Origin of the sequence: Allobosea sp., from assembly GCF_030695125.1 — a bacterium.
GTDB lineage: Bacteria > Pseudomonadota > Alphaproteobacteria > Rhizobiales > Beijerinckiaceae > Allobosea.
Genome location: NZ_JAUYTP010000076.1, coordinates 53,995 through 107,345 on the forward strand (window position 1 = coordinate 53,995; position 53,351 = coordinate 107,345).

The window sequence follows — 53,351 nt, forward strand, 5'->3', positions numbered from 1 at the left end:
ATGGGACAAGCTGGGGCGTGCGGCCCGCGACGTCGAGACCTACAATCTCGACCGCCGCCCGCTGGTGATGACCCTGTTTCATGATCTGTCGGATGCGGTTGCCCGCTCGCGCGCAGCGTGAAGCGAACCTCCGGATCGACGATGGCGACCGCCCCGAAATTCTATCTGACGACCGCGATCCACTACACCAACGGGCCGCCGCATATCGGCCACGCCTATGAGATGGTGGCGTCCGACGCGATCGCGCGCTTCAAGCGGCTCGATGGCTACGACGTCTTCGCCATGACCGGCACGGACGAGCACGGCCAGAAGGTCCAGCGCACCGCTGAGCAGAACGGCCAGTCGCCGAAGGATTTCGTCGACGGCATCGCCGGCCGCTTCCAGGAAATGGAAGAGCGTCTCGGCTGTTCCTTCGATCGCTTCATCCGCACCACCGACGCCGACCATCTGCCCTCGACGCAGGAGCTGTGGCGGCGGATGGAGGCCAATGGCGACATCTACCTGTCGAAATATGCCGGCTGGTATTCGATCCGCGACGAGGCCTTCTATGCCGAGGAGGAGACCACGGTCCTGGCCGACGGCACGCGGCTGGGCGGGCAGGGGACGCCGGTCGAATGGGTCGAGGAGGAGAGCTACTTCTTCCGCTTGAAGGCCTATCAGGAGCGGCTGCTGCAGCTCTACGAGGACGTGCCGGACTTCGTCTCGCCGCCGACGCGCCGCAACGAGATCGTTTCCTTCGTGAAAAGCGGGCTCGAGGACCTCTCGATCAGCCGCACAACCTTCGACTGGGGGCTGCCGGTCCCGGGCGACCCCAAGCATGTGATGTATGTCTGGGTCGACGCGCTCAACAACTACGTCACCGGCACGGGCTTCCCCGATCCGCAGAACCCGCGCGCGCATTACTGGCCGGCCGATGTCCACATCATCGGCAAGGACATCGTGCGCTTCCACACCGTCTACTGGCCGGCCTTCCTGATGTCGGCCGGGCTGCCCTTGCCCAGGCGCGTCTTCGGCCATGGCTTCCTGCTCTCCAAGGGCGAGAAGATGTCGAAGTCGCTCGGCAATGTCGTCGACCCCTTCGGGCTGGCGGATGCCTATGGCGTCGATCAGCTGCGCTATTTCTTCCTGCGCGAGGTCTCCTTCGGCCAGGACGGCAATTACAGCCATGACGCCATCGTCGGCCGCATCAATGCCGACCTCGCCAATGATCTCGGCAATCTCGCCCAGCGATCGCTGTCGATGATCGCCAAGAACTGCGAGGGCAGGGTGCCGCCCTGCGGCGCGCTGAACGAGGGCGACCAGGCCATGCTGGCGCTCGCCGACGCCGCGCTGGGCAAGGCGCGCGAGGCGATGACGGACTTCGCGCTCCATGTCGTGCTGTCCGAGATCTGGGCCGTGGTGGCGGAGGCCAACCGCTATTTCGCCGCCAACGAGCCCTGGCGCCTGTCCAAGACCGATCCGGCGCGGCGTGACACGGTGCTCTATGTCACCGCCGAGGTGATCCGCCAGGTCGCGATCCTGGTCCAGCCGGTGATGCCGTCCTCCATGGCCAAGCTGCTCGACCTGTTGGGCGTCCCGGCCGAAAAGCGCGACTTCGCCGCGCTGGGCGAGGGCGGTCGGCTAGAATCGGGCACAGCCCTGCCGGCGCCGAGCGGCATCTTCCCGCGCTATGTCGAGCCCGAAGGCGGCGAGGCCGCCTGATGCTGATCGACACCCATTGCCATCTCGACTTCCCGGATTTCGCCGAGGAGCTCGAGGCCTACGTCGCCCGCGCCGAAGCGGCCGGCATCGGTCGCATGGTGACGATCTCGACGCGGGTTGCGCGCTTTCCCGCTTATGCAGCCATCGCCGAACGCTTCCCATCCGTCTGGTGCAGCGTCGGCACGCATCCCCATGGCGCGCATGAGGAATTGGACGTCACCGCCGAGCAGCTCGTGGCGCTCTCGGCCCATCCGCGCTGCGTCGCCATCGGCGAGGCCGGGCTCGATTATCACTACGACAAGAGCCCGCGCGAGGCGCAGGCTCAAGGGTTGCGCGTCCACATCGCCGCGGCTCGGATCACCCAGCTGCCGCTCGTCATCCATGCCCGCCAGGCCGATGACGACATGATCGCGATCCTGCGCGAGGAGATGGGGAAGGGCGCCTTCCCCGCCATCCTGCATTGCTTCACCGCCGGCGAGGCACTGGCGATGACGGGCGTCGAACTCGGCCTCTACGTCTCCTTCTCGGGCATCCTGACCTTCAAGACCTCCGAAGAGCTGCGCCGCATCGCCCGGATGGTCCCGCGCGAGCGCCTGCTGGTTGAGACCGACGCGCCCTATCTCGCCCCCGTCCCGTTCAGAGGCAAGCGCAACGAGCCGGCCTATGTCGTTGAGACGGCTAAGGTTCTCGGCGAGACGATCGGCTTGACCTTCGACGAGGTCGCAGCCCTGACCACGGCGAATGCAAAGCGCTGCTACTGGAAGATGGACCACGCCGCGCCGCTGGCGCGGGTGGCGTAAAAGGCGCGCGGGCATGACCCTGACGGTGACGATCCTCGGCTGCGGTTCGTCCGGCGGCGTGCCGCGACCCGGTTCAGGATGGGGCGCCTGCGACCCGACCGAGCCGAAGAACCGGCGGCGCCGCTGCTCGATCCTGGTCGAGCGGACCGGGACGGGAGGTACGACGCGGCTGCTCGTCGACACCTCGCCGGATCTGCGCGAGCAGCTCTTGGACGCCGGCATCTCTCATCTCGACGCGGTGCTGTTCAGCCATGACCATGCCGACCACACCCACGGCATCGACGATCTCCGCGCGCTGGTCCTGCACAACAGGAAGCGCGTGACCGTTCATGCCGATGCCACGACGCGGTCTTCGCTGACGCAACGCTTCGGCTATATGTTCGAAACGCCGCCGGGCAGTGCCTATCCCGCGGTCCTCGATATGCGGCCCCTGGTGGCCGGCCAGCCCCTGAGCATCGACGGCGCCGGCGGCGCCATCGATGCCCTGCCGCTCGCCGTCGAGCATGGCCCGGGCTATCAGGCGCTGGGGTTCCGGTTCGGCGGGCTCGGCTATGTTCCCGATGTGAGCCTGATGCCGCAGGCGGCGAAGGCTGGGCTTCACGATCTCGACCTGCTCATCCTCGATTGCCTGCGGGAAACGCCGCATCCGAGCCATTTCAACCTGCGCGACGCGCTGGCCACGATTGCAGAGGTAAAACCCCGCCGCGCCGTGCTGACCAATCTCCATGCCGATCTCGACTACAATCGTCTTCGCAACATGGTGGAGCCGGGCATTGAGGTGGCGTTCGACGGCCTGCGGATCCCGATCGCGCCCCTCTGAGGGACCTGGAGCCGGCGACAAAGCGCGCTCCATCGCATCATGGCGACAGCCGTCGTCGCCTGTCCGGCACGATCCGCGAAACCGCCTATTCGTTGACCCTGTCGAGACCGATCGTCAGCGAAATCGCCAGCAGGGCCAGCACCGCGAGCATGATCTGCACGCTGGAAACGGCGGCCACCAGCGGCGAATTGCTGTTCTGGACGATGGCGAGCAGCTCGATCGGCAGCGGCCGGTCGCGGTAGCCATGGGTGAAGATCGTCACCGAGAGATTGTCGACCCCCTCGATGAAGGTGAAGACCGCACCGGCCAGGATCGCAGGCAGCAGCAGCGGCAGCGTGATGATGCGGAAGGTCTGCCAGCGGCTCGCACCGAGATTGGCGGAAGCCTGTTCCAGCAGCGGGTCAAGCCGCTGGAGCCGCGCCATCACGGTGCGCACCATCACCGCCATGACATAGACCGAGAGCGAGACCGACTGCAGCCAGATCGAGGGGCCGATGCCGAGCAGCGCGCCCGAGAACAGCACGGCCACGCCGAGCACGATGCCCGGCACCATATGCGGCACCAGCACGAAGACGGAGAGCGCGGTGGCGCCGCGGAAATCGCCGCGCGCACAGGCCAGCGCGGTCGGCACGCCGAGCGCGATGCAGAGCGCGGTGACGTAGAGCCCGACCTTGATGCTCGTCCACATCGCATCCACCAGCACGGGCTGGTTGAAGACCTTCACGTACCAGTCGAGCGTGAAGCCCACGGGCGGGAAGCTGATATAGCCGCGCGTGTCGAACGACATCACGACGACGATGACCGCCGGCAGCAAGAGCAGCGCGAGCGCCAGCACCGCGAGCGCGATGATGAAGCCGATGCCCAGCCGGTCGATGAGGTCGGCGCCGTCGATCCGCTTCATCGCTGCGCCACCCGTGTCCAGCGCGTCCCGATATGCGTCAGCCAGGCGAAGACCAGCAGGACGGCGAGGCAGGTCGCCATCAGGATCATCGCCGTCACCGCGCCCTTGCTCCATTCGAGCGAGTAGACGACCTGTTCGTAGACCATCGTCGCGGCGTTGAGGTAGTTGCCGCCGCCCAGGAGCTGCGGCACCACGAAGGTGGTGTAGCTGAGGGTAAACACCAGCGCGGCGCCGGTGCCGAGGCCTGGCACGCTCAGCGGCAGGATGATCGTCCGCAGCGTCGCCAGCCGGCTCGCGCCGAGATTGGCGGAGGCCTCCTCGAGCCTGGAATCATGCCGGCTCATCACCGCGATCAGCGGCAGGATCATGATCGGCAGATGAATCTGGACCATGCCGATCAGCACCGCCCAATGCGTGTTGATGATGCGCAGGGGCTGCGAAATCAGCCCGAACTCCATCAGCGTCGCATTGACCACGCCGCGCCCCCCGAGGATGACGATCCAGGCATAGGTCCGGACGATGCCGCTGGTCAGGATCGGCGCGATCGTCAGCACGAGGATGATGCGCCGGACCCAGGGGCCGCCGATCAGGAAGAGATAGGCGACGGGGAAGCCAAGCAGGCTGCAAAAGAAGGTCGTGGTCAGCGCCAGCGTCAGCGAGCGCCGGAAGGTGGTGTGGTAGAGCGGATCGGCGAGCGCCGTGGTGAGATGGCGCAGCGACAATTCCTGCGAGACGATGACGCCGCGCGACACCACGATGTCCGAAAAGCCGAGCGAGAGCAGGACGCCGAACGGAATGACGGCGACCACGACGAGGACGACGATGGCCGGCACCGCCGGCCAGATCCCGCGCCCCGAAAGGAGCTCATCGACCAGCCGCAGCAGGAGGGGCCGGCGGGTCATGCGCGCGGGAAGGCGATGCAGGCGGCGGGATCGCGCAGGCCCAGGGCCACGCGGTCGCCGACGTCGATGCGGGCCAGGGTCTCGTCGCGCAGCGCCACGACCCGGAGCGAAGCCCCGTCTGAGAGCTCGACCTCGTACTCCATCAGCGCGCCAACATGGCGGCGGAAGCGGACGTTGCCGCGCCAGCCCGCCTGGTCCGCGCCGGCCGGCTCGATCAGGACGTTGTGGGGGCGCAGCATGACGCGAACCTCGCCGTCGAGCGCGGTCGGAACGCCCTGTCCGTCCGGCAGCACGACCCGGCCCTGGCTTGCCAGGCCGTTCCAGAAATTCGAGGCGCCGACGAAATCGGCGACATAGGCGCTGGCGGGGCGGTCGAACACCGCCTCGGGTGTGTCCAGCTGCTCGATCCGGCCGGCGCGCATCACGGCGATGCGGTCCGACATGGTCAGCGCCTCTTCCTGGTCGTGCGTGACGAAGATCGCGGTGATGCCGAGGCGCTTGATCAGCTGGCGCATCTCCATCTGCATGGTGCCGCGCAGCTTGGCGTCGAGCGCATTGAAGGGCTCGTCGAGCAGGAGCACGCGCGGCTCCAGCACCAGCACGCGGGCGATTGCGACGCGCTGCTGCTGCCCGCCGGAGAGCTGGGCCGGGTAGCGCTCCTCGAAGCCGGTCAGCGACACCGTCTGCAGCGCTTGGGCGACGCGACGGCCGATCTCGGTGGCCGGAACGCCCCGCATGCGCAGGCCATAGCCGACATTCGTCGCCACGGTGAGATGGGGAAAGAGCGCATAGCTCTGGAAGACGACGCCGACGGACCGGCGGTTGACCGGGACGGGGATCGTATCCTTCCCGTCGATCAGGATCTCGCCCCCGTCCGGTGTCAGGAAGCCGGCGATGCAGCGCAGCAGCGTGGTCTTCCCGCAGCCCGACGAGCCCAGCAGCGTCAGGATCTCGCCTTCCTGCGCGACGAGCGAGCAGCGGTCGAGCACGGTGAGGCCCGCGAAGCGCTTGACCGCATCGCGGATCGCCACGACCGGGGCGGCTTCCGCCGTCCCGGCCGCCGGGAAGGGCGCGGCCGCGGTGATCACCCTGCAAACATCCGGTCGAAGGCCTCGACGATCTTGCCGCGGTTGGGCGCCACCTTCGGCCAATCGACCGAGACCATCGACGCGATCTCCTCCGGCGTGGAGGGCAGGAAGGCGGCCGCGCCGGCCGGCGCGACGATGCCCTTCACCGTGGTGCCGAAGTAATAGGGCGGCTGGGCGGCGAAGGTCTGGCTCTCGTTGGTGAGCAGGATGTCGGCGAATTCGTGGATCAGGTCGTTATGGGCGGTGCGGGCGAACTTGACGATCATCGTCGGCAGGATCAGCGGGCCCGGGCCGGTGACCTTGGCGTAGCCGAGTGGCAGGCCGCTGGCGATGGCGATGCCGGTGTTGTCGTGCCAGAGCGGGCAGAGCCCGATCTCGCCGCGCTCCAGCATCTGCTGCAGCAGATTGGGATTGCGCCCGACCAGCGGCTTCAGTTCCTTCCACTTGGCGAGACCGAAATCGGTGTCGGAATCCGGCCGGCCGAAGGCGGCGGCCGCGATGGCGACGCAGGCGAGGCCGAGATTGGACTGCGGCCGCGAGAGCCCGATCTTGCCGGCATATTCCGGCTTCCAGAGATCGGCCCAGGTCTTGGGCGGGTTCGGCACCATCTGCTTGTTGTAGGCGATGCCGATGCCGGCATAGCTGATCGGAACGCCCATGCCATAGGCGTAGGGCGGGAAGCGCGGGTCGATGTTCTTGGCGTTGGGCACCTTGGCGAGATCGAGCGGCTCGAGCACGCCCTCGTCGACGGCGTTGATGATCGCGGGCGAGCCCATCACGGCGAAGTCATAGGGCGAGGCGCCGCGCGAGGCCTTGATCTGCGCGATCGCCTCGGCCGAGAGGCCACCGATGATGCGCAGCGAAACGCCGGGATACTTCTTCGCCAGAATGTCGCCGGCGCGCTTCAGCGGATCGTCCTGCGCGCTGCCATAGCCGATCATCACGAGTTCGCGCGCCTGCGCACGCAGCACGGTCGGCGCGGAGAGCGCCACGCTGCCGGCGGCAGCGCCAAGGAAGTGGCGTCGAGACAATGTCGTCATGGAGAATCTCCTCAGCCTCGCCTGCATGGGATCGGACAGCCCGCCGCTAGGGCGGGCCACGAAAAGCCGCGCTTTCAATTTGCGAACAAACGAAACCAATCGCAAGCATAAAACTTAGCCAGGACCCGCCGATTTTGAAGGCGGTCACGCGATGGTGACCTGAACCCCCGCAGCCTCCAGCGCCTGGATGTCGGCGGCGGCGGCGCCCTGGTCGGTGATCAGCAGATCGGCCTGCTCCAACGGGGCGATGCGCGCGCTGCCGACATGGCCGATCTTGCCGTGATCGGCGACGAAGACGACGCGCCGGGCCGAGGCCATCATCGCCTTCTTGACCTCCGCTTCCTCCCAGTTGCCATTGGTGAAGCCCCGCACCGCGTCGACCCCGGCGCAGCACAGGAAGGCGACGTCGGCGTTGATTTCCTGAAGCAGCGTCGCGCCAAAGGGCGAGATCAGGCTGTTGGAATGGGCGTTGCGCCCGCCGCGCTTGAGGCGCCCGCCGGTGACGATCACCGTCACGCCGGCATGGCCCTGCAGCGCGATGGCAATGTCGAGCCCATTGGTGACGACGACGACGTCGGTCAGCGTTCGCGGGAGGGCCTGGGCGATGGCGAGCGTCGTCGTGCCGGCGTCGAGGATGACGGTTTCGCCATCGCGCACCTGGCTCGCCGCGAGGTCGGCAATCCGCTCCTTCTCGGCTGAAAAGGACTGGCTCGGGAGATCGGCGGGTCGCTCGAAGCGGGCCGGACGCAGCGCCATCGCGCCACCGCGGATCCGCCGGATCAGCCGCCTTTTTTCCAGCGCGTCGAGATCGGCACGGATCGTCACGGTCGAGACGCCGAGCTCTTCGGCCAGCGCCGCGACCTCGACCACGCCCTTGCCGGCGAGCATCTCGACGATGCGCTCATGGCGGGGCAGGGAGCGCCCCCGCGCGAGATCGGGCAAGGCTTGCGTCTGGGTCATGGGCGGCTTCGATGTCACTTGCGTTACCGTATAAAATGAAGGATATCGAAAGTCGAGAAGGCGCCTCCCGTGAGCGGAGCCGCCCCGCGATGATCGACAGGACGGGACCAGCATGGCCGACCACATGCAGCAGTTCAAAGCCCTCAAGCGCGAATCCTCCTCGGATGCGCCCGGAGATCCGGAGCGCTTCCGGCGCGTGGAGCTGACGCATACCGAGATGATGGCCCAGGGCGAGGCGATGAGCCGCACGCTCGCGACCACCGCGGAGGCCGTCCAGCGCATTGCCGGCGAGATCGCGGCGCGGCCGCTGCGGCGCATCGTGATCACCGGTTGCGGCGATTCCTGGATCGCCGGCATCGGCGTCAGGCTGGCCTATGAGCGGCTGCTCGGCGTGCCCTGCGAGCCCTACGAGGCCTTCGACCTCGAGCAGTACGGGCTCGACCTCGTCGATGACGGCACGCTGATGATCGGGCTGAGTTCGAGCGGCAACACGGCGCCGGTGAGCGCGAGCCTGAAGGCCACGATCGCGCGCGGCGGCTATGCCGTAGCGCTGACCAACACCGCGACCTCCGCGATGATGCAGGACTTTCCGTCCGCCTTGCTGATCCAGGCGACGCGCGGCGGCTGGCCGACGCAGTCCAGCACCGCAGCCATGGCTCTGCTGATCGCGCTGGCGCTGGCGATCGCCAAGGCGAAGGGCCTGGGCGAGGGCAGGGCGCCGGGATTGGCGGCCGACCTGGCCGCGCTGCCCGCCGTGATGGATTCGGTTTCGACCGCCTTCTACGACAAGGCGAAGGCGCTGGGCCGGGAACTCGCCCGCAGCGACATGATGCTGCTCGCCGGCGCCGGTCCGCATCTGGCGCCCGCAGCCTTCGGCGCAGCCAAGCTGAAGGAGTTGGCGCCGATCCACGCCATCGCCTTCCCACTGGAGGAGTATCACCACTACCGCACGCAGAAGGCCGGCGACCCGCTCTTCCTGATCGCGCCCGACCAGGCGAGCCGGCAGCGCGCGCTCGAAACCGCCATCGTCGGCAAGGGCGTCGAGGGGCATACCATCGCGCTGGTGCCGGAGGGCGAGACCGATTTCGGGCCCTATTGCGCCCATGTCTGGCATCTGCCGCCGGTGCGGATCGAGCTGGCGCCGCTGGTCTACAGCGTGCCGCTGCATCTGTTCGGCTATCACGTGACCAAGGCGCGCGACGCGCTCGGCCTCGGCGCCCCGCGGCTCGGCGGCCTCGCTGCGTGACGCCGGAGCTCGTCACCGCGGGCGGGCTGACGGTCGATCATGTGATCTCGGCCGATGGGACGGTCGCGCTGGCGCGGGTCGGGGGCAACGGTGCCTATTCCAGCGTCGGCGCGCTGTGCTGGCGCGAGCCTATCGGCCTCGTCAGCGTCGCCGTGGCGAGCTACCCGCGCGAGACGCTGGTGCGGTTGCGCGACAACGGCGTGGCGCTCGACGGCGTCGTCATGGTCGATGTCGCGCTCGAGAGCGGCAACTGGTTCATCTACGACGATGAGGGCCACCGCAGCGAGCGGCTGACCAGCCGCCCCGAGGAACTGGCGCAGGCCGGCTTCCCGACCGACCGGCTGACGCCCCAGCAGGTCGATGACTGGCAGGCGCATCTGCGGCTGCGCGGCGACGGCGGCGAGCTCTCCTATTCGCAGTTCCGTGACACGCATCCGATGGTCGCCGCGCAGGTGCCGGAGCACTACCTGCGCGCGCGCGGGGCCCATTGCGCGCCGAGCCGCCCGGTCGTGCTGGCCGAATTGCTGCCGCTGTTCAACGGCCGCGGCATGGTGGTGACGCTCGATGCCGGCTGGCAGCTGGCGAAACTCTCCCTCGACGAACTTTCGCCCTTCCTCGCCCAGGTCGATGCCTTCCTGCCGAGCGAGGTCGAACTGGCCGCGATCCTGCCCGGCATGCCGACCGAACAGGCGCTGGCGCTGGTCGCGGCGCGTTGCCGCGGGACGGCGGCGGTCAAGCTCGGACCCCGCGGCTGTCTGGTCTTCGACAAGGGGCAGGGCGTGGCCGTATCCGTGCCCGTCGTCGAAACCCGCGCCATCGACCCGACCGGCGCGGGCGATTCCTTCTGCGGCGGCTTCCTCGCCGGCCTCGTCGAGACCGGCGATCCCGTTCTGGCGGCGGCCTACGGGGCGGTTTCGGCCTCGCTGATCGTCAGCCGTCACGGCGCTGACGGTGCGCTGCCGATCGACCGCGCGACCTGCCGTGCCCGCCTCGCCACCCTCGCAGCCGGGCTCGGCCGCGTTCCCCAGTTCGCCTGATCGCCTCCCTAAACCCGCAGGAAGCCTCGCCGTGTCCACGCTTCGCGTCTTCGCCGCCCGTCCTCTCGTCATCGCCGCGCTGCACCTGCCGGATTTCGGCCGGATGCGCGACAAGAGCATGGCCTGGCTCGAGGATTACGTGGCGACCAATGCCCGCGTCTTTGCAGAGGCCGGCGTGCCCTACATCAAGCTGCAGGACCAGACCCGCGAGGCCGGGCCGATGGCGGCGAGTTCGCTGGCGATGACGGCGTCGCTCGCCCGTTTCCTGCGGGCCGAGGTCCCCGGGATTGGGCTCGGCATCATCGTCGAGGCGCATGACCCGGTCGCCGCGCTGTCGATCGCCCATGCGTCGGGGGCCGATTTCGTGCGGCTCAAGGTTTTTGTCGGGGCCGCCATGACGGCCCAGGGCCCGCGCACCGGGATGGGCGCGCAGGCGCTGGCGTTCCGCAACGCGCTCGGCCGGGACGATATCGCGATCCTCGCCGACGTACATGACCGGACCGCCGTGCCGATGTCGGCGGAGACACCGGAATTCGCCGCCGAATGGGCACAGAAGACCGGCGCCGACGGGTTGATCCTGACCGGGGCCGACTGGGCGGATTCGCTGGCGCGCATCCGCCGCGCCCGCGAGACGGCAATCAAGCGGCCGATCCTGCTCGGCGGCAGCGTCACGCTCGGCAATGTCGGCGACGCGTTGGCGGCTGCCGACGGCGTCATCGTCAGCACGGCCTTGATGCGCAAGGATGCGCAACCGACTGACATGCTGCGCTGGGACGTCGACCTGTCGCGGCGCTTCATGGATGCCGCGCGTGCGACGCCAAAGAGTGCCGGTTGAGATCATCGGGGATCGATAATGGTTCCATAATATACCTTATGCGAATCGGAGTCGGCTCCGTTTCGTAGCAGTTCGGCAGCAAGCCACGCTGCGGTCGCGACGGCAAACCAGCCTCCTCCACCGGCGTGCCGCCCCGCGCGACTCCAGGGCCCTTTCGAAAGACAGGCTTGTCAGAACCGGCAGCGGATGCGCTAATCGACCCGTCATGACCGTCATCGCGTTCCGGCGCGTGACCAGCGGCCATCAAGAGCCGTCTTCGACATTCCCAGGGAGGTATCCGATTCCATGACCACGTCACGTTCTCTCGTCGCGTTCGTCGCAGCCGCAGGTCTCGGCCTGGCCGCCGCCGGCGCGGCCCAGGCACAGGCCTGGCCGCAACGGCCGATCACCTTCATCGTGCCCTTCCCAGCCGGCGGCGGCACCGACGCCTTCGCCCGTCCGCTCGCAGCCCAGCTCGACCAGCAGCTCGGCCAGCGCATCATCATCGAGAACCGCGGCGGTGCCGGCGGGACGGTCGGCGCCTCGGCGGCCTCGAAGCTCGCTCCCGACGGCTACGGCTTCTTCGTCGGCGCGGCCCACCACGCCATTGCCCCGGCGCTCTATCCGAAGCTCGACTACAACATCCAAACCGACTTCATCCCGATCGCGGTGATCGCCCAGCCGCCGCAGGTCATCGTCGTTCACCCCAAGGTGCAGGCCAAGACGGTGGCCGAGCTGATCGCCTTCGCCAAGGCGAACCCGGACAAGCTCAATTACGCCTCGGCCGGCAACGGCACGACGCACCACCTCGCCGGCGAGCTGTTCAAGCTGCAGACCAAGACGAACCTGACCCATGTGCCCTATCGCGGCGCCGGCCCGGCGCTGCAGGACATCGTCGCCGGCCAGGTCGATGTGCTGTTCGACGGCCTCGGCTCTTCGGCGCCGCAGATCCAGAGCGGACGCCTGCGCGGGCTGGCGGTCGCCGCGGCGACCCGGTCCGATGCGATCCCCGACGTGCCCACAGCCAAGGAAGCCGGCCTCGAGGGTTACGAGGTCGCCACCTGGTATGCGCTCTGGGCACCCAAGGGCACCCCGCCCGAAATCGTGACCCGGATGCGCGCCGAGATCGCCAAGGCGCTCGCCTCGCCCGCGATCTCGGAGGCGTGGAAGAAGAACGGTTCGCCGATTCCCACGCTGGCCGGCGATGATTTCGGCAAGTTCCTGACCGCCGAAATCGCGCGCTGGGGCAAGGTCGTGGCGGAGGCCCAGGTCAAGCTCGAATGAGCGCGAGCGCCGCCTGGCCCCTGCCCTCAGTGGTCTGACTCATCCTCATCGCCCGCGCCGTCGATCACGGCGCGGGCGATCGCCATTGGGAAGCCGGCCCGCGCCATCGCCGCGAGGTCCTTTTGCCGGGAGGCCGCCCGGTCGCCGCGCGTCCAGGGGCCCAGCCGCTTGCGTCGCGCGGTCTTGCGGGCAGCCCCCAGCTCATCCTCCTCGCTGACCACGCTGGCCGTCGCGGCGAGATCGCGCGCGACGCCCTTGGCAGAGAGGTTTGCTGCGACGGCCCGCGCGGACCGGCCCTTGCGCTGCAGCGTCGCCGCCCGCGCTTCCGCGAAGCGCTGGTCGTCGACCAGTCCCGACGCGACGCAGCGCGACACGACATCGTCCAGCACCGCCTCGAAGGCCGACGCCTCGAGGCCATGGTGCCGGCAGCTGACCGAGATCTTGCGCGCCAGAACCCGACGCAGCTGCGCGGCAGGCGCGGCATAGCGTTCGAGATAATACATCGCCGCCCGCTGCAGATAATCGGGCGTGATCTTGCGCGGCGCCCGACGCTCAGGCCTGCCATTTGCCAGTTTGTCAGCGGCGGGGCGCCCTTCTCCGGCGTCCATCAATCGTCGCCCGGCCGGGCGCGGCCGGCCTTGATCGACGAGCGCTTGTCCTTGGAGACGAGGCGCCGCTCCTTCGAGGCCTTGGTCGGCTTGGTCGGGCGGCGCGTCTGCGGGCGCACCGCCGCCTCGCGGATCATTGCCAGCAGGCGCTCCAGCGCCTCCTCGCGGTTGCGCTTCTGGCTGCGCTGCGCCTGGGCGACGATGACGATGACGCCGTCCTGCGTCAGCCGGCTGCCGGCGAGCTTCATCAGCCGGATCGCGACGTCATTGGGCAGGCCGGCCGAGCGCCGTGCGTCGAAGCGCAGCTGCACGGCGCTCGAGACCTTGTTGACGTTCTGCCCGCCGGGACCCGAGGCGCGCACGAAGGTTTCCTCGATCTCGCTTTCGTCGATGGCGATGGACGGGGTGACTTGAATCATGGGAGGAAGCCTAGCCCATTTCCCGGAGAGTTTCAGCCTTGCAGCCGTCCCGCGACATCGCCGCGCTGATCGAGATCATGGCGGCGCTGCGCACGCCGGAGACGGGCTGTCCGTGGGATCTGGAGCAGGATTTCGGCTCGATCGCGCCCTACACGGTCGAGGAGGCCTATGAGGTCGCCGACGCGATCGCCCGCGGCGACCGGCTCGATCTCAAGGACGAACTCGGCGACCTTCTGCTTCAGGTCGTGTTCCACGCCCGCATGGCGGAAGAGGAAGGTGCCTTCGCCTTCCCCGACGTGGTCGAGGCGATCACCGCCAAGCTGATCCGCCGCCATCCGCATGTCTTCGGCGAGGCGCGCGATCTGTCGCCGGCGCAGGTCAAGGCGCTCTGGCACCAGATCAAGGCGCAGGAAAAGGCCGACAAGGTCGCCGCCCGGCAGTTGGCCGGCCTGCCCGACAAGCCCGAGGACAAGGGCGTGCTCGCCGGCGTCACGCAGGGTCTGCCCGCCCTCACCCGCGCCTGGAAGCTTCAGGCGCGGGCCTCGACCGTCGGCTTCGACTGGAACGATGCCAGGCTCGTGCTCGACAAGGTCCGCGAGGAAACCGCCGAGATCGACGAGGCGCTGGCATCCGGCGACAAGGCCGCGATCGTGGAGGAGATCGGCGACCTGCTCTTCGTCGTCGCCAATCTCGCCCGCCATGTCGATGCCGACCCCGAAGGCTGCCTGCAGGCGGCCAACGCCAAATTCGAGCGTCGTTTCAAGGGCATCGAGCAGGCTCTTGCAGCGCAGGGCCGGGGCGCGGCCGATGCCGACCTCGCCGAACTCGAAGCCCTCTGGCAGGCGGTCAAGCTCGACGAGAAGGCGGGCGCCTGAGCATGGGCCGGCTGGCGCGACCCTTGCTCGGGTGCGACAGCCCGAATGCTGGCGTGACAGGGCCCCGATGATGCGGCAGATACGGACGCGATGAAGCCCAGACGCCCCGAGATCAGCAGCGGTCGCCGCATCGAGCCGCTCGCGACCCTGCCGCTGTTCCACAGGCTGGCGGGACGCAAGGTGGTGCTCGCCGGCGCCGGCGAAGGCGCGCTCTGGAAAGCCGAGCTACTGGCCGCCACCGGCGCCGTGGTCCACATCTTCGCCGGCGAGGCCGCGGAGTCGTTTGCGGCGCTCGCCGCCGATCCGCCGGGCGGGCGCGCCGTGGTCCATGCCAGGACCTGGCAGGCGGCCGATCTGCAGGATGCGGTGCTCGCGATCGGCGATATAGAACACGAGGCCGAGATCGCCGCCTTCGTCGCCGCGGCGCGTCAGGCCGGCGTGCCGGTCAACGTCGTCGACAAGCCGGATTTCTGCGATTTTTCCTTCGGCACCCTGGTCAACCGCTCGCCTTTGATCGTGGCGATTTCGACGGATGGCGCCGCGCCCGTCTTCGGCCAGGCGATCCGCGCGCGGATCGAGACGCTGCTGCCGGCCACGCTCAAGGCCTGGGCGCAGGCGGCAAAGGACTGGCGCCCCGCCGTGCAGGCGCGCGCCCTGCCCTTCGCGCTGCGCCGCGCCTTCTGGGAACTCTTCACCGACAAGGCGATGACCGCAGCCGAGCGGGCGCCCGACGAGAGCGACCGGACCGCGCTGTTTGCCGCGCTGGCGCGGATCGAGGGCCAGCCGGAGAGCGGCAGCGGCCGGGTCAGCCTCGTCGGCGCCGGCCCCGGCGATCCCGATCTGCTGACGCTGAAGGCGATCCGCGCGCTGCAGAGCGCCGACATCATCCTCTATGACGATCTCGTCTCGCCCGACGTGCTCGAACTGGCGCGCCGCGAGGCCAAGCGCATGATGGTCGGCAAGACCGGCTATGGCCCCTCGGTCAAGCAGAGCGACATCAACGCGCTGATCGTCTCGCTCGCCGGCCAGGGCAAGCATGTCGTGCGGCTGAAAGGCGGCGACCCCGGCATCTTCGGCCGCGCCGGCGAGGAGATCGAGGCCTGCCAGGCCGCGGGCCTGCCGGTGACCATCGTGCCGGGCATCTCGGCGGCGCAGGGCGCAGCGGCGGCGCTCGGCGTCTCGCTCACGCATCGCGACCATGCCCGCCGCCTGCAATTCGTCACCGGCCATGCCCGCAGCGGCGATCTGCCGGAGGACCTCGACTGGCGGGCGATGGCCGATCCCCATGCCACGACGGTGATCTACATGGCGCGCGCGACGCTCGCGGGTTTCCGCGACCGCGCCATCGCCGCAGGGCTCGATCCCGACACGCCTGCGATCGCGGTGCAATCGGCGACGCGCCCCGACGAGGCGCGGGTCACGGCGACCATCGCGACCTTGCCCGAGCGGCTGCACGAACTGCCCAGGGGCGGGCCTGTCCTCGTCATGGTCGGCCATGCCCTCGCCGCCGCGCAGGTCGACGCCGCCGCCCTCGCGGATCGCCGCCGGGCCTGAATGGCCGCGGCCTGCCCATGGGCTCGCCTCATTTCCGTCCGGGCGACTATGCCAGACCTTCACCCCGCAGCCGGAGACGAGTCATGAAAGCACGCGCGAAATGGATCGAAGGCATGGCCTTCATGGGCGAGGCCGGCAGCGGCCATGCCGTGATCATGGACGGCGCGCCTGAATATGGCGGGCGCAATCTCGGCATCCGGCCGATGGAGATGCTGCTGATCGGTCTCGCTGGCTGCACCGGCTTCGATGTCGTGCAGATCCTCAAAAAGGGCCGCGAGCCGGTCACCGGCTGCGAGGTCGAGGTCGAGGCGCAGCGCGCGACCGAAGACCCGAAGGTCTTCACCCAGATTCACCTCGCCTATCGCATCAGCGGGCCGGGGCTTTCGCCAGCCAAGGTCGAGCGTGCGGTCGGCCTGTCGAAGGAAAAATACTGCTCGGCCTCGATCATGCTCGGCGCCACCGCCGCCTTCACCTATGCCATCGAGATCGTCGATGAACTGAAACAGGCCGCCGAATGAACCCAACCGCCCTTTCCGGACTGATCGCCCCCGAGGCCGTTCTGGCCCGGCTTTCCGATCCCACCCTCGTCATCCTCGACATCCGCTCGTCCATCGACGGCGGCGGCAAGGCCGCCTACGAGGCCGGCCATATCCCCGGTGCGGTCCACACCGATTATGTCGCCGATGGCTGGCGCGCCAAGATCGGCAACGCGCCGGGCCTGCTGCCGCCGCTCGATCATCTCGCGGCGCTGGTCGGCCGGCTCGGGATCAAGCCGCATGACGACGCCGTCATCGTCCCCGCCGGCGTCAGCGCGACCGATTTCGCCGCCGCCGCCCGCGTCTACTGGACCCTCAAGACGATCGGCCACGGCCAGCAGGCGATCCTCGACGGCGGCTTCGCGGCCTGGGCCGCCGATGGCGCGCGTCCGGTCGAGGCCGGCCCTTCGCCCGATCGTGCCGCGCCCCCCTACCCGGTCGTGATGCAGCCGCAACTGCGCAGCACGGCCGACGCGACGCTGGTCGCCTCGCGCAGCCAGCTCGCCACCCTCGTCGACGCCCGCTCCACCAGCTATTTCGAGGGCCGCGAGAAGGCGCCGGAGGCGATGCGCGCCGGCCATATCCCCGGTGCGGTCTCGCGCGACTACACGCAGGCCTTCGATGCCGCGACCGGGCGTCTGAAGCCGCAGGGCGAACTGGCGGCGCTGTTCGCCGGCCTCCCCAAGGGTCCGGCCATCTCCTACTGCAACACCGGCCACACCGCTGCACTCAACTGGTTCGTGATGGCGGAACTGCTCGGCCGCGAGGAGGTCGCGCTCTATGACGGCTCGATGACCGACTGGACGCAGGATCCGGAACGCCCGGTGGCGACCGGCGCAGGATGAGCCGCAACGACCGGCCCGGATTTGCCAAACAGCCTGAAACCGTTCAAAGGAAGCGCGCGCGAGCCTCGGGCCGTGCCGCCTCCTCTCAGAGCTGTCGAGTTTGCCGCCGATGAACGCCGTCGCGCCGAAGATTTCTTTCGTTTCGCTGGGTTGCCCCAAGGCGCTGGTGGATTCCGAGCGGATCATCACCTCGCTGCGCTCGGAAGGCTATGAGCTGACCAAGAGCCATGCGGGCTCCGACCTCGTCATCGTCAACACCTGCGGCTTCCTCGACTCGGCCAAGGCCGAATCGCTCGAGGCGATCGGCACCGCCATGGCGGAGAACGGCAAGGTCATCGTCACCGGCTGCATGGGCGCCGAGCCCGAGCAGATCCGCGACCGCTTCCCCAACCTGCTCGCGATCACCGGCCCACAGGCCTATGAGAGCGTCGTCTCGGCCGTCCACCAGGCCCTGCCGCCGCGTCACGACCCCTTCGTCGATCTCGTGCCTGACCAGGGCATCAAGCTCACGCCGCGCCACTACGCCTATCTGAAGATTTCCGAGGGCTGCAACAACCGCTGCAGCTTCTGCATCATCCCGAAGCTGCGCGGCGATCTCGTCTCGCGGCCGATCGGCGAGGTGCTGCGCGAGGCCGAAAAGCTGGTGAAGGCCGGCGTCAAGGAACTGCTTGTCATCTCGCAGGACACCAGCGCTTATGGCCTCGACATCAAGTACCAGCCTTCGATGTGGCAGGACCGCGAGGTGCGCACCCGCTTCTTCGAACTTTCCCGCGAGCTCGGCCAGATGGGGGTCTGGGTGCGGATGCACTATGTCTACCCCTACCCGCATGTCGACGAGGTCATCCCGCTGATGCAGGAGGGGCTGATCCTGCCCTATCTCGACATCCCCTTCCAGCACGCGTCTCCCAATGTTCTCAAGGCGATGAAGCGCCCGGCTCACCAGGACCGCACGCTCGATCGTCTGCGCAAATGGCGCGACATCTGCCCCGACCTCGCCATCCGCTCGACCTTCATCGTCGGCTTCCCCGGCGAGACGGAAGAAGACTTCCAGTTCCTGCTCGACTGGTTGAAGGAGGCGAAGCTCGAGCGCGTCGGCGCCTTCAAATACGAGCCGGTGAAGGGCGCGCCCGCCAACGACCTTGGGCTTCCCCTCGTCCCCGAGGAGGAGAAGGAGGCGCGCTGGCACCGCTTCATGAAGGCGCAAGCCGAGATCTCGACGCGCATCGTCAGGAATCGCGTTGGCAAGCGCATCCAGGTGATCATCGACGAGGCCGGCCCGACTGTGGCCAAGGGCCGCTCGAAATGGGATGCTCCCGAGATCGACGGCAGCGTCTATGTCTCCAGCCGCCGGCCGCTGCGCCCGGGCGACATCGTCTCGGTCAAGATCGAGCGCGCCGACGCCTACGACCTGCACGGCGTCGCGGTCTGAGGCTCAGGACGGCCGGCAGATCCGGCGAATGACGCGGCCGTTGCGGTCCAGAGCTGCCGGCGCCGCCCTACAGCCGTCCACCGACGTCGCTCCGGCATCGGCGGCGCCACCCGTCTTCGGCGGCGTGTCGCAGCTCTCGCTCGGGCAGTCCGTTCGCGCCCGCCGCGGCTCGGAGGGACGCGTCAGGCGCGCCTTGTCCTCGGCGGCGATCGCCAGCGTCAGGCCGGGCGCCCCGGCCGGCAGCGTGACGCGACCCTGGCGGCCGTTCTGCTGCGCGAGCGCAACCGTCGCGATGGTGAGCGAGGCGAGGAAGAAACCGCAGAGGCGAAGGGCGCGGGACATGGGCGTCACCCGAATGAGCATCAGCGTTCTGCTGACCCTCCTTCGTCGCGGCGGCGCGCCCGCAGGTTCACATCGCCGGTGACAGGGCAGTGCGGCGCGGCCGAAGCCGCCGCCCCAGCCACCAGCCGAAACGCTGCGCCAGCATGGCGAGCGCGATCGCATAGCCGATCAGAGCCAGCATCCAGCCGACCGCGCTGAGGCTGAGCGCGCCCAGCACCAGCGCCCCGCGCCCCAGAACCTTCAGGATCGCCCGCGTCGTCGTGCCCTTGGCCGCGCCGAGCTTCGCCGCCTTGCCGATGTCGCCCGAATCCTCCGCGACCGCGAGCACCTGCCGCAGCCCCCGCGAACCGGTGCGCGCATAGACCGCGCCGGCATCCTGGCCGAGCGCGGCGAAGCGCGCCATCGCCGCCGGCTTGACGATGCCGCCGGCCGCGACCCGCACGGCCACGAGGTCGAGGCGGGACGCCGCCGCCAGGCTCGCATTCAGGGACGGGCGATCGATCGCGCCGACTGCGGCCCGCGTCAGGTTTGCGGTCAGAGCGGGCGACAGAATCTTCGCCTTGCTCGCCGCCTTGACCGCGCTCAGGCCGTTGCGGGCCGGCAGCGCGCCGCCGAGGCTGACCCAGGTCGCGGCGCTGATCGCGAGCCCCGCCGCGGCGATGGCGAGCACGGTGCCGTCAGCCCCCTCCCCGCCGAGCCATTTGCGGCCCTCGACGGCAAGATCGCGCAGATCGCCATAGCCCGTGACGTCGCCGACGAGCGCGCCCGCGAAGGCCGCGCCGCTCTCGCGATCACCGGCGATGAAACCCTGGCCGAAATCGCTGACGGCCTGGATCATGGCGCCGTCCTTCAGCGCCTGCAGACGCTGCCGCCGCTCTGCCGAGACCGCCAGACCGCGCTCGGCCGCCAGCGCGAGAAAGCTATCGGCGAGTTCCGTGTCGCGCGCGGCCAGCGCTGCGTCGATCTCGGCGTCGATCCGGGTAGCCGACAGCGCCACCGCCAAGCGCAGATCGCTGAGCGTTGCCGGATCCTCCGCCGCCGCGACCTCGCGCCAGTGCTGCACGCCCTGCGGCAGCACGAGCGACCCGGCCGCCGCCAGCGACAGCCCGAGCCCGAAGCCGAGCACCACCCGTTTCATCCCGTCTGCGACCCCTGCCCGATCCATCCCGCCCGGCGCCTGCCGAGCTGATCGATCCTCGTAGCAAGCGATTTGGGCGAGATTGCCGCCGATGGGCGCGTCCGAGAGCCTCATGAGTAATCTCGGGAACAAGCCGTCATCCCGGGCTTGCCCCCGGGATCCATCGGAGGGCTGCGGAGCCTTACGATGAATCCCGGAGCGGCGCTGCTGCGCAGCTTGTCCAGGATGACGGTGGTGGTTCCGTGAGACCTCAACGCAACCTGAAGCGGTTGCGCAGGGCGAGACCAATGAGGAAGGCGAAGGCGAGCGCGAGTAGGGTTTGCAGGCCGGCGAACATCTTCAGCCAACCAGGAAGTCCAGCCAACATGTCCGCATCGAAGAAATCTTTCCGGACGTTCAGCGGTGCCAGCATGTTGGCGAAGCTGAGCAGGGCGGCCTGCTTGACAGCGTTCCAGGCGCTTTCGCTCACGACGCTCGTGGGGCAATACCAGCACTTGCGCGGCCAGCCGACCGTGTTGACCATAACCAGAATGCCCAACAAAAATGTCGCAACGAGCCCGAGCATAGGCCGCAAGATCGAGCGGCCATAGCCACTGAGACAATCATAGGCGAGGTTCAGTAGCCCGGCGGCCGAGCGCTTGCCCTCGACGATGCGGCGGCTGCGCATCTCACGCTCGAAAAACTGTAGTTCGTCGTCATGCTTCTTGAGCCGCTCCATCTCCTGCTTGAGCCGCTCATAGGAATAGACATGCTGTTGAGCCTGCTCAGTGTCATCCGGAGTCGGCGGCCATAGAGCGCCATGCCACTGCGTGCCCTCATGTAGCGACGCGCCATGAAACCGGGGCGGGTCCCGGGTAAACCGCACACCAGCAAAGTTTGTAGCAGATTGCAGTTTGGCATCCTCAAATCCAACACGCGCGGCAAATGCTGCGTTTTGGAAACCTGCGGTCCCGGAGAGGGAGACTTTGTCAAACGATGCGGAGCCGAAAAACGTTACGCCGTCGAAGATTGCGTCGCTGGAGTACACTGCACGCAAAAAACTCGAACGCTTTGAGAAGGATGCCTTGGCAAATGTCGTTCCCCAAACAAACGTTGCGTTATCGAAGACGGCTTCGCCAAAGAAGCGGGCCTGTTGGAAGCTCGCTGCACCGAACTTAGCTTTGCTGAACGTAGCGTCGGCAAGACTAGCGCCCTCAAAATCAGCGCGACCAGAAAAAATAGAATCTGAAAAATTCGCATGATCAGAAAAACTAGAACCGCCGAATTCAGCAAGTCCAGAAAATTTAGAATTCATAAAGTAAACTTCATTAGAAAATCTGACATTAACAAAATTGACTGACCTATCAAAAACAGATCCAGCAAATGAAGCTGACTTAAATAGTATTGAATTAGAAAAAGTCATCCCGCCCAGAAATTTTGAGCCGTGAAACTTTGCCTCATCATAGAACTTAGACGCACTAAATGAAGTATGACCAGAAACCACTATCCCATTAAATCGAGCATTCTGCAAGAAATAAGCTTGGTTAAGTCTAACGGAGCCACTGAAAATTGCATTCTCGAACGCTGCCTCGCCAAAAAAAACGGCATCATCAAATAAAGAATCACTAACGAATTTCGCCTCTTGAAACCAAGCATCCGCAGAAAACATGAAGCCACTAAAGACAGCGAGACGCTCGAAAATTACCCGCTCAAGAGAAATTGTATCACATGAATCAGGTATTTCGATCGGAGTGCTAAAAGGGTTTCTTCGTTTCCACTCACTTCGCCACAGATCCTCCAGCCCTGCCATATCGTGAATGGAAAATGGCGTCAGCTCTTCATCGACGGTAATTTCTTGATGGAGCCCGGCACGTTGCGCTCGCGCCGCCTCCAACTGATCTCTTCTGAGCGTGCTTGCCGCCCATCTGTTCCATGTCAGCCTGTTCTTGGCGTGGACTTGCTCATCAAACGCCCAGGGCGTAGCCCTGTCCGGCTGCTCGCCATGCAGTGTCGCCAGCACATACCAAGGGTTCTGGTTCGCCGGGGTCAGCGCCTGCGCCGGCTCCGGCGCAGCGTCGGGTGCAGGCGCATCGATCACGGCCAGACCTCAGGGTATCAGCACCGTCGAGCCCGTCGTGCCGCGACTCTCCAGCGCGCGATGGGCGTTTGCGGCATCAGCCAGCGCGAAGCGGGCGTTGACGGGCACCACGACCTTGCCCGAAGCTACCGCGCCGAACAGGTTCTTCGCCATCTCGACCATGGTCTCGCGCTTGGCGATATGGGTGAACAGCGTCGGCCGCGTCACATAGAGCGACCCCTTGGGGCCGAGCAGGCCGAGATTGAACGGCTCGACCGCGCCCGACGCATTGCCGAAGCTCGCCAGCACGCCGAAGGGCTGAAGGCAGTCGAGCGAGGGCAGGAACGTGTCCTTGCCGACGCCGTCATAGACCACGGCGCAGAGCTTGCCGCCGGTGATCTCCTTCACGCGGGCGACGAAATCCTCCTCGCGGTAGAGGATGACATGGTCGGCGCCATGCGCCTTGGCGAGCTCGCCCTTCTCCTTGGAGCCGACGGTGCCGATCACGGTCGCGCCCAGCGCCTTGCCCCATTGGCACAGAATCAGGCCCGTGCCGCCGGCCGCGGCATGAACGAGGATCGTGTCGCCCGCCTTCACCTTGTAGGTCCGGTGCAGCAGATACTCCGCCGTCATGCCCTTCAGCATCATGCTGGCGGCGGCCTCGAAGGAGACCGCCTCCGGCAGCGCGACCGTCGAATTCACCGCGACGATGCGCTCCTCGGCATAGGAGCCGAGCGTCGCGACATAGGCGACGCGGTCGCCCGGCTTGAACTCGGTGACGTTGGGCCCGACCTCCAGAACCTCGCCCGCCGCCTCGTTGCCCGGCACGAAGGGCAGATGCGGGGCGGGATACAGCCCCGTGCGGAAATAGGTGTCGATGAAGTTCAGGCCGATCGCCCGGTTGCGCACCAGCAGCTCGCCCGGACCCGGCGCCGGCAGCGTGATGTCCTCGAGCTGCAGCACCTCGGGCCCGCCGGTCTTGTGGATGCGGATCGCCTTGACCATGTCGTCATCTCCCTGAATGTTGGGACAGGACCATAAGGCCTTGGCGCGGCTGCGCAACGGGGCCGCGGTGCGGCCGGCGCATCACGTCCCTGCGATCCTGCGACGCCCCGCCCCGTGGCCAATTCCGCCCGGCTGGCGTAACCAGAGTGGCATGACGATACCGCGCATGGACCAGGTCGACATCGCCATCGTCGGGGCCGGCGCCGTCGGGCTCGCGGCCGCGCTCGCGCTGGCCGAAGGCGGCCGCCGCATCGCCCTGCTCGGCCCTGTTCCGACCCATCGCGACGGCCGCACCGTCGCGCTGCTCGACGGCTCCTGGCGGCTGCTCGGCGAACTCGGCCTGCACGACGCGTTGGCCGACAAGGCCGCGCCGCTGGCCGTGATGCGGCTCGTCGACGACACCGGCAGCCTGTTCCGTCAGCCCCCTGTCGAGTTCCGCGCCTCGGAGGTCGGGCTGCCCGCCTTCGGCTGGAATGTCGAGAATGCCGAGCTGGTCGCGACGCTGGCGGCCAGGATCCGGGAGACCCCTGCAATTCGGCACGAGCCGGGGCTGGTCGCCGGCATCGCGCCCGACGAGGACGGCGTCGTGGTGTCCGGAGACGGGTTTTCGCTGCGGGCGAGCCTCGTCGTCGGCGCCGACGGGCGCCGCTCGCGGGTGCGCGAGGCGGCCGGCATCACCGCCCGCGACTGGGATTATCCGCAGAGCGCACTGACCGCGATCTTCGCCCATGCCCGCGACCATCGCGACGTCTCGACCGAATTCCACACCCGCAAGGGCCCCTTCACCCTCGTCCCCCTGCCCGGCCGCCGCTCCTCGCTGGTCTGGCTGCTCGATCCGGCCGAGGCCGACGAGGTCGCGGCGCTGGACGACGCCGCCTTCGCCCGCCGCGTCGAGCGGCAGGCACATTCCCTGCTGGGCGCGATGCGGCTCGCTGGGCCGCGCGGCCGCGTGCCGATGGGCGGGCTCTCGGTCGAGCGTTTCGGCGCCGGCCGCATGGTCCTCGTCGGCGAGGCCGCCCATGTCTTCCCGCCGATCGGCGCGCAGGGCCTCAATCTCGGCCTGCGCGACGTGATGGCGCTGCGCGATGCGGTGGACGAGACCTCCGATCCCGGCGCCCCAGCAGCGGTTTCAGCCTATGACCGGGCGCGGCAGGCCGATGTGCGCCTGCGCACCGGCGCGGTCGACACGCTGAACCGGACCCTGCTGACCGATCTGATGCCGGCCGATCTGCTGCGCGGCGCCGGACTTCTCGCGCTGTCCCGCATCGGCCCGTTGCGGCGCCTGGTGATACGGCAGGGCCTCGCAGGCGGGATGGCGCGGTAGCGCCCCGCCTTACCCCAGCAGCCGCTCCGTATCCGCGCCGCTCGCCGCGACCTCGCGCAAGGCCACAGCCTGCTCGCGGAACACCGGCGCCAGCGGCAGCGGCGTCGAGACCAGCCGGCGCCCGCCGGGCTCCTGCGCCTGCGTGTCGAACAGCCCGCGCGCCGTCAGATGCGGATCGGCCACCGCCTCCTCGAGCGTCCGCACCACCGTGCAGCAGCAATCGCGCGGCTCCAGCGTCTCGCGCCAATGCCCGGCGGGCCGGCCGGCGATGATCGCCGCGATGCCGGCACGCGTGGCCTCTGGATCGGTGCAGTCGTCGCGCAGGGCGGGCGAAAGCCCGATCGCCTCGCAGAACATCTCCCAGAACTTTGGCTCCAGTGCGCCCACGGCCAGGAACCAGCCGTCCTGCGTCGCATAGAGGCCGTAGCGCGGGCTTCCCCCCGTCAGCAGCCCCTCACCGCCTTCGGGATAACGCACCGTCACCTGGCCCTGCGCCAGCCCGTACCAGGCGAAGGCCGGCATGGCGTCCGTCATGGCGATGTCGAGATGACAGCCCTGTCCGCTGCGCTCGCGCTGGCGCAGCGCCAGCAGGATGTTCAGCACGGCCGGCATCGTGCCGCCGGCGATGTCGGCGACCAAAGGCGGCGGCAGCGGCGGCGGTGCGCCCGCCCGCAGGGACTGGCCGAGCAGCCCGCCGACCGCCTGGTAGTTGATGTCGTGCCCGGCCTCCTGCGCCCGGGGACCGAACTGGCCGTAGCCGCTGATCGAGCAGTAGATCAGCCGCGGGTTGATCGCCGACAGCGCCTCATGACCGAAGCCGAGCCGCTCCATCACGCCGGGCCGGAACTGCTCGATCAGGATGTCGGCGGCCTCGATCAGCGGCGTCAGCCGCGCCAGCGCGCCGCGCGCCTTCAGATCGATCTCGACGCTCGCCTTGCCGCGGTTGAGCACGGCATAGGGCGCCGAGGTTTCGCCGAAGCGCGGTGGGAAGCGGCGCATCTCCTCCCCGCCCGGCCGCTCGATGCGGATGATGCGGGCCCCCGCCTCGGCCAGGAACAGGCTCGCCATCGGCCCCGGCAGCAGGGTGGAGAAATCGAGGACCGTGAGGTCGTCCAGCGGCAGCATCGGCGTCCTGCGCATCGCGATGCTCGGTGGAAACGTCTCGCGGGGCCTCGAGCCCTCATCCTGAGGAGCCATTCCGAACGGAATGGCGTCTCGAAGGATGGTCCCGGACGCTCCCGAACCATCTGGAGCATCCTTCGAGACGCAAGCCTTCCGGCTTGCTCCTCAGGATGAGGGCTGTCGATCGGCGAGCCGTCTCCCCGGGCGATCAGGGGAAGAGGTCGGCCGCCATCCTGCCCGTCTTCACCAGCCACAGGAAGCCCGTCAGCGACACCATCGAGACGACGGTGCCGATCAGGATGCAGGCCGAGGCGCGGTCGATGCCGACGCGGTACTGCGTCGAGATCATGAAGATGTTCAGCGCCGGCGGCAGCGCCGCCATGATCACGCCGGTGAAGATCCAGATGTCGGGGAAATTGCCGATCGCCGAGAGCAGCACCCAGATCAGCAGCGGGTGCAGCACGAGCTTGATCGCGACCAGCACCGGCACTTCGGCAGGCAGCGTCTTCATCGGCCGCAGCGCCACGGTGACGCCGAGCAGGAAGAGCGCGCAGGGCGCGGCCGCCTGCGCGAGCCACAGCGTCATCTTGTCGAGCACCGAGGGCAGCTCGAAATGGGTCGCGCTGGCGAGGATGCCGAGCAGCGTCGCGACGTTGAAGGGATGCGTCGCCACCTGCCAGGCGACCTGCCGGGCTGTCTCGAGCGGGCTCTTCTTCTCGACGCCGGCCAGCGCCATCAGGAACGGGATGATCGAGAACAGCAGCAGGCTGTCGAAGACGAAGATCAGCACCAGCGGCGCGCTCGCGCCCGGCCCGAGCGCCGCCAGCAGCAGAGGCGGGCCCATATAGCCGATATTGGAATAGGAGCCGGCGACGCCCTGCATCACCGCCTGCGGCAGGTCGCCCCGCGTCGCCCGCAGGCCGACCGCCAGCGACAGCATGAAGACCAGGAAGGTCGAGAGCGTCGTCGCCAGGATGAAGCGGCCATTGGCGAGCTCCGTCACCGGCTTGTCGGCGATCAGCCGGTAGAACAGCGGCGGCAGCGCGACATAGATCAGGAAGAACTGCAGCCAGACCAGCCCCGCCTCCGGCAGGCGCTTCCACCGGCCGATGACGAAGCCGAGCAGGATCAGCCCGAAGAAGGGCGCGACGAGATTGGCGATGGTGGCGAGATCGGCCATGCGGTCGACAGTCCCAGCGGAGGCGCCGACCGCGAGAGGGATCGACCTGCCCGCCGCTGTTTAGCCGGTGCCGGCCCGCACGCAAGCCGCAACGGCGCCGGGGCGGGTGGCGGGAGATGCAGGCAGGACTGGGAACCTAGGAATAAATGGACGGATTATCGTCCTAGGCATCCTGTCATATCGCGAGACCTGACATTGAAGGGCACTGAGAGGAAGCGCCTGACCTATCGGCGGGCCGGTGAAGCCGCGCTCGCGCAAGCAACAGGTCAAGCGCCTGTTGAGGAAGCGCAAGCGCTGACTCGACTCTAGGTTGAGCTGCGGAGATCATGCTCCTTGCGCTAGACGCGAAAGGGAGGCCCATGAACAAGCTCATCGTCACGTTTGAAATTGAATGGACTGACGAGACGACTTACAATTCAATTTACGAAAAACTGAACGCCGCCATAAAGAGCGGCTTGGGTGCGCCCGACTGGTGGTCAGAGACCACCTCGTTTTACATCGTCCAGACAAAAGAGAATTCATCAGGCTTTGCAGCGCGTGTCTGGAATGCTGCCGGCATGCGCAAATCGCGCGACCGCTTGGTTGTCTTAAATATGAACGGGGAAGGGGGCGCAGCAGTCGGCCTTATCAAAGATCAGACCATATTTTCGCTTTTGCCCGTTGTAAAAAACTTGAGTAAACCTGAATCGGGACGCCAAGCATATTGGAAACACAACGAAGAATTTTGAGCTTCACGACTTCATCTTGTTCTCCATGAGAAAGCCCGGCTCAACGGCCGGGATTCGTTGCTGCGGGTTTGGCGGGCTTATCGCCGGGGGGGTCTTTCCGCTTCGATACCTTATCCTCATGCAGCTTCGGCGCGTCGCCGGCATGCGCCTCAACACCTCGTCTCGCTTCTGGTCGTCCTCGGAACCGCTCATGGCCTCAACTCCTAAACCGCTTTCCATCGCAGACCGCGCGGCCTTGGAGCTAGGCCGTATGGCAATGGACTGGTCCGTCCTAGAACGTGTGGTGGGAGACTTGATAGCCCAACTAACCCCTCTGCCTGACGGTGACATCAAAAACGTGATTGTAGGCAATGCCGACATCCGCGACCGTCTGCAAATGGCTAAGGGCCTCGCGTTCATTCGGTCATTCGATGATGACTGGCTAGACGACGTTCTTTTCCTTCTCGACTTTGTCGATAACGATTTACGACCAAAACGGAACCAAGCCATCCACTCAGAATGGTTCCGAGGAAGCCGCCTCAGAAGGCGATCACTGAAGACAAAAATCACTAAACCTCAAGCATTCATGAGAGAATTAGAGACTGAAAAGACGGAAAATGTTAAACTTTCGGAATTGCGGAAGCTAAATTCAATTATTAAAGATACTACTTTCGCATTCTTCCCTTTAGTGTTTTACATGATGGGCGAGGACGAGGATCTGATAGACCCTCTGTCATCGCCAACCATATCTTATAAACAATATCTTCGTTGGGCAGGGCTTGGTAATCCAACGAAACGTGTTCGTGCAGCGCGAAAACGCCAGCCGCGATCATCTCGGGCGTGACCTCTATTTCGCGCAAATCAGTGCCGACCAGTCGCTCTTGAACCTGATTCGTCATGGCCGCTTTGCCAAGTCCATCATCGTCAATGCCAACCCGCCACTCTCGCCCAAGGGAGGATGGACGCGCCCGTCCCGCTCGGCCACATTCGCTGCACCGCAGCAGGGAGCGCCCGATGACAACCAAGACGCCGCGCCAGTTCTTCCGGCCGCTCGCGATCGGCGCGCCCGAGCCCTTTCGGGAGCTGCCGCTGCGGCTCGAGCGGATGATCCATTTCGTGCCGCCGCATCTGGAGAAGGTCCGCGCTAAGGTCGGCGACCTCGCAGGCCAGGTCGACATCGTGCTCGGCAATCTCGAGGATGCGATCCCCGTCGAGGCCAAGCAGGCGGCGCGGGACGGCTTCATCGCAATGGGCCAGGCGGTCGACTTTGGCAAGACCGGGCTGTGGACGCGGGTCAACGCGCTGAACTCGCCCTGGTTTCTCGACGACATCACCGCGATCATGGCGGCGATCGGCGGCAAGCTCGACGTCGTCATGGTGCCCAAGGTCGAGGGCCCCTGGGACATCCATTATGTCGACCAGCTGCTCGCCCAGTTCGAGGCGAAGCATTGTCTGCCCAAGCCGATCCTGATCCACGCCATCCTGGAGACGGCCGAGGGCGTCAAGAACGTCGACACCATCGCCACCGCCTCGCCGCGCATGCACGGCATGAGCCTCGGCCCGGCCGATCTCGCCGCCTCCAGGGCGATGAAGACGACCCGCGTCGGCGGCGGCCATCCCGAGTACAAGGTCATCGCCGATCCCACGGCCGATGGCGGCCCGCGCGCCGTCGCCCAGCAGGATCTCTGGCACTACACGCTGGCGAAGATGGTCGATGCCTGCGCCGCGGCCGGCATCAAGCCTTTCTACGGCCCCTTCGGCGATTTCGCCGACGAGGCGGCCTGCGAGGCACAGTTCCGCAACGCCTTCCTGCTCGGCTGCGCCGGCGCCTGGACGCTGCACCCCTCGCAGATCGCCATCGCCAAGCGCGTCTTCAGCCCCGACCACGCCGAGGTCGCCTTCGCCAACCGCATCCTCGAGGCCATGCCCGACGGCTCGGGCGCGGTGATGATCGACGGCAAGATGCAGGACGACGCCACCTGGAAACAGGCCAAGGTCATCGTCGATCTCGCCCGGCAGGTCGCCGCACGCGATCCGCAGCTCGCCGCGCATTACGGGATGTGATGGAGCGCAGCGCGGAAACCGGTTGATTTTGACCTATTTGCGACGCAATTCTCACGCAAGCGCAGGGGTCCACCCTCGCTCTTCCGTATCGATGGATCGCTCACCCATGGAAGCACGTTCCGCCAAGTTCCGGATCGGCCAGGTCGTCAAGCACCGGGTCTACCCGTTCCGGGGCGTGATCTTCGACGTCGACCCGGTCTTCTCCAACACCGAGGAGTGGTGGCTGGCGATCCCCGAGCATCTGCGCCCGTCCAAGGACCAGCCCTTCTACCATCTCTTCGCCGAGAACGACGAGACGGAATACGTCGCCTATGTCTCGGAGCAGAACCTCGTCATCGACGAGACCGGCCGCCCCGTGCGCCATCCGCAGGCGAAGGAATTCTTCCGCCGCGACCGAAAGGGCCGCTACCAGATCGACCGCGCCGGGCTGAACTGACGCGCACGTCGCGGTTGACCCTCACCGGAAACGAAACAGGCCGCCCTCTCGGGCGGCCTGTTTGCTTTTGGGCGTAAAGCCCGCTCAGGGCTTGGGCGGGGTCGCCGGAGCAGCCCCCGGAGCCGGCGCAGCGCCCGGCGCCGCATTGGCGCCGCCGCCGCCGAGCCGCTGGCGCAGCTCTTCCTGGCGCTTGGCGAGTTCGTCCTGAAGCTGCTGCTGCTGCTGCTCGAGCACCTTGGGGTCGATCGCGGCGCCATCGAAGCCCTTGGCGAAATCGGTCAGCGGGATGGCGAAGGAGACCTCGCGCGCGCCCTGGTTCTGGACGCTGACGCTCAGCGTGTTGCCCTTCTTCATCGCGTTGATGAAGTCGTCCTTGACCTGCGCCTCAGCGAAGCAGCCGTTCGGGAAGCAAATGGCGAAGCGGCCCGGCGTCGGCTGGGCGGTGTCCACGCCGAAGCGGATGCCCGGCTGCAGCAGCAGGCCCAGCGGCATCAGGAAGCGCACGATCTTGTTGGCGTCGCCCTTGACGTCATAGATCGCCACGGCCAGCACCGGCTGGCCCTGATCCGAGACGAAGTCGCGGGTCGTGTAGCAGATCTCCTTGTTGGCGGCTTCGTCCTTGCCGCAGACCTTCGTCCAGGTCGTCTGGGACGGCTCGGGCTTGACCTGAACCACGGTCGGGCCGGCACCCTGAGCGGCCGGAGGCTGGGCCGGCTGCGCGGGAGCAGGCTGGCCGGATCGCGGAGCCGGGCGCGGCTGCGCCTGCTGGGCGAAGGACGCCATCGGCGCAAGGCCGATCGCCGTGCTGAGGGCGATGCTCAGGGCGCGCGTGGGCAGGCGGAACGAAGCGGACATGGAGCTTTCCTTAATCAGCGAATTCGGGATCACGACTTCGCAAGCCGCGCGCGTCATCACCGACAGCCCCATCGCACATCCGCGCCGGCCATCGCAAGCCGAGCACATCAGGGGCGATTGAGGCGCGAGCATGACGCCATGGCTCGGCTTTAACGAGTTCCGCTACGGGATTCCAGCCCGAATAGCTGCATCGCAGCGGCCCCGCCGTGTTATTCTTAGGCCGGGAATCAGGTTGGACGATGCATTTGCTTCAAGCGGTCAGACCGGCGTCGCGCGCTGCGGCCAGGACGATCTTCGCCATGCTGGCGCTCATTCTCGCGATGGGCGTGGCCGCGCATGCCGAATCGGCCGCGCCAGCAGCGCCCGCCGCAGCAGCGGCCGTCGACCACGCGATTGCCATGCATGGCGAGCCGGCCCTGCCGCGCGGCTTTGCGCATCTGCCCTATGCCGACCCGGACGCGCCGAAGGGCGGGCGCATCGTCTTCGGGCAGCAGGGCACCTTCGACAGCCTCAACCCGCTGGTGGTGCTGGGCGTCGCGCCCGACGCCGTGCCGCGCTACGTCCAGCAGAGCCTGCTGTTGCGCTCGGCCGACGAGCCCTTCACCGCCTATGGGCTCCTGGCTTCGCGCGTCGAGCTCAACGAGGCGCGCACCAAGCTCGCCTTCGAAATCGACGAGCGCGCGACCTTCTCGGACGGAACCCCGGTGACCGCGCAGGACGTCCTGTTCACCTTCGAGATGCTCAAGACCAAGGGCAAGCCGTTCCACCGCGCCAGCCTCGGCCGCGTGACGAAGGCGCAGGCCCCCTCGCTGCGGCGTGTCGAGTTCGAACTGGGCGACGGCACGAACCGCGAATTGCCGCTGGTGATCGGGGCGATGCCGATCTTCGCCAAGCATGCCACCAATGCCGAGACCTTCGGCGAGACCAGCTTCAAGGCAGCGTTGGGCTCGGGCCCCTATGTCGTCTCCGATATCGTGCCGGGCGCCACCATCACGCTGAAGCGCCGGAACGATTTCTGGGCCGAAGATCACCCGCTGACGCGCGGGCTCTTCAACGCCGCCGAGATCCGTTATGATTTCTATCGCGATTCCAACGCTTTGTTCGAGGCTTTCAAGGCGGGGCTGTATGATGTCCGCATCGAGCCCGACCCGACGCGCTGGATGACCGGCTATGACGTGCCGGCGGTCCGGGACGGGCGCATCATCCGCCAGACCTTGCATTTCGACTCGCCCAAGGGCATGACCGGGCTCGTCTTCAACACCCGCCGGCCGTTCTTCGCCGATGTCCGCGTGCGCGAGGCGCTCGGCATCCTGTTCGATTTCGAATGGGTCAACCGCAACCTGTTCCACGGCGTCTATCGCCGCGCCGGCAGCTTCTTCTCGGACTCGGAATTGTCGGCACTCGGCGTCCCCGCCGACGCCCGCGAGACCGCGCTGCTCGCGGCCTTTCCCGGCGCGGTGCGGCCCGACATCCTGGCGGGAACCTGGACGCCCTCGGCGACCGACGGCTCGGGCCGCGACCGCGATCAGGCGCGCCGCGCGCTCGACCTGCTCAACAAGGCCGGCTTCGGCATGGTCGACGGTGTGCTGCGCAGCATGAAGGGTGGCGATGCGCTGGCCTTCGAGATCACCGTCACCAACCGGCCGCAGGAGCGGCTGGCGCTGAACTACGCCCAGTCGCTCGGGCGCCTCGGCATTGCCGTCACGGTCCGGCTGATCGACGACGTGCAGTACTGGCGCCGGCTCTCGGCCTTCGATTTCGACATGATCCAGTGGACCTGGCCGGCTTCGGCCTCGCCGGGCAACGAGCAGATCGGCCGCTGGGGCTCCGCCAACGCCACCCGCAAGGGCGCGCTGAACTATGCCGGCGTCGCCTCGCCCGCCATCGATGCGACGCTGCAGGCCCTGCTTGCGGCCCGCGAGCGCGCGGATTTCGTCGCCGCTGCGCGCACGCTCGACCGGCTGCTGCTCTCGGGCTTCTACGTCGTGCCGCTCTATTACCTGCCCGACACCTGGCTGGCGCATGGTCGCGACATCGTCCTGCCCGCGCGCCGGCCGGCCTATTTCATGTCCTCCGAAGTTCTGGCGCGCCGTCCGGCCGCGTCGACACCGGCGAACTGAGGGACCTCGTCGATGCGGGCCGAACAGGACGAAGCCGCTTCCCTGCTCGACGGACTGCATTTCGACACCCTGCTCCAGGCGCTGGCATCGGGGCGAGGCTATGAGCCGGCTCTGCGCGATCCGCCGGGGCGCCAGGGCTGGAGCGACGTCACGCCGGGCTCGCTCAGCTTCGGCCAGATGGACGAGAAGATCGACCGCCTCGCCAGGCTGCTCGCCTTCAACCGGGCGCAACCCGGGGCGCGCGTCGCGATCCTGGCGCCGCTCGGGCCCGAGGCGATCGTGGCCACCTTCGCCTGCCTGCGCGCCGGCCTGTCGCCGATGCTGCTGCCACTGCACGGCAACGAACTGGAGTTGCTGCGGCTGATCGAGGCCGCCGACGCGGTGATGGCGATCGGCGTGTCGCGGGTCGGGACGATGCGACCGCTGCTGATGCTGCGCGAGCTGGCGGTCAGGGCCTTCGGCACGCGCTTCGTCGGCGGCTTCGGCGCGCAGGTCCCCGAGGGCATCGCCCCGCTCGACAAGCTTCTGGACAGCGCGACCTTGCACCCGCTGCCCGAAGTCGCGGAGCGCCCGGCCCTGCAGGTCGTCGACGCGGTGACGCTGGCCGGCCCCCTGCCCGTCACCGAGCGAGAGGTGCTCGGCAAGGCGCTCGAGATTTCGAGGCTGCTGAAGCCGATGGACTCGTCGCGGATCGTGACGACCCTCGTCGGCGGCGATCTCGCGGCGCTGGCCAGCGGCCCGGCGATGGCGATGCTCACCGGCGTCGAGCTGCTGACGCTCGGTCTGTTCAGCCTGGGCGATCTGCAGGCCTGCATCGAGGGCGGGCGCAATGTCCACCTGATCCTGCCCGGCACGATGGAGCCGGCGCTGGCCCATTCACGGCTGGCGAGCCACCCGGCCCTGGCGAGCCTCGTCTTCGTCCACCGCCCGGCCGGCAGCCGCACCCTGCCCGCGGTCGACCGCAGTGACGTCGCCATCGTCGATATCGACGTCACCAGCGCCGCCGAGATCGCGATCAGCCGGCGGTAATCCCCTCGGCCCTCATCCTTCGAGACGCCGCTTCGCGGCTCCTCAGGACCAGGGCTGAAGGCGATCAGCCTGCCTTCTTGCGCTCTGCGATCCGCGCCAGATCGGTGAGCAGGCGCCGCGTGCCCTTCAGCCGCGCTTCGGCCGTGTCGAAATCGTCGATGAAGACGACGCGCATGTCCGGCCGCACCTTCGCCAGCGTGCCGATCTTCGCGACATAGGAGACGAGCCCTTCCGGGTTGGCGAACTCGTTGTCGCGGAAAGCGACGATGATGCCCTTCGGGCCGGCCTCGACCTTCTCGACATTGGCGCGCTTACACAGCGCCTTGATCGCGACGATCTCGAGCAGCTGCTGGACCTCTTCCGGCAGCGGCCCGAAACGGTCGACGAGTTCCGCGCCGAAGGACTGCAGGTCGCCGTCGTCGTCCAGCGTCGAGAGGCGCTTGTAGAGGGTCAGCCGCAGCGTCAGGTCGGTGACATAGTGCTCGGGGATCATCACCGGCGCACCGATCTGGATCGATGGCGACCACTGCGCCTCGGTCTCGAAATCGACGCCCGATTTCAACGCCGCGACCGCCTCCTCCAGCATCTGCTGGTAGAGCTCGTAGCCGACCTCCTTGATATGGCCCGACTGCTCGTCGCCCAGCAGGTTGCCGGCGCCGCGGATGTCGAGGTCGTGGCTGGCGAGCTGGAAGCCGGCGCCCAGCGTGTCGAGCGACTGCAGCACCTTCAGCCGGCGCTCGGCCTGGTCGGTCATCTTGCGCTTGGCCGAGACGGTGAACAGCGCATAGGCGCGCACCTTCGAGCGGCCGACGCGGCCGCGCAGCTGGTAGAGCTGCGCCAGGCCGAACATGTCGGCACGGTGGACGATCAGCGTGTTGGCGTTGGGAATGTCGAGGCCGGATTCGACGATCGTCGTGGACAGCAGCACGTCATACTGGCCCTCGTAGAAGGCCGTCATCACGTCCTCGAGCTGGCCCGCCGCCATCTGGCCGTGCGCGATGCCGACCTTGGCCTCCGGCACCTGTTTGTCGAGGAAATCCTTGACCTCGGCGATATCCTCGATGCGCGGCACGACATAGAAGGAGCGCCCGCCGCGATAGCGTTCGCGCAGCAAGGCCTCGCGCACGATCAGCGGGTCAAACGGCGTCACGAAGGTGCGCACCGCGAGACGATCGACCGGCGGCGTCGCGATGATCGAGAGCTCGCGGACGCCTGTCATGGCGAGCTGCAGCGTGCGCGGGATCGGCGTCGCGGTCAGCGTCAGCATATGGACCTCGGCGCGGAACTCCTTCAGCCGCTCCTTGTGGTTGACGCCGAAATGCTGCTCCTCGTCGACGATGACGAGGCCGAGATCCTTGAACTCGACGCCCTTGGCGAGCAGCGCATGGGTGCCGACGACGATATCCATCGTGCCGTCCTTGACGCCCGCCTTGACCGCCTTGAGGTCCTGCGCGCCGACGAAGCGCGAAGCCTGGCCGACATTCACCGGCAGGCCTTTGAAGCGCTCGGCGAAGTTGCGGTAGTGCTGCCGCGCCAAGAGCGTGGTCGGAACCACAACGGCGACCTGCTTGCCGTTCAGCGCGCAGGCGAAGGCGGCGCGCAGCGCGACTTCGGTCTTGCCGAAACCGACATCGCCGCAGACCAGCCGGTCCATCGGGCGGCCGGCGGCCATGTCGTCGAGGACGGAATCGATCGTCGCCTGCTGGTCCTCCGTCTCCTCGAACGGGAAGCGCGCGCAGAACTCGTCGTACAGGCCTTCCTGCGGGATCAGGCGCGGCGCCTCCTTGAGCGCACGCGCAGCGGCGATGGCGATGAGCTTGCCCGCCATCTCGCGAATGCGTTGCTTCAGCTTGGCCTTGCGGGCCTGCCAGCCGCCGCCCCCGAGCCGGTCGAGCGCGACCTCGGTGTCCTCCGAGCCATAGCGCGACAAGAGCTCGATGTTCTCGACCGGCAGGAACAGCTTCGAATCCGCCGCGTAATGAATTTCGAGGCAGTCATGCGGCGCGCCGACCGCCGTGATCGAGCGCAGCCCGATGAAGCGGCCGATGCCGTGATCGACATGGACGACGAGATCGCCCGGCGAGAGCGAGGACAGCTCGGCGATGAAATCCTGCGGCCGACGCGTCTTCTTGCGCGGGCGCACCAGCCGGTCGCCGAGGATGTCCTGTTCGCCGATGACCGCGAGCTTGCCGGCCTCGAAGCCGGTCTCGAAGCCCCAGACGGCGAGCGCCGTCGTGCCGGGCTTCAGGTCGAAGGCGGCGCGTAAGCTGCCGGTCATCTGCACGGTCTTGAGGCCGTGATCGGCCAGCACATGGGCGAGGCGCTCGCGCGAGCCCTCCGACCAGGCCGACAGGATGACCCGCCGTCCATCGGCCTGCAGCGCCTTCACATGCGCGACGGCCGCGTCAAAAACGCTGCCGGCATTGTCGGCGCGCTCGGCGGCGAAGCTGCGACCCTGGCGGGCGCCGAGATCGACGATCAGCTTGCCGTCGCTGTCGGGCAGTTGGAACGGCGTCAGCGTGGCGACGCCGGACTGGTCGATGATTCCGCGCCAATCCGCCGGCGCCAGATAGAGCTGATCGGGCTTCAGCGGCTTGTAGGGCACGCCGCCGGCACTCGGCTGGTCCATCGCCGCCCTGCGGGCGTCGTAATAGTCCTTGATCAGGCTGATCCGCTCGCCGACCGCATCCTCGGCCTGGTGGTCGAGGACCAGAGGCACGTCGGGCAGATAGGCGAAGAGCGTGTCGAGCCGCTCGGCCAGCAGCGGCAGCCAGTGCTCGAGACCGGCCGGGCGGCGGCCCTCGCTGACCGCCTCGTAGAGCGTGTCGTCGCGGCCCGGCGTGCCGAAGGTGGTGATGTAGCTCTGGCGGAAGCGCTTGATGCTCTCGCTGGTCATCTGCGCTTCGGACATCGGCACGAGGTCGAGCCCGCGCATCTGCCCGGTCGTGCGCTGCGTCTCCGGATCGAAGGCGCGGATCGATTCCAGCGTGTCGCCGAAGAAGTCGAGCCGGATCGGCGCCGGCATCCCCGGCGGATAGAGATCGACGATGCCGCCGCGCACCGCGAATTCGCCGGTCTCGCGCACGGTCGAGGTCCGCAGATAGCCGTTCATGTCGAGCCAGCGCGCCAGCTGCTCGGTATCGACCATGTTGCCCGGCGCGGCCGAGAAGCTCTCGGAGGCCACCTTGGAGAAGGCGGGAACGCGCTGCAGCGCGGCGTTGACGGTGGTCAGCAGGAGGCGCGGCTTGTCGCCGGATTTCGTCTTGGCGAGCCGCGACAGCGTCGTCATCCGGTGCGCGACGATCGAGGGCGCCGGCGAGACGCGGTCATAGGGCTGGCAGTCCCAGGCCGGGAACGACATTACCTCGAGATCGGGGGCGATGAACTGCAGCGCGTTTTCGAGCACCTGCAGCCGCTGGCCGTCGCGGGCGACGAAGACCAGCATCGCCGCGCCTTCCGCCTTCTTGGCCCGGGCCCGCGTCAGATCGGCGAGCACGACGGCGTCGAACCCGTCCGGCACACTGGCGAGCGTCGGCTTGTCGCCACGGTTGAGCGCATCGAGAATGCGGTCGCTCTGCAGCTTGGCAATCTGGGCGGGAGGCGGAATGCTCATGGGGAATGCGTCATTCTCGGGCTTGACCCGAGAATCTCGGGACGAGAGGTCACTGGATGCAGAGATGATCGGGTCAAGCCCGACCATGACGCGCGCGCCGGCTTGCGTGCCGTAACGTCACACGTGGATCGGCCGCTCGTGATGATGGAACGCCTTCAGCCGGCGGAAGACCTCGGTGTCGTAATTCTCCGGCACGTCAGCCTCGCCGGTGATCCAGCTCAGCAGGTCGCGGTCGAGCACCTCGATCAGCCCCTCGAAGGCATCGAGCTCGGATTCGCTCAGCGTGCCGATATGGGCATCGGCGAAGCCGCCCATGATCAAATCGTTCTCGCGCATGCCGCGATGCCAGGCGCGGAACAGGATCTTGCGGCGGCGGGGATCGAGGTCGGCGCTGGTGCGGGTCGAGCCACTCATGGGAGCCTCGGTTGGATGGAAAACCACGGGATGGTGCAATGGCGATCGGGCCGGCCCCGTCGCGGAGCCTGCCGATGCAGGCTATATAGCCCTCACATTCCGCGAAGTCAGCGGCCCGTCGGCGGCAAATCTTCGCACTCCTGACAAAGCCGAGTTGCCGCTTGCGCCCGTCCCTGCTCGATCCGCTCTTCGCCCCCGTGACGACGCTGCCCGGCGTCGGCCCCAAGACGGCCAAGGCGCTCGACAAGCTTCTCGGCGACGAGACGCGCGGCGCCCGCGTCGTTGATCTTCTGTTCCGCCTGCCGACGGGGGCGATCGACCGGCGACCCAGCGCCTCGATCGTCGATGCGCCCATCGGTGGGATCGCGACCTTCGCCGCGCGCGTCACCGAACACCGTCCGCCGCCGGAGACCAAGGCCAAGGCGCCCTATCGCATCCTCGTCGAGGACGAGACGGGCGACGTCACGCTCGTCTTCTTCCATGCCGATGTCCGCCATCTGCTGCAGACAATGCCGATCGGCGCCTATCGCATCATCTCCGGCAAGCTCGAGCTCTGGGACGGCATGCGCCAGATGGTGCATCCCGACCGGCTGCTCGACCCCAAGCTCGCCGCGACCCTGCCGTCGATCGAGCCGGTCTATGGGCTGACCGAGGGCGTCGGCCCGCGCGTCATGGCGAGGATCGTTGCGGCCGCGGCCGAGAAATGCCCCGATCTCGCCGAGTGGCAGGACCCGGCCTTTCTGGCGAAGAGCGGCTTTGCGCCCTTCGCGCAGGCGATGCAGGCCCTGCATCATCCCGAAGATCTCAAGGCGATCGAGGGCGACACGGTGGTCCGCCGCCGCGTCGCCTATGACGAGTTGCTGGCGAGTCAGGTCGCGCTCGCGCTGGTGCGCCGCCAGCAGAAGAAGAGCGCCGGCCGCGCCACCGCCGGCGATGGCCGGCTGCGCCATGCCATCGAAAGCGCCCTGCCCTTCACGCTGACCGACGGCCAGCGCCAGGCGCTCGTCGACATCCATGACGACATGGAAAAGCCGGAGCGCATGCTGCGGCTGCTGCAGGGCGATGTCGGCTCCGGCAAGACGGTGGTCGCGCTGATGGCGATGGCGGCCGCCGCCGAGGCGGGGCGGCAATCCGTGCTGATGGCGCCGACCGAGATCCTGGCGCGCCAGCATGCCGAACGCCTTGCCCCGCTCGCCCAGAAGGCCGGTCTCAAGCTCGCGCTCCTAACCGGGCGCGAGAAGGGGCCAGGCCGGGCGCGCGTGCTCGAAGGGTTGGCCAGCGGCGAAATCGCGATCGCGGTCGGGACGCATGCGCTGTTCCAGGAAGGCGTCGCCTTCCACGACCTCGCGCTCGCCATCGTCGACGAGCAGCATCGTTTCGGCGTGCATCAGCGCCTGCTGCTCGGCGCCAAGGGCGAGGCCGTCGACATCCTCGTGATGACCGCGACGCCGATCCCGCGCACGCTCTCGCTGACCTGGTTCGGCGACATGGACATCTCGATTCTGGCCGAGAAGCCCGCCGGCCGTCAGCCGATCGTGACCAAGGCGATTTCCTCCGAGCGACATGACGAGGTCGTCGGCGCCGTCGGCCGCGCGATCGACAAGGGCGCGCAGGTCTACTGGGTTTGCCCGCTGGTGCAGGAATCCGACACGCTCGACGTCGCCGCCGCGCAGGAGCGCTACGACGCCCTGCGCGAGGTCTTCGGCGACAAGGTCGGTCTGCTCCATGGCCAGATGCCCGGCCGCGACAAGGATGCCGCCATGGCCGCCTTCGTCGCTGGCGAAACCCGCATCCTGGTCTCGACCACGGTGATCGAGGTCGGCGTCGACGTGCCCAATGCCAGCGTCATGGTGATCGAGCATGCCGAGCGCTTCGGGCTGGCCCAGCTCCACCAGCTGCGCGGCCGCATCGGCCGTGGCTCGGCGGCCTCGACCTGCCTTTTGCTCTACAAGGGCCCGCTCGGCCCCGTCGCTGAGGCAAGGTTGACGATCATGCGCGAGACGGAAGACGGTTTCCGCATCGCCGAGGAGGATCTGCGCCTGCGCGGCGAGGGCGAGGTGCTCGGCACCAAGCAGTCGGGCTCGCCCGATTGGCGCATCGCCCGCCCCGAAACGGATGGCGACCTGCTGGCGGCGGCGCGCGACGATGCCCGCCTGCTGATCGAGCGCGACCCGCATCTCGACAGCGAGCGCGGGCAGGCCGTGCGCACGCTGCTCTATCTGTTCGAGCGCGACGTCGCGATCAGGCTGCTGCGGGCGGGGTAGACGCCATGGCGATGGTTTTCGCCCCCACCGCCCCGGGCTGGATCAGTCCCGCCGACATGACGAGCTTGGCCCCCTCCTCGACCGAGATTGCCACCTCGACCAGTTCGCGGCGCTGGACGTAGAAGAAGAAGCCCGTCGTCGGGTTCGGCGCGCAGGGCAGGAAGACCCCGACCATGTCGTCGCCATCGGGCAGCCGGCCGGCGATTTCGGGCGCGGCCTCCTGGGCGATGAAGACGATCGACCACATGCCGGGCTGCGGGAACTGCACCATGCCGACCTTCCGGAACGAGGTGCCGCCCTGCGAGAAGATCGTCTCGAAGACCTGCTTCACCGCCTTGTAGAGCCCGCGCACCACGGGCATGCGGTTGAGGATGGCCTCGCCCGCATCGATCAGCGTGCGGCCGACGAGATTGGCGGTGAGGAAGCCGAGCAGCGTCAACCCGATCAGGCCGATGATCAGGCCGAAGCCCGGGACCGGATAGGGCAGAAAGGCGTCGGGCCAATAGGCGCTCGGGATCAGCGGCTTGACCAGCCCGTCGACGAAGTTGACGAACCACCACGTCACCGAGGCCGTGATCGCAAGCGGGGCGGCGATCACCAGCCCGGTCAGGAAGTAGCGCCGCAGCCGCGTTCCGAAGGTCGGACTCAGCAGATCCGTCTGGACCGCGTGGCGGGGATCGGGCGGGAGCGGTGTCATTCACGGGGTCCGATCGGGTGGGCGCGCATCAAGACTGAGCGCGCGATGCGACAGACGTGCCAACCACCGCGCGCAATTTCAAGGCGCGAGCGAGCAGCGTCACCTTGCAGCATCTGTCGATAGGGTGCTTTCGTCCGTCGAGCGTATCACCGGCAGAAGCGATGGAGAGTTTTCGAGCATGATGCGCGGCGTCCGGCATCTTCGCCGCCCTCTCCTGCTCGTCGCTGGCTGGATCCTGACCGCGCTCGGCGTCGTCGGCATGGTGCTGCCGCTGATGCCGGGAACGATTTTCCTGATCCTGGCGGCGTGGTGCTTCTCCCGCTCCTCGCCACGCTTCGAGGCGTGGCTGCTGGGCCATCCCCGCCTCGGGCCGCAGATCCGGCGCTGGCGTCACGCGGGGACGATCGACCGCAGGGTGAAGCTCGTCGCCTGCGGCTCCATGCTGCTGAGCTTCGCGATCCTGACCCGCACCGACGCGCCCCCGATCGCCCTCTGGGTGACGGGCGCCTGCCTGCTTGCGGCAGGCGCCTATGTCGCCAGCAGGCCGGAGTCCTGACGTCTTCCCGCGGTCCGCGCGGACGCGCTCACTCGACCGTGACGGATTTCGCCAGGTTGCGCGGCTGATCGACATCCTTGCCCATGAAAACCGCCGTCTGATAGGCGATCATCTGGATCGGCAAAGCGTAGACGATCGCGGCGAAGGTCGGATCCATGTCGGGCATGATGATCGTCGTCTCGGGCTCGATGCCGCATTCGGCGGCGCCCTTGGCGTCGGTGATCAGGATGATCCGCCCGCCACGCGCTGCGACCTCCTGCATGTTGGAGGCGGTCTTCTCGAACAGCGCGTCATGCGGCGCGACCACGATCACCGGCATATCCTCGTCGATGAGCGCGATCGGACCATGCTTGAGTTCGCCCGCCGGATAGCCTTCGGCATGGATGTAGCTGATTTCCTTCAGCTTCAACGCGCCTTCCAGCGCCAGCGGGTAGCTCGTGCCACGGCCGAGATAGAGCACGTCGCGGGCCTTGGAGAGCTCGCGGGCCAGCGTCTCGATCTGGGGCTCGAGTTCCAGCGCCTTGGCGATGAGGCCCGGCAGCGCGATCAGGCTCTGGACGTGGCGCGCCTCGTCTTCCGCCGAAAGCGTGCCGCGTCCGCGGGCGGCCGCGAGCGCGAGGCAGGCCAGCGCGGTCAATTGGCAGGTGAAGGCCTTGGTCGAGGCGACCCCGATTTCCGGCCCAGCCAGCGTCGGCGCCACCGCGTCGCTCTCGCGCGCGATCGTCGATGTCGGCACGTTGACGACGGAGAGGATTTTCTGCCGCTCCTGCTTGGCATAGCGCAGGCAGGCCAGCGTATCGGCGGTCTCGCCGGACTGCGACACGAACAGCGCCAGACCGTTCTCCGGCATCGGCGCCTCGCGATAGCGGAATTCGGAGGCGACATCGATCTCGACCGGCAGGCGGGCGAGCTTCTCGAACCAGTACTTGGCAGTCAGCCCGGCGTAAAACGCCGTTCCGCAGGCCGAAACCGAGAGACGCGACAAGGCCTTCCAGTCGATCGTGCCCTTGAAGGGCAGGCGAACCCGGCCAGCCGCCATGTCGAGATACTGCGTCAGCGTGTGGCCGACGACCTCCGGCTGCTCATAGATCTCTTTCGCCATGAAATGGCGGTGGTTGCCCTTCTCGACCAGGAAGGCCCCGGCCGCGACGCGCTGGGCGCGGCGCTCCACCGGCTGGTTGGCCTTGTCGTAGAAGGTCGCGCCCTTGCGGTTCAGGACGACCCAGTCGCCCTCCTCGAGATAGGCGATCAGATTGGTGAAGGGGGCCAGCGCCAGCGCATCCGAGCCGAGATACATCTCGCCATCGCCGACGCCCACAGCCAGCGGCGAGCCCCTGCGCGCGCCGATCAGCAGATCCTCTTCGCCTTCGAACAGGAAGGCGAGCGCAAACGCGCCGCGCAGCAGCGGCAGCGAGGCCGCCACCGCCTCGACCGGCTTGAGGCCGCGGTCGAGCGCGCGGGTGACGAGATGGGCGACGATCTCGGTGTCGGTCTCGGTCTCGAAGACGTAGCCATCCGCCTGGAGTTCGCCCCGCAGATCGCGGAAATTCTCGATGATGCCGTTATGGACCACGGCGAGCTTGGCCGTCGCATGCGGGTGGGCGTTGGTCTCGTTGGGCTTGCCATGCGTGGCCCAGCGGGTGTGCCCGATGCCGATCAGCCCTTCGAGGGGCTCGCTCGACAGGCGGACCTCCAGATTCTTGAGCTTGCCTTCGGCGCGGCGGCGGGTCAGCAGGCCATGCTCCAGCGTGGCGACGCCCGCTGAATCATAACCGCGATATTCGAGCCGGCGCAGCGCCTCGACCACCTGGGTCGCAACCGCTTCCTTGCCCAGAATCCCGACGATGCCGCACATGCCAAAACCTCTTCAATCGTTGCCGTTGGCCAACCGCATAGCGGCCCGGCGCGCGCACGCAAAATCACTCTAAATGTCGAACTATGAATGCGGGCTTGCGTGGAAGGCCACTTCTCAGGGCTTTTGGGCCGCCGCCTTGCGCGCCAATGCAGCCTCGCGGAAGCCCTTCGCCCAGCCCTCCTTCGCGATCTGCCGGCCGCGGCCGAGCGCCAGCGCATCGGCGGCGACATCCTCGGTCACCACGGATCCGGACCCGACGATCGCGCCGGCGCCGATCGTCACGGGCGCGACCAGCGAAGAATTGGAGCCGACAAAGGCGCCGGCGCCGATGGTCGTGCGATACTTGAAGAAACCGTCGTAATTGCAGGTGATCGTTCCCGCTCCGATATTCGCATCGGCGCCGACGGTGGCGTCTCCGATATAGGTCAGGTGGCTGACCTTGGCGCCGGCGCCGATCTCGGCCGACTTGATCTCGACGAAGTTGCCGACCTTGGCCTTTTCGGCGAGCCTCGCGCCGGGGCGCAGGCGACCATAGGGCCCGACCGTCGCCGCAGGTCCCACCTCGGCCCCCTCCAGATGCGAGAAGGCATGGATCACGGCCCCGTCGGCCACGCTGACGCCCGGGCCGAACACGACATGCGGCTCGATCAGCACGTCACGGCCGATCTGCGTGTCGTGACTGAAGAAAACCGTCTCGGGGGCCGTCAGCGTCGCTCCGCCGGCCATGACCGACAGACGCTTGCGGCGCTGGAACTCGGCCTCGGCCGAGGCGAGCTGGATGCGGTCGTTGACGCCCTGGACCTCGCTTTCGGGGGCCTCGAGCGCACGCATCGCCAGCCCGCGCGACCGCGCCACAGCGACGGCGTCCGTCAGGTAGAACTCCGCCTGGGCGTTGGCGTTGCCGATCGCCTCCAGCAGGGACAGCGCCTGGCGCCCGTCGAGCGCCATCAGCCCGGCATTGCACAGCGTGATCGCGCGCTGCTCCGGCGTTGCATCCTTGTGCTCGACGATCGCGTCGAGCGATGATTCGCGCAGCACGAACCGCCCATAGCCGGTCGGATCACGCGCCTCGAAGCCCAGCGCGGCCACGGCTGCGCCCTCGGCCAGCGCCGCACGCAGCATGCCGAAGGTTTCGGACCGGACCAGCGGGGTATCGGCGAAAGCGATGATGACGTCGTCATAGCCGCGGGCGAGCGCCTCGCGGGCCGCCAGCGCCGCATGGGCGGTGCCGCGCCGCTCGTTCTGCAGCGCGATCTGCACGCCTGGCAGAAGGCTCTGCGCGGCCTGCGCGACCTCGGGCCGATCAGGCCCGACGACCACGACGACGCTGTCCGCCCCCGCTTCGGCCAGGGCAGCCAGCGCGTGGCCGAGCAGCGGGCGGCCGCCGACCTCGTGCAGCACCTTGGGACGCTGCGATTTCATCCGCGTCCCCTCGCCGGCCGCGAGGAGAATGGCCAGGCAAGACCGGACGGACTGCATTTCGGTCATGATTGTCGGTTCCTTTGCCGGGCTTAGAAGCTTGCCGCGCTTGCTTGATCGCATGGCTGCGGTCGACCTGACGCATGGTGGCGTTGCGGAGGCTGTGGATAGCCGATCTCTTCGGCATTTGCCAAAGTCGGACCTTCATGGGGCTCCGGGCGGCAAGACCTGACGCTACGGGACGTCGATCGGCCACAAATTACCGGGGTGGCCGCTTTTCAGATCACCGGAAAATGCTCTAGAAGCGCGCAGGGGCGAGGGCGTCGTCCGCGCATGTTGGATATGATGTCGAAACCTTTGAATCGTCGGCAGTTTCTTGAAGGTTCCGGCGGAGCCGCGGCAGCCTCGTTGCTGGCCGCGGGGGCCGCCCATGCGCAGACCCCCTCGGCTCTCGCGGCGATCAACCAGTCCTTCCTGTTCGACGGCCGGCCGTTCGATCCCGCGCTGGTCGTCGACACCGCCCGCATCCTGGCGCAGCGCCCTGTGGTGCCGCTGGTCGCAACCGATCTGCCCGACGGCTATGCCACCCTTCCCTTCGACCAGTATGCGGGGATCAGGGCTCAGCCCGCCGGTCTGATCTGGGCCGGCGAAAACCGCGGCTTCACCGTGGAGCCGCTGCATCGCGGCTATGTCTTCTCCAATCCGGTCAGCCTCTTCACCATCGAGGACGACGTCGTGCGCCGCGTCGGTTTCGACCGCGCCAAATTCGATTACGGGCGGGTCACGCCGCCACCGCCCAACGTCGATCTGCAGTTTTCCGGCATGCGGATCGCCACCGGGCTGGAACGCCCCTTCGAGGTCGCGATCTTCCAGGGGGCCACCTTCTTCCGCTCGCTGGCACGCGGACAGAATTTCGGCGCGCTCGCCCGTGCGCTGATCCTGCGCCCCGGTGAGACGCGCGGCGAGGAGATCCCGTTCTTCCGCGCCTTCTGGATCGAACGGCCGAGCCCGGCGTCCGGCCTGCTCGTGATCCATGCCCTGCTCGATTCCGAGAGCCTGACGGGCGCCCTGCGGATGACGCTGCGGCCCGGCGACGTCACGCTGATCGACGTCGAGATGACGCTGTTTGCCCGCCAGGCGCTCGAGCATGTCGGCTTCGGCTGCACCATGGGCACCTTCCTGTCGGGGCCGCAAAGCCGTCGCAGCTTCGACGATGTCCGCCCGGCCGTGCATGAGGTTTCGGGCGTCCAGATGCGCTCGGGCACGGGCGAATGGATCTACCGCCCTGTGAGCAACCCGGCCGCGCTGCAGGTGTCGTCCTTTATGGACAACAATCCCAAGGGCTTCGGGCTGGTCCAGCGCGAGCGCGACCCGGCCGCCTTCCTGGACGACGACCAGCGCTTCGAGCTGCGCCCCAGCGTCTGGATGGAGCCGCTGGGGGATTGGGGCGCCGGCTCGGTCCAGCTCATCGAGATCCCCAGCGAGTCCGACGTCAACGACAACGTCATCATGTACTGGCGCCCCCGCCAGCCGCTCGCGGCCGGCAGCGAGACGGCGATCGCCTATCGCCAGGCCTGGTGCTGGCAGCCGCCGGAGCGCCCGGCGCTGGCCTTGGCGACGCGCGTGCGCCAGGGCCGTGGAACCCAGGGCCGCCGTCGGCGCTTTATAGTCGATTTCACCGGTGACCGTCTGGCCGATGCCGGGCTGATCGCCTCGACGCGGGCCAACATCACCAGCCAGCCGGGCCAGATCCACAATGTCCGGCTCTGGCCGTTCCCGGAGCGCAAACTGATGCGAGTCGGATTCGAGGTCGATCCCGGGACGGACACTCTCTGCGAGCTTCGGCTCGTGCTGCAATCTGCCGGCCAGCCGGTGTCGGAAACCTGGTTGAATCGATGGATTTGGTAACTGCGACCCGCCCTGGCGATGTCGCTCCGCAGACGCCGCCTGCCGTCGAGAGCCGGCATGCGGCAACGCCTCCCGAGAGCCGGCTCGTCATGCCCGTGCAGTCCTTTCGGAAATGGGACGCTGCGGACCGCCGGGCCCCGGCAGCGCCGCGCGACTGGAAGACACCCTGGCTCAAGCGGCTTTTCGTCTTCGGCGGTGGCCTCGCCCTGACCGCCTATGGCGCGTTCGAAATGTATCATGTCGTGTCGGTCAGCCGCACGACATCACTTCAGTACGTGTTGCTCGTCCTGTTCACGGTCAACTTCTCCTGGATCGCTCTGGCCTTCACCAGCGCCATCCTCGGCTTCTTCGGACTGCTGTTCAACAAGGGCCGGCTCGAGCGTGTCGAGACGCTGCAGCATCGCACCGTCGTGGTGATGCCGATCTACAATGAATCGACCGCGCGCACCTTCGCGGCGCTGACGGCGATCCGGGAATCCGTCGAGGCGACCGGGCTCGGCAGCCATTTCGACTATTTCATCGTCTCCGACACCACGAACCCCGATGTCTGGATCGCCGAGGAGCGCGCCTTCTTGGCGCTGCGCCAGCGCCTCGGGGACGAGGCGCGCGTCTATTATCGCCACAGGCCCAAGAACCATCATCGCAAGGCCGGCAACATCGCCGATTTCGTGACCCGCTGGGGTGGTCATTACGAGCACATGGTCGTGCTCGACGCCGACAGCCTGATGACGGGGACCTGCATCATCCATCTCGCCGCCGCGATGGAGGCTGACCCCGATGCCGGCATCATCCAGTCGCTGCCGCTGATCATCAACCGCAACACCTTCTTCGCCCGGCTCCAGCAATTCGCCGCCCGCGTCTACGGACCGGTGATCGCGACCGGATTGGCGATGTGGTCGGGCCGCGACGGCAATTACTGGGGCCACAACGCGATCATCCGGACGAAGGCCTTCGCCGATCATTGCGGCCTGCCCGATCTCAAGGGCAAGCCGCCCTTCGGCGGGCATGTGCTCAGCCATGACTTCGTCGAGGCGGCCCTGATTCGTCGCGCCGGCTGGTCGGTCTACATGCTGCCGGACCTGACCGGCTCCTATGAGGAGAGCCCGCCCTCGCTGATCGATGTCTCGGTGCGCGACCGACGCTGGTGCCAGGGCAATCTGCAGCATTCGCGCATCATCGGCGCGCAAGGCTTCGTCATGCCGACGCGGCAGCATTTCGCCACCGGCATCATGGGCTATCTCGCCTCGCCCTTCTGGCTGATGCAGCTCGTCGTCGGCATCCTGATCGTGCTCCAGGTCAGCTATGCGAGGCCGGAATACTTCACCCAGGAATTCACGCTGTTTCCGATCTGGCCGCGCTTCGACCCCGAGCGCGCCTTGAACCTTTTCGCGCTGACGATGGCGATCCTGCTGGCGCCCAAGCTGTTCGGGCTTCTGCTGACGCTGTTCAACGGCAAGCTGCGCCGGGCCGGCGGCGGCGCGATCCGGCTGGTGATCTCCGCCCTGATCGAGGTCCTGTTTTCGGCGTTCTTCGCGCCGATCATGATGCTGATCCAGTCGGGATCGGTGTTTCAGATCCTGCTCGGCCGCGACACCGGCTGGAACCCGCAGCGGCGCGACGACGGCTCGATCCCGCTCAAGGACATCATCCGCCGCCACCGCCTGCACACCGTGCTCGGCCTCGTCACCGGGGTCTCGGCCTTCATGATCGCGACCTCGCTGTTTGCCTGGATGTCGCCGACGATCGTCGGCCTCGTGCTGGCGATCCCGCTGTCCTGGGCCTCGGGCCAGCTCGCGCTCGGCCTCTGGCTCAAGCGTCGCAAGCTGCTGTTTACGCCCGAGGAAGGCGACCCGCCGGCAGTCGCCCTGCGGGCCAATGCGCTTCAGGCCGAGTTCGATGCGGCCGGCTTCGACGAGGCCGACGGCTTGCGGGCGCTGCATGCCGACGCTGCTTTGCGCGAGGCGCATGAGGCGATGCTGCCGGAACACCCGCCGCGCCGGCGCGGCGAGATCGAGCCCGACCGCGCCGTGGCTCAGGCCAAGCTGGTCGACGCGGAGACGATCGAGGACGCGGCGATCTGGCTGAAGCCGAAGGAGCGCATGGTCGTACTGCACGACCGCGCGCTGGTGGCGCTGCTGGCATCGCTGCCGGCCGCCCGGGCCACGAGCTGAAGGAGCCGGGCGTCAGAGCCCGGCGTCCCGCCTTCTGCGACTTTTAGAAGCTCATCGCGGCGGCGTTGATGACGCCCGCCGCCAGCGAGGCCGCGCCCAGGAACAGCGCGGCCGCCAGTTCGCCGGCCGCGATGCGGGCCGAGAGGTTCGGCAGGACGATCCTGACCAGCAGATAGACGAGCAGCTGCACCACGATCGCGACGATGCCCCAGACCAGGAGGTCGGCAACCGTGGTGGAATGCACCACCGCGCTCGACAAAGGCAGCGCGAAGCCGGTCAGGCTCAAGCCCAGCGACAAAGCGGCCGCGACATTGTTCTGCCGGATCAGCCCGAACTCGTTATGCAGCGTCGCCAGCGTGTAGACGAGGAGGTAGACCCCCACCAGCGCCAGCGAGGCCCCGAAAAACAAGGCGAAATCGGGAAGCTTCAGCAGGGCCTGCGCAATCATTCTGGTCCGAATCCTGTAAACCGACGGCGCCGAACCTGATCATCAAGCCTGTTCGAAGGCAATGACGCAGCCCATCGCCGCCTCCGCGGGCACGACGATGCGCTCCTCGCCGCGCCCGAACGAGACCTCCGCCGATTCGAGCCGCGCCGCCAGCGCATCGAGGTCGGCCACCGTGACGCAGAAGCCGAGGAACCGGGCGGGCGTCGGCTCGGGCTGCACATGGTAGATCGCCTGTGCCGCCTCGGCATCGAGCACATCGATGCGTCCGCGCGGCAGGGTCAGGACGAAATCGTCATTGCCCTCCAGAACCTCGGGGAAGCCGGCATAGGCGCGCAGGAAGGCGCGGTGGGCGGCAGGGTCGTCGGTCACCAGGATCGCGGCCGAGAGCGCCGAGGCGCCATTGGCATGCTGCTGGAAGGCCGGGTTCCAGAAATTCTGCGGCTCGTGCTGCTGGCAGACGAAGAAGCCGCATTCGGGCGCCAGCGGATCGGCGGCAAACGCGAGCGAGAACGCCACGCGGACCTCGCTGCCATCCGGGCGCCTGGCCTGCCGCTCGAAGAAGAACGGCTCGAAATCACCGATCCCTGCCGTCCGGAACGCAACGGCGTCCGCCTTCGCATCCATGCTTTCGAGGACGAGCATCGACATGCCCTCGCCCCGCGCCAGCGCGTCGGAGACGAAGCTCCCGAAGGAGAACTGTCGCGGCGCCGGCGGGACCACGGCCGCCGCGTCGCCGATCGTGATCAGTTCGAGGAAGGAGCCGGGAAACTGGACGATCCGGTTCTCGGTGCCCCAGGGGTGGCGGTTGCGCGCGCCGACGGTGAAGCCCAGCGTCTCGTAGAACGCACCGGCGGCATCGAGGTCATGGACCCCGATCACGAGATGGTCGAGACCGCGCGGGGTGGCGGTGATCGTCGTATCGGGCATGGGCTTGGCTCGCTTGCGGCAGGCTCGGACCGCAACCTCTAGCAGGTCGGTTGGCTTCGGTCATGCACGACAGCCTCTCCCCCCTGCGGATCACGCCTCGATATAATGCGGCACGAAACGCGAGGTGTTCTTGGTGATCGGCGAGGCGTCCTCGCGCAGGCACAGCCCGCAGGCCTGCGAGGCGACCAGCCAGGAGCCAAGCACCGCGTAACGCCCGCCCGTTTCGAACAGGTTGAGCGCCGCATCCTGCAGGACGAAGCCCTCCGCGCCATAGGGACCGTCATCTTGGTCCAGCACCTGTCCCCGCTCGATCAGCGTGATGTTGGCGCCTTCGCGCGAATAGAGCGGTTTGCGCACATGGCGGGGTGACAGGCTCGCGCAGCGCGGATCGCCCTCGAAGAAGGCCGGCAGCAGGTTCGGATGGCCGGGCTCCATCTCCCACAGGCAGGCGAGCAGGCCCTTGTTGGAGAGGATCGCCTTCCAGGGCGGTTCGATGAACTGGCAGCGCGACGTCGCGAGGTTTGCGGCATAGCCCTCGCGGAACAGCCATTCCCAGGGGTAGAGCTTGAACAGGGTCTCGATCGGCTGGTTGGCGCCGTCGCAGAAGCGCCCGTCCGAGAGCAACCCGATCTCCTCGATATAGCTGAAGCGCGCGTCGAGCCCGGCCTGCACCGCACAGTCCATCAGATAGTCGACGGTGCCCTTGTCCTCGTTGCTGTTCTGGACGCAGGCGAGATGCAGGCGATAGGGGGTCGGTTCGCGCAATTGGGCCCACGCTGCGATCAGCCGCTCATGCAGCGAATTGAACTGATCGCAGCCTGGCGCCAGCATGCCGCGCGCCATCGCCTGCTCCAGCCAGTCCCACTGCACGACGCTGGATTCAAACAGCGCGGTCGGCGTGTCGGCATTGTATTCCAGCAGCTTGGCCGGGCCCTTGCCGTCATAGGCGAGGTCGAGCCGGCCATAGAGATTGCGGTCCCCGCGCTGCCAGCTCTCGCGGATGAAATCCCACTGTGCGGCGGGGATCGCCAGCCGGGTCAGGATCGCCTCGTCGCGCAGCGCTGTCTCGATGAAGGCGAAGCAGAGCTGCTCGATCGCCTCGGTCGGCGCCTCGATGTCGCGCTCGATCTGTTCGAGCGTGAAGGCGTAGGCGACGCTCTCGTCCCAGTAGGTCTGGCCGTCGAGGGTGTGGAACGCGAATCCGAGACGCTCGACCTGGTCCTGCCAGTCCGGGCGCGGCGCGAGGGGAACGCGGCGCATCTCAGGAGGACGAGGACGAGGAGTAGGACCGCGCCGTCGAGCCGAAGCCGCCGCGGGAGGTCGTGGTGGTCGTCGTCACGCCGGGCGACGAGCCGGAGCGCGCCACCAGAGCGGCGCCCGAGGTCGTCGAATAGGCGCGCGCCGAGGATCCGCCGCGGCCGCCATAGCTGCTCCCGCTGCCGGACGAGGACGAGCGCGCCTGCTGGCATTCGGGCGCCTGGCTCCCCGGCGGGCAGGCCTGCTGCGTCGGCGGCAGCAAGGGCTGCGCCGCACCGCCGCCCTGGGTCAGGCTGCGCGCCAGCATGAACCCGGCCAGGGCCGGCACGACCACCTGCGCGCCGTTCCAGACCGCGCTCTGGCAGGAGCCTGAACCATATTCGGTTTCGCAGGCGCTGGTGCTGGTGAATTTCTTCGCGTCGCGCAGATGGTTGGCCGAGGCCTCCCGGAAGCGCTGGTCGCACTGGGTCGAGGTCAGCTGACCGCCGGCCCGGCACTCGGCGATGGTGTTGTAGACGAGGCTGTCTTCGCTCTGGTCCTGCGAGCCTGACCGGCCCCAATAGGTCGCCACGAGCAGAACGCCCGCCGCCGCCAGGCCGATCTGGGTCGAGCGCTTCATCGCCGCCTCCCCTCAGGCCGTCATGCTGGCTGCCGCCAGCGTACCGGAAATCACCGCGATGACGGCGAGCATCACCGCCGAAGGCAGGCGATCCTCCTCGATCTTGCGCGACAGATCCGGGATCAGCATGCGCGCCAGCCCATAGGCGCCAAACTGGATGATCATCGCGGCGATTGCCCAGATCACCAGGTCGGGGATGCTGCTCGCCTGCGCGATCGCTTTCTCGAGCGGCACCGAGAAACCCGCGACATTGCCGCCGAGCGCGATGGCCGCCGAGAGATTGCCGCCGCGGATCAGGGCGATCTCGTCATGGGCGGTGAGGCGCAGATAGACAGCGACGAAGCAGCCGATCAGCGCGGCGCCGAGCACAAAGTAGAGCAGGAATGCGGGCAAGCCCGCCATCGAAATCGCCATGCCCCTGCACCCCGGCTTCGTTCAGGGCTCGATAGAACCATTCGCGTCACGCAGGGTCAACGCATCCACCACATGCATGATGACGGCGCGCGGCTTCGTCCGCCTGCGCTCGCGCGCTTCGGTTGATGCAGCGAGAGGCAGCGGAGCGCCGCGAGGCGCGGGTGTAGAATTCCGCATCCGTTGAGCCAGGATGCGGCGCGGGCAGATTGAGCCACTGCCCGCACGCCCCGTGGCGCTCCGCTTGTCGGCGATTTGTGACCCCGGGCCGCGCTTATCGGGTCGAAGGCCAGCCTCCGCCGCGAGCCCTTTCGACGCCAGTGCCCCTCATCGGGTTGTCGCGTCTATTCGGGCATGGGACGATGGCGTGAGCCGTAAGACCTTTCCAGCGAGCTCCTCGCACAGGGGCCGTAGTACCCCCAGGGCGGTGCCCCGAAGCCTCCCGGGACCGGGGTGCAAACCCGGCCGCAGGCGCCGCGCCCATCCCCACCAACGGCTTGCCTTCCGGATGGCTGCCCCTCAGGGATGAGGTGGGTCGATTATGGGGGTGGTTGG

General features: G+C 67.6%; 48 protein-coding genes (1 of these 48 running past the window's edge). 24 read left to right on the top strand and 24 right to left on the bottom strand.

Features of this window, described 5'->3' with window-relative positions; all coding sequences use genetic code 11:
- The 4 genes in view from Q8S38_RS23110 to Q8S38_RS23125 are tightly spaced (at most 20 nt apart) and all read left to right on the top strand, a layout consistent with a single transcriptional unit that may run on beyond the window.
- A protein-coding gene (locus Q8S38_RS23110; protein WP_305682683.1) for a DNA polymerase III subunit delta' crosses the window boundary here: on the top strand, positions 1–121 show its end. Its footprint begins 950 nt before the window's first position; the window shows 121 of its 1,071 coding nt (coding positions 951–1,071); the start codon falls outside the window, past its left edge; its stop codon occupies positions 119–121.
- 20 nt (positions 122–141) lie between these two features.
- Positions 142–1,701, top strand: coding sequence for a methionine--tRNA ligase (metG, locus tag Q8S38_RS23115; RefSeq protein WP_305682684.1), 1,560 nt, complete (start codon positions 142–144; stop codon positions 1,699–1,701).
- A complete protein-coding gene (locus Q8S38_RS23120; protein ID WP_305682685.1) occupies positions 1,701–2,501 on the top strand; it encodes a TatD family hydrolase in 801 nt (266 codons plus the stop codon). Before metG ends, Q8S38_RS23120 begins: the two co-directional genes overlap by 1 nt.
- A 13-nt stretch (positions 2,502–2,514) precedes the next feature.
- Positions 2,515–3,321, top strand: a complete 807-nt coding sequence (locus tag Q8S38_RS23125; RefSeq protein WP_305682686.1) for an MBL fold metallo-hydrolase — start codon at positions 2,515–2,517, stop codon at positions 3,319–3,321.
- An 85-nt stretch (positions 3,322–3,406) separates the two neighbouring features.
- On the opposite strand, the gene Q8S38_RS23130 is transcribed toward Q8S38_RS23125, so the two are convergent.
- From Q8S38_RS23130 to Q8S38_RS23150, 5 genes are all read right to left on the bottom strand, one after another.
- Positions 3,407–4,222: an ABC transporter permease gene (locus tag Q8S38_RS23130; RefSeq protein WP_305682687.1), complete on the bottom strand. Its 816-nt coding sequence runs from the start codon at positions 4,220–4,222 to the stop codon at positions 3,407–3,409.
- A complete protein-coding gene (locus tag Q8S38_RS23135; protein WP_069053561.1) occupies positions 4,219–5,124 on the bottom strand; it encodes an ABC transporter permease in 906 nt (301 codons plus the stop codon). Before Q8S38_RS23135 ends, Q8S38_RS23130 begins: the two co-directional genes overlap by 4 nt.
- Complete coding sequence (locus Q8S38_RS23140) at positions 5,121–6,212, bottom strand: ABC transporter ATP-binding protein (RefSeq protein WP_305682688.1); 1,092 nt, start codon at positions 6,210–6,212, stop codon at positions 5,121–5,123. The genes Q8S38_RS23135 and Q8S38_RS23140 overlap by 4 nt, the downstream gene beginning before the upstream one ends.
- Positions 6,209–7,252: an ABC transporter substrate-binding protein gene (locus Q8S38_RS23145; protein WP_305682689.1), complete on the bottom strand. Its 1,044-nt coding sequence runs from the start codon at positions 7,250–7,252 to the stop codon at positions 6,209–6,211. The genes Q8S38_RS23140 and Q8S38_RS23145 overlap by 4 nt, the downstream gene beginning before the upstream one ends.
- 144 nt (positions 7,253–7,396) lie before the next feature.
- Positions 7,397–8,212, bottom strand: coding sequence for a DeoR/GlpR family DNA-binding transcription regulator (locus Q8S38_RS23150; RefSeq protein ID WP_305682690.1), 816 nt, complete (start codon positions 8,210–8,212; stop codon positions 7,397–7,399).
- Between the two features lie 112 nt (positions 8,213–8,324).
- On the opposite strand from Q8S38_RS23150, the gene Q8S38_RS23155 reads away from it, so the two are divergent.
- The 4 genes from Q8S38_RS23155 to Q8S38_RS23170 all read left to right on the top strand — a co-directional run bounded on the left by Q8S38_RS23155 (position 8,325) and on the right by Q8S38_RS23170 (position 12,593).
- Positions 8,325–9,458 (top strand): SIS domain-containing protein, encoded by a 1,134-nt coding sequence (locus Q8S38_RS23155; protein ID WP_305682691.1) that lies wholly within the window; start codon positions 8,325–8,327, stop codon positions 9,456–9,458.
- Complete coding sequence (locus Q8S38_RS23160; protein ID WP_305682692.1) at positions 9,455–10,495, top strand: carbohydrate kinase family protein; 1,041 nt, start codon at positions 9,455–9,457, stop codon at positions 10,493–10,495. Before Q8S38_RS23155 ends, Q8S38_RS23160 begins: the two co-directional genes overlap by 4 nt.
- A gap of 31 nt (positions 10,496–10,526) precedes the next feature.
- Entirely contained in the window at positions 10,527–11,330 is an 804-nt protein-coding gene (locus tag Q8S38_RS23165; protein WP_305682693.1) for a BtpA/SgcQ family protein, read from the top strand.
- A gap of 285 nt (positions 11,331–11,615) precedes the next feature.
- Positions 11,616–12,593, top strand: a complete 978-nt coding sequence (locus tag Q8S38_RS23170) for a Bug family tripartite tricarboxylate transporter substrate binding protein (protein WP_305682694.1) — start codon at positions 11,616–11,618, stop codon at positions 12,591–12,593.
- A gap of 26 nt (positions 12,594–12,619) precedes the next feature.
- On the opposite strand, the gene Q8S38_RS23175 is transcribed toward Q8S38_RS23170, so the two are convergent.
- Both Q8S38_RS23175 and arfB read right to left on the bottom strand, forming a co-directional pair.
- Complete coding sequence (locus Q8S38_RS23175; RefSeq protein WP_305682695.1) at positions 12,620–13,201, bottom strand: regulatory protein RecX; 582 nt, start codon at positions 13,199–13,201, stop codon at positions 12,620–12,622.
- Positions 13,201–13,620 carry an alternative ribosome rescue aminoacyl-tRNA hydrolase ArfB gene (gene arfB / locus Q8S38_RS23180; protein ID WP_305682696.1) on the bottom strand — a complete coding sequence of 140 codons (420 nt, stop codon included), beginning with the start codon at positions 13,618–13,620 and terminating at the stop codon, positions 13,201–13,203. Before arfB ends, Q8S38_RS23175 begins: the two co-directional genes overlap by 1 nt.
- Before the next feature lie 38 nt (positions 13,621–13,658).
- On the opposite strand from arfB, the gene mazG reads away from it, so the two are divergent.
- The 5 genes from mazG to rimO all read left to right on the top strand — a co-directional run bounded on the left by mazG (position 13,659) and on the right by rimO (position 18,859).
- The gene (mazG, locus tag Q8S38_RS23185; RefSeq protein ID WP_305682697.1) at positions 13,659–14,495 is read left to right on the top strand and encodes a nucleoside triphosphate pyrophosphohydrolase; all 837 of its coding nucleotides are present in this window, start codon (positions 13,659–13,661) and stop codon (positions 14,493–14,495) included.
- A gap of 90 nt (positions 14,496–14,585) precedes the next feature.
- A complete protein-coding gene (gene cysG / locus Q8S38_RS23190) occupies positions 14,586–16,049 on the top strand; it encodes a siroheme synthase CysG (RefSeq protein ID WP_305682698.1) in 1,464 nt (487 codons plus the stop codon).
- A gap of 83 nt (positions 16,050–16,132) precedes the next feature.
- Positions 16,133–16,567, top strand: a complete 435-nt coding sequence (locus tag Q8S38_RS23195) for an OsmC family protein (protein WP_305682699.1) — start codon at positions 16,133–16,135, stop codon at positions 16,565–16,567.
- Positions 16,564–17,430 carry a sulfurtransferase gene (locus Q8S38_RS23200; RefSeq protein WP_305682700.1) on the top strand — a complete coding sequence of 289 codons (867 nt, stop codon included), beginning with the start codon at positions 16,564–16,566 and terminating at the stop codon, positions 17,428–17,430. The genes Q8S38_RS23195 and Q8S38_RS23200 overlap by 4 nt, the downstream gene beginning before the upstream one ends.
- Positions 17,431–17,539: 109 nt before the next feature.
- Positions 17,540–18,859, top strand: a complete 1,320-nt coding sequence (gene rimO, locus Q8S38_RS23205) for a 30S ribosomal protein S12 methylthiotransferase RimO (protein ID WP_305682701.1) — start codon at positions 17,540–17,542, stop codon at positions 18,857–18,859.
- Between the two features lie 3 nt (positions 18,860–18,862).
- On the opposite strand, the gene Q8S38_RS23210 is transcribed toward rimO, so the two are convergent.
- The 4 genes from Q8S38_RS23210 to Q8S38_RS23225 form a co-directional block, all read right to left on the bottom strand.
- A complete protein-coding gene (locus Q8S38_RS23210; protein ID WP_305682702.1) occupies positions 18,863–19,201 on the bottom strand; it encodes a hypothetical protein in 339 nt (112 codons plus the stop codon).
- Positions 19,202–19,268: 67 nt separating this feature from the next.
- Entirely contained in the window at positions 19,269–20,339 is a 1,071-nt protein-coding gene (locus Q8S38_RS23215; RefSeq protein WP_305682703.1) for a hypothetical protein, read from the bottom strand.
- A 250-nt stretch (positions 20,340–20,589) separates the two neighbouring features.
- Positions 20,590–22,416 carry a pentapeptide repeat-containing protein gene (locus Q8S38_RS23220; protein ID WP_305682704.1) on the bottom strand — a complete coding sequence of 609 codons (1,827 nt, stop codon included), beginning with the start codon at positions 22,414–22,416 and terminating at the stop codon, positions 20,590–20,592.
- A 9-nt stretch (positions 22,417–22,425) separates the two neighbouring features.
- Positions 22,426–23,400, bottom strand: a complete 975-nt coding sequence (locus tag Q8S38_RS23225; RefSeq protein WP_305682705.1) for a quinone oxidoreductase family protein — start codon at positions 23,398–23,400, stop codon at positions 22,426–22,428.
- A 166-nt stretch (positions 23,401–23,566) separates the two neighbouring features.
- On the opposite strand from Q8S38_RS23225, the gene Q8S38_RS23230 reads away from it, so the two are divergent.
- Positions 23,567–24,724, top strand: a complete 1,158-nt coding sequence (locus Q8S38_RS23230; protein ID WP_305682706.1) for a UbiH/UbiF family hydroxylase — start codon at positions 23,567–23,569, stop codon at positions 24,722–24,724.
- 9 nt (positions 24,725–24,733) lie between these two features.
- Here the strand turns inward: Q8S38_RS23230 and Q8S38_RS23235 are convergent, their stop codons facing one another.
- Together Q8S38_RS23235 and Q8S38_RS23240 are read right to left on the bottom strand one after the other, a co-directional pair.
- Complete coding sequence (locus Q8S38_RS23235) at positions 24,734–25,864, bottom strand: CaiB/BaiF CoA transferase family protein (RefSeq protein ID WP_305682707.1); 1,131 nt, start codon at positions 25,862–25,864, stop codon at positions 24,734–24,736.
- Between the two features lie 190 nt (positions 25,865–26,054).
- Entirely contained in the window at positions 26,055–27,026 is a 972-nt protein-coding gene (locus tag Q8S38_RS23240; RefSeq protein ID WP_305682708.1) for an AEC family transporter, read from the bottom strand.
- A gap of 359 nt (positions 27,027–27,385) precedes the next feature.
- Between Q8S38_RS23240 and Q8S38_RS23245 the strand changes: the two genes are divergently transcribed.
- The 4 genes from Q8S38_RS23245 (at position 27,386) to hspQ (ending at position 30,233) form a co-directional block, all read left to right on the top strand.
- On the top strand, positions 27,386–27,754 hold the full coding sequence (locus Q8S38_RS23245) for a hypothetical protein (RefSeq protein WP_305682709.1): 369 nt from the start codon (positions 27,386–27,388) through the stop codon (positions 27,752–27,754).
- A gap of 142 nt (positions 27,755–27,896) precedes the next feature.
- On the top strand, positions 27,897–28,577 hold the full coding sequence (locus tag Q8S38_RS23250) for a hypothetical protein (protein ID WP_305682710.1): 681 nt from the start codon (positions 27,897–27,899) through the stop codon (positions 28,575–28,577).
- Positions 28,578–28,747: 170 nt separating this feature from the next.
- Positions 28,748–29,797: an HpcH/HpaI aldolase/citrate lyase family protein gene (locus tag Q8S38_RS23255; RefSeq protein WP_305682711.1), complete on the top strand. Its 1,050-nt coding sequence runs from the start codon at positions 28,748–28,750 to the stop codon at positions 29,795–29,797.
- Positions 29,798–29,903: 106 nt separating this feature from the next.
- Entirely contained in the window at positions 29,904–30,233 is a 330-nt protein-coding gene (gene hspQ, locus Q8S38_RS23260) for a heat shock protein HspQ (RefSeq protein ID WP_069055336.1), read from the top strand.
- Between the two features lie 84 nt (positions 30,234–30,317).
- Here the strand turns inward: hspQ and Q8S38_RS23265 are convergent, their stop codons facing one another.
- Positions 30,318–31,088: an invasion associated locus B family protein gene (locus Q8S38_RS23265; RefSeq protein WP_305682712.1), complete on the bottom strand. Its 771-nt coding sequence runs from the start codon at positions 31,086–31,088 to the stop codon at positions 30,318–30,320.
- Between the two features lie 299 nt (positions 31,089–31,387).
- Here Q8S38_RS23265 and Q8S38_RS23270 point away from each other — a divergent pair, with 299 nt between their 5' ends.
- Both Q8S38_RS23270 and Q8S38_RS23275 read left to right on the top strand, forming a co-directional pair.
- Positions 31,388–33,208 carry an extracellular solute-binding protein gene (locus Q8S38_RS23270; RefSeq protein WP_305682713.1) on the top strand — a complete coding sequence of 607 codons (1,821 nt, stop codon included), beginning with the start codon at positions 31,388–31,390 and terminating at the stop codon, positions 33,206–33,208.
- A gap of 12 nt (positions 33,209–33,220) precedes the next feature.
- On the top strand, positions 33,221–34,237 hold the full coding sequence (locus tag Q8S38_RS23275; protein ID WP_305682714.1) for an AMP-binding protein: 1,017 nt from the start codon (positions 33,221–33,223) through the stop codon (positions 34,235–34,237).
- A 64-nt stretch (positions 34,238–34,301) separates the two neighbouring features.
- Here the strand turns inward: Q8S38_RS23275 and mfd are convergent, their stop codons facing one another.
- Together mfd and Q8S38_RS23285 are read right to left on the bottom strand one after the other, a co-directional pair.
- Positions 34,302–37,850: a transcription-repair coupling factor gene (mfd, locus tag Q8S38_RS23280; protein WP_305682715.1), complete on the bottom strand. Its 3,549-nt coding sequence runs from the start codon at positions 37,848–37,850 to the stop codon at positions 34,302–34,304.
- Positions 37,851–37,967: 117 nt separating this feature from the next.
- Positions 37,968–38,264, bottom strand: coding sequence for an FAD assembly factor SdhE (locus Q8S38_RS23285; RefSeq protein ID WP_054210644.1), 297 nt, complete (start codon positions 38,262–38,264; stop codon positions 37,968–37,970).
- Between the two features lie 161 nt (positions 38,265–38,425).
- On the opposite strand from Q8S38_RS23285, the gene recG reads away from it, so the two are divergent.
- The gene (recG, locus tag Q8S38_RS23290; protein WP_305682716.1) at positions 38,426–40,528 is read left to right on the top strand and encodes an ATP-dependent DNA helicase RecG; all 2,103 of its coding nucleotides are present in this window, start codon (positions 38,426–38,428) and stop codon (positions 40,526–40,528) included.
- Here the strand turns inward: recG and Q8S38_RS23295 are convergent.
- Positions 40,506–41,225 carry a DUF502 domain-containing protein gene (locus tag Q8S38_RS23295; protein WP_305682717.1) on the bottom strand — a complete coding sequence of 240 codons (720 nt, stop codon included), beginning with the start codon at positions 41,223–41,225 and terminating at the stop codon, positions 40,506–40,508. The genes recG and Q8S38_RS23295 overlap by 23 nt on opposite strands.
- 178 nt (positions 41,226–41,403) lie before the next feature.
- Between Q8S38_RS23295 and Q8S38_RS23300 the strand changes: the two genes are divergently transcribed.
- Positions 41,404–41,781: a YbaN family protein gene (locus tag Q8S38_RS23300; RefSeq protein WP_305682718.1), complete on the top strand. Its 378-nt coding sequence runs from the start codon at positions 41,404–41,406 to the stop codon at positions 41,779–41,781.
- Positions 41,782–41,809: 28 nt separating this feature from the next.
- Here Q8S38_RS23300 and glmS read toward each other — a convergent pair whose 3' ends face one another.
- Both glmS and glmU read right to left on the bottom strand, forming a co-directional pair.
- Positions 41,810–43,636 (bottom strand): glutamine--fructose-6-phosphate transaminase (isomerizing), encoded by a 1,827-nt coding sequence (gene glmS / locus Q8S38_RS23305; protein ID WP_305682719.1) that lies wholly within the window; start codon positions 43,634–43,636, stop codon positions 41,810–41,812.
- 114 nt (positions 43,637–43,750) lie between these two features.
- Positions 43,751–45,115 (bottom strand): bifunctional UDP-N-acetylglucosamine diphosphorylase/glucosamine-1-phosphate N-acetyltransferase GlmU, encoded by a 1,365-nt coding sequence (glmU, locus tag Q8S38_RS23310; RefSeq protein WP_305682728.1) that lies wholly within the window; start codon positions 45,113–45,115, stop codon positions 43,751–43,753.
- A gap of 348 nt (positions 45,116–45,463) precedes the next feature.
- Here glmU and Q8S38_RS23315 point away from each other — a divergent pair, with 348 nt between their 5' ends.
- Both Q8S38_RS23315 and mdoH read left to right on the top strand, forming a co-directional pair.
- Positions 45,464–46,963 (top strand): OpgD/OpgG family glucan biosynthesis protein, encoded by a 1,500-nt coding sequence (locus Q8S38_RS23315; protein WP_371125954.1) that lies wholly within the window; start codon positions 45,464–45,466, stop codon positions 46,961–46,963.
- A complete protein-coding gene (gene mdoH / locus Q8S38_RS23320; RefSeq protein WP_305682721.1) occupies positions 46,951–49,134 on the top strand; it encodes a glucans biosynthesis glucosyltransferase MdoH in 2,184 nt (727 codons plus the stop codon). The genes Q8S38_RS23315 and mdoH overlap by 13 nt, the downstream gene beginning before the upstream one ends.
- Positions 49,135–49,177: 43 nt before the next feature.
- On the opposite strand, the gene Q8S38_RS23325 is transcribed toward mdoH, so the two are convergent.
- The 5 genes from Q8S38_RS23325 to Q8S38_RS23345 form a co-directional block, all read right to left on the bottom strand.
- Positions 49,178–49,582, bottom strand: coding sequence for a DUF350 domain-containing protein (locus tag Q8S38_RS23325; RefSeq protein ID WP_305682722.1), 405 nt, complete (start codon positions 49,580–49,582; stop codon positions 49,178–49,180).
- Between the two features lie 42 nt (positions 49,583–49,624).
- Entirely contained in the window at positions 49,625–50,509 is an 885-nt protein-coding gene (locus Q8S38_RS23330) for a VOC family protein (RefSeq protein WP_305682723.1), read from the bottom strand.
- 90 nt (positions 50,510–50,599) lie between these two features.
- On the bottom strand, positions 50,600–51,769 hold the full coding sequence (locus Q8S38_RS23335; RefSeq protein WP_305682724.1) for a glutathionylspermidine synthase family protein: 1,170 nt from the start codon (positions 51,767–51,769) through the stop codon (positions 50,600–50,602).
- 1 nt (position 51,770) lies between these two features.
- Positions 51,771–52,385 carry a DUF1190 domain-containing protein gene (locus tag Q8S38_RS23340; RefSeq protein WP_305682725.1) on the bottom strand — a complete coding sequence of 205 codons (615 nt, stop codon included), beginning with the start codon at positions 52,383–52,385 and terminating at the stop codon, positions 51,771–51,773.
- Between the two features lie 12 nt (positions 52,386–52,397).
- Entirely contained in the window at positions 52,398–52,799 is a 402-nt protein-coding gene (locus Q8S38_RS23345; RefSeq protein ID WP_305682726.1) for a DUF350 domain-containing protein, read from the bottom strand.
- Positions 52,800–53,351: the final 552 nt, after the last annotated feature.

Coding starts and splice junctions, on each gene's coding strand:
- hspQ (WP_069055336.1), top strand. CDS start 29,904: ATGGAAGCACGTTCCGCCAAGTTCCGGATCGGCCAGGTCGTCAAGCAC.
- Q8S38_RS23275 (WP_305682714.1), top strand. CDS start 33,221: ATGCGGGCCGAACAGGACGAAGCCGCTTCCCTGCTCGACGGACTGCAT.
- mdoH (WP_305682721.1), top strand. CDS start 46,951: ATGGATTTGGTAACTGCGACCCGCCCTGGCGATGTCGCTCCGCAGACG.
- Q8S38_RS23120 (WP_305682685.1), top strand. CDS start 1,701: ATGCTGATCGACACCCATTGCCATCTCGACTTCCCGGATTTCGCCGAG.
- Q8S38_RS23335 (WP_305682724.1), bottom strand. CDS start 51,769: ATGCGCCGCGTTCCCCTCGCGCCGCGCCCGGACTGGCAGGACCAGGTC.
- glmU (WP_305682728.1), bottom strand. CDS start 45,115: ATGCAGTCCGTCCGGTCTTGCCTGGCCATTCTCCTCGCGGCCGGCGAG.
- Q8S38_RS23210 (WP_305682702.1), bottom strand. CDS start 19,201: ATGTCCCGCGCCCTTCGCCTCTGCGGTTTCTTCCTCGCCTCGCTCACC.
- Q8S38_RS23155 (WP_305682691.1), top strand. CDS start 8,325: ATGGCCGACCACATGCAGCAGTTCAAAGCCCTCAAGCGCGAATCCTCC.
- Q8S38_RS23125 (WP_305682686.1), top strand. CDS start 2,515: ATGACCCTGACGGTGACGATCCTCGGCTGCGGTTCGTCCGGCGGCGTG.
- Q8S38_RS23255 (WP_305682711.1), top strand. CDS start 28,748: ATGACAACCAAGACGCCGCGCCAGTTCTTCCGGCCGCTCGCGATCGGC.
- Q8S38_RS23215 (WP_305682703.1), bottom strand. CDS start 20,339: ATGAAACGGGTGGTGCTCGGCTTCGGGCTCGGGCTGTCGCTGGCGGCG.
- Q8S38_RS23330 (WP_305682723.1), bottom strand. CDS start 50,509: ATGCCCGATACGACGATCACCGCCACCCCGCGCGGTCTCGACCATCTC.
- Q8S38_RS23325 (WP_305682722.1), bottom strand. CDS start 49,582: ATGATTGCGCAGGCCCTGCTGAAGCTTCCCGATTTCGCCTTGTTTTTC.
- Q8S38_RS23265 (WP_305682712.1), bottom strand. CDS start 31,088: ATGTCCGCTTCGTTCCGCCTGCCCACGCGCGCCCTGAGCATCGCCCTC.
- mfd (WP_305682715.1), bottom strand. CDS start 37,850: ATGAGCATTCCGCCTCCCGCCCAGATTGCCAAGCTGCAGAGCGACCGC.
- Q8S38_RS23300 (WP_305682718.1), top strand. CDS start 41,404: ATGATGCGCGGCGTCCGGCATCTTCGCCGCCCTCTCCTGCTCGTCGCT.
- Q8S38_RS23240 (WP_305682708.1), bottom strand. CDS start 27,026: ATGGCCGATCTCGCCACCATCGCCAATCTCGTCGCGCCCTTCTTCGGG.
- Q8S38_RS23340 (WP_305682725.1), bottom strand. CDS start 52,385: ATGAAGCGCTCGACCCAGATCGGCCTGGCGGCGGCGGGCGTTCTGCTC.
- Q8S38_RS23235 (WP_305682707.1), bottom strand. CDS start 25,864: ATGCGCAGGACGCCGATGCTGCCGCTGGACGACCTCACGGTCCTCGAT.
- Q8S38_RS23345 (WP_305682726.1), bottom strand. CDS start 52,799: ATGGCGATTTCGATGGCGGGCTTGCCCGCATTCCTGCTCTACTTTGTG.
- Q8S38_RS23245 (WP_305682709.1), top strand. CDS start 27,386: ATGAACAAGCTCATCGTCACGTTTGAAATTGAATGGACTGACGAGACG.
- Q8S38_RS23270 (WP_305682713.1), top strand. CDS start 31,388: ATGCTGGCGCTCATTCTCGCGATGGGCGTGGCCGCGCATGCCGAATCG.
- Q8S38_RS23145 (WP_305682689.1), bottom strand. CDS start 7,252: ATGACGACATTGTCTCGACGCCACTTCCTTGGCGCTGCCGCCGGCAGC.
- metG (WP_305682684.1), top strand. CDS start 142: ATGGCGACCGCCCCGAAATTCTATCTGACGACCGCGATCCACTACACC.
- Q8S38_RS23230 (WP_305682706.1), top strand. CDS start 23,567: ATGGACCAGGTCGACATCGCCATCGTCGGGGCCGGCGCCGTCGGGCTC.
- cysG (WP_305682698.1), top strand. CDS start 14,586: ATGAAGCCCAGACGCCCCGAGATCAGCAGCGGTCGCCGCATCGAGCCG.
- Q8S38_RS23175 (WP_305682695.1), bottom strand. CDS start 13,201: ATGGACGCCGGAGAAGGGCGCCCCGCCGCTGACAAACTGGCAAATGGC.
- arfB (WP_305682696.1), bottom strand. CDS start 13,620: ATGATTCAAGTCACCCCGTCCATCGCCATCGACGAAAGCGAGATCGAG.
- Q8S38_RS23130 (WP_305682687.1), bottom strand. CDS start 4,222: ATGAAGCGGATCGACGGCGCCGACCTCATCGACCGGCTGGGCATCGGC.
- glmS (WP_305682719.1), bottom strand. CDS start 43,636: ATGTGCGGCATCGTCGGGATTCTGGGCAAGGAAGCGGTTGCGACCCAG.
- Q8S38_RS23285 (WP_054210644.1), bottom strand. CDS start 38,264: ATGAGTGGCTCGACCCGCACCAGCGCCGACCTCGATCCCCGCCGCCGC.
- Q8S38_RS23170 (WP_305682694.1), top strand. CDS start 11,616: ATGACCACGTCACGTTCTCTCGTCGCGTTCGTCGCAGCCGCAGGTCTC.
- Q8S38_RS23225 (WP_305682705.1), bottom strand. CDS start 23,400: ATGGTCAAGGCGATCCGCATCCACAAGACCGGCGGGCCCGAGGTGCTG.
- Q8S38_RS23200 (WP_305682700.1), top strand. CDS start 16,564: ATGAACCCAACCGCCCTTTCCGGACTGATCGCCCCCGAGGCCGTTCTG.
- Q8S38_RS23295 (WP_305682717.1), bottom strand. CDS start 41,225: ATGACACCGCTCCCGCCCGATCCCCGCCACGCGGTCCAGACGGATCTG.
- Q8S38_RS23195 (WP_305682699.1), top strand. CDS start 16,133: ATGAAAGCACGCGCGAAATGGATCGAAGGCATGGCCTTCATGGGCGAG.
- Q8S38_RS23250 (WP_305682710.1), top strand. CDS start 27,897: ATGCGCCTCAACACCTCGTCTCGCTTCTGGTCGTCCTCGGAACCGCTC.
- rimO (WP_305682701.1), top strand. CDS start 17,540: ATGAACGCCGTCGCGCCGAAGATTTCTTTCGTTTCGCTGGGTTGCCCC.
- Q8S38_RS23150 (WP_305682690.1), bottom strand. CDS start 8,212: ATGACCCAGACGCAAGCCTTGCCCGATCTCGCGCGGGGGCGCTCCCTG.
- Q8S38_RS23135 (WP_069053561.1), bottom strand. CDS start 5,124: ATGACCCGCCGGCCCCTCCTGCTGCGGCTGGTCGATGAGCTCCTTTCG.